Here is a 57,671-nt window from a genome sequence, read left to right on the forward strand (position 1 = left end):
TGACGTTGTACCGCCTCTCTTATTTTGACTAATAATTCCTAGCCGCAAATTGCGGTAGGTGGTCCGCGTCACTTCCTCCAGGGTCCATACGGAGGAAATAGCGATGTTGAAATTTACAAATAGCGGTTTGAGCCGCTACAAGGTAAGTCAATCCCGCGTCCAAGCTGCAGACCAGACAGCACACATCCGTATTCTGAGCTTCGCAGTTCCAGTTATTCTAGGTTTTGTTGGCCTGGAAATGGAATTGCTGCGCGTTAGTTACGTGCTTGCCGCTCTACTCGGAGTTGTGCTGATCGTGGGTTATGCCCTGATTGCGCGTGAGCTCAAGAGTCTACGGGCCTTGATTGCCAACGGGCAGCAGTCGGTAACGGTTGTTCGTGCAGGAATGCTCAAAATTCTGCGCGTCAGCGACTTGGTTGTTGGTGATTCGATTGTTGTTAAGGCGGGAGCAGTTCTGCCCGTCGATGTTGATTTTGTAAACCCCGTGACCGTAGTGGCTTGGGGCAAAGAAAACAGTGCTTGCAGTGCCAATGCAGGCATGCGGGTTCTTAGTGATGAAATCGCGACCGTGCGTGCCATTGCTTGTGACCGGCAGATCGTTAAGGATGTTTGCGTCCAAGGCAATGTGTTCAGTCTTAAAGAACTGCTCACAATGGTGTTAGTTGCTGCATTAGCGCACGCCAAGGCGGGGCTCGTAACCCTCACGGTTGCATTGCAGCGCTTAGAAAACGGCGTTGTTCGGAGTACGGCTCGGCAGGCTAGTGACATTTTGGCTCGTTGCACCGCTCGTCAGATCAACGATGGCTGGCTGCGAATACGTAGCCGCGAGATTGCCTTTAGGTATAATCAAGGACCTGTCTCGTGAATTTAGTTAGCGAATTAGGCAAAAGTGGCAGTGAAAATGCTGGAGTCAACGGACGCCGGCTCTTTTGCTGCTAGTTACAGAAAGGTTTATGAATGAAGCCCAATTATGAATATCCAATCGAACTTGAATGGACTGAAGCCGAGAAAATCGCGGTAGTTACTTTCTATCAGCAGGTTGAGGAAGCTTATGAACACGGAGTCGATAAGGACAATTTACTTGCCGCCTATGCCGCTTTCAAGGAAGTGGTCCCGGATAAGGGCAGCGAGCGGCAGTATGATCGCGCATTTGCGGAAGGGTCTGGTTATTCGACCTACCAGGCCGTTAAGGCGGCCAGGTCGAGCTCAGGGCGGCGCGTGAAGCTTAGACCGTGACCCGTGTCTGAAAATTTCCAAAGAATTATGAGTATTGTTTTCAGTAAGTGGACCTTTAGCCGCTTGCTGTGCTATACTTCTTGTTTGTATGTGGCAGTCTATCTTTGAGGCTGCGCAAATCACGATTTAAGAATATGTAAAGCTGAGAGGAAGACTACACTTGAAAAGACGCGACGACATTCGGAATATTGCTATCATTGCCCACGTTGACCATGGTAAGACTACATTGGTTAACGAAATGCTTAAGCAATCCGACACGCTGGATGCACACACACAGATTGGTGACCGGGCCATGGACACCAACCCAATCGAAAAGGAACGCGGTATCACCATTCTGAGTAAGAACACCGCTGTTAAGTACGGAGACACCACCATCAACATCCTGGACACACCAGGGCACGCTGACTTCGGTGGTGAAGTTGAGCGGATTATGAAGATGGTTGACGGGGTTCTGCTTGTCGTCGACGCATTTGAAGGCACAATGCCTCAGACTCGCTTTGTTCTTAAGAAGGCTCTTGAGCAGCACTTGACCCCAATCGTTGTTATCAACAAGATTGACCGTCCTGGTGCTCGTCCTGAAGAAGTTGTTGATGAAGTGCTTGAACTCTTCATCGAACTTGGCGCGGACGATGACCAGCTTGAGTTCCCAATTGTATATGCTTCAGCTATCAACGGGACCAGCAGTCTTGACGAAGACGTTGCCACTCAGAAGCACACCATGAAGCCTCTGTTCGACACCATCATCAAGACAATCCCAGCACCAGTTGACAACTCTGACGAACCTTTGCAGTTCCAAGTTGCCATGCTTGATTACAACGATTACCTCGGCCGGATCGGTATTGGCCGGGTTTTCCGGGGCAAGATCAAGGTCGGGGACCAGGTTTCCGTTCTGAAGATTGGTGGGGAAGCCAAGAACTTCCGTGTTACCAAGCTCTTTGGTTTCCTTGGTTTGAAGCGGATTGAAATCAATGAAGCTCGCGCCGGAGATTTGATTGCTGTTTCCGGGATGGAAGACATCTACGTTGGGGAAACCGTTACCCCTACCGACCATCAGGAAGCATTACCAATTCTGCGGATCGATCCACCTACCTTGAAGATGCTGTTCGTCCAGAACGACAGTCCTTTTGCTGGTCGGGAAGGCAAGAACGTTACCGCCCGTAAGCTTGAGGCTCGTCTGAAGCAGCAGCTCGAAACTGATGTTTCTCTGCGCGTTGAAGACACCGACAAGGCTGGTCAGTGGATTGTTTCAGGCCGTGGTGAACTGCACTTGTCCATCTTGGTTGAAGAATTGCGTCGTGAAGACTACGAACTGCAGCTTGGCAGTCCTCAGGTTATTTACCGTGAAATTGATGGCAAGCTCTGCGAACCATTTGAAACCGTGCAGATCGATACGCCTGAACAGTACACTGGTAGCATTATCGATGCTATGTCACAGCGTAAGGCCGAAATGCAGAACATGGAGAACGAAGGGAACGGCCAAACTCGTTTGACCTTCCTCGCTCCTTCGCGTGGTTTGATCGGTTACTCTACTGAGTTCCTTTCAAGCACTGGTGGTTACGGGATCATGAACCACACCTTTGAAAAGTACGCTCCAGTTATCAAGAACTGGCAGCCAGGCCGGACAAACGGTGCGCTGATTTCCATCAACGCCGGCACCGCAACAACTTACTCCCTGCAGAACGTTGAAGATCGGGGTACGCTCTTCATCGACGCTGGGACCGAAGTCTACGAAGGGATGATCGTTGGTCAGAACTCACGGGACACTGATATTGCTATCAACGTTACCAAGGGTAAGAACCTGACTAACACTCGTGCTGCTGGTAAGGACCACGCTGCCGCAATCAAGACTCCTAAGCAGATGACTCTTGAGAGCGCCATTGAATTCTTGAACGAAGACGAGTACTGTGAAGTAACTCCTAAGCACATTCGTCTGCGGAAGAAGATTCTGAACACCGGCGAACGGCAGAAGGCTGACAAGCGTCGTAAGGCAACTACAAACAAGGGTTAAGCAAAAAGGACAGGTCAATTGACCTGTCCTTTTTTTGTGGTTAGTGGCCGTGTTGGCGCCGGCTAATGCCGAACAATTAGTAACAATTCTGCGCATTCTCAGCTCCAGTTTTCAGGCTGCCGGGTAAGCTATGTTATAATAGTCCGTAATTATCATGTCGAAAGGGACGATTTGCTTGAGCTGGAAATTGCGCCACATTGATTATTTCGTCCTCGTTCCCTACGCCATCTTGTGTGTGTTCAGTGTCATTATGGTGTATTCAGCGAGTGGCGAATACATACAGCTAACCACTGGTCAAGCGCCAACCACTTACCTGATCCGGCAGTCGATTTTTGTTGTGTTGGGTTTCCTCCTAGTTGCTTTTACCTTCTTCTTCAAAATGAAGCATTGGCGCAACCCACGGCTACTGTTTGTCATGCTAATCGTCACGATTGGCCTCCTCATGTACCTGATTGTGAAGGGCCACATTGATCCCAGTAGTGCAATCAACGGTGCCAGTGCGTGGATCCCGGTTGGGCCGTTTAACATCCAGCCGTCTGAAATTGCTAAAATCGTTGTGATTATGTACCTCGCACACATCTTGGCCGCCCGGGAAAAAGTGATCGGTACCTACAACTTTGTGGGCACGGTTCGTAATCTGCGGCAACCGCTATCTGTGGTCCTGTTTATCATCGTCTTGGTACTGCTCCAGCCGGATACCGGGGGCATGGCGATTTTGCTCTTGATCATGGCGGTCATGTTTATTGCGAGTGGCTTTCCGCTCCGAACATCGTTGATTACGATTGCCCTTGGCGGCGGTTTTATTGGTGGGGCATACTACCTATTGGTGACGCGTTTCTCAGGCTTTATCGCTAAATGGTATCAAGGGCGGCGCCTGTTAGCGGTTTTGCACCCATTCAAGCTTGAAGCAGCAGAGGGCAAACAACTTGTTAACTCGCTGTATGCCATCAGTCATGGCGGTTTGTTCGGTGTTGGGCTCGGTAACGGAACCATCAAATTGGGGTATTTGCCGGAACCATATACCGACTTCATTCTGTCTGTCATCACTGAAGAGTTGGGGATTATCGGGGCGATTACCGTGGTGGGAATGCTATTTTTCCTGATCTGGCGAATTATCCTGATCGGGATTCGTGCCCGCAGCGCGTACCACACTCTATTGATGTACGGCATTGCAATGATGTTGTTTGCCCAGACGTTGTTTAATGTCGGTGCGGTGGTGGGTGTGTTACCCATCACCGGGGTGACCTTACCATTTATTAGTTATGGTGGTAGTAGTTTACTGGTCCTGTCCGTATCAATCGGACTAGTGCTGAACGTGTCCGCACGTGAAAAGCACCAGCGTGAAATTGAAGGGAGCAAATAAAGATGCACAAAGTACTTGTTGCCAATCGTGGTGAAATCGCGATTCGCATTTTCCGTGCTTGTGAAGAATTAGGTCTAAAGACAGTTGGCATTTATTCCAAGGAGGACGAACTGTCTATTCACCGCTTCAAGGCGCAGGAGAGTTACCAGGTCGGTGCCGGGAAAGGTCCGATCGAAGCTTATCTGGATATTGATGACATCATTCGGATCGCCAAAATGAGCGGCGCTGATGCCATTCACCCTGGTTACGGCCTTTTAAGTGAAAACGCTGATTTTGCCGCGAAGGTGCGGGCTGCTGGCCTGACGTTTGTCGGCCCGAGCACCGAACTGCTGCGGACCTTTGGTGATAAGGTTGCCGCGAAGGTGGCTGCGCAAAAGAACGGCCTCCAAACCGTTCCGGGTACGCCCGAGCCAACCAGAGATTTTGCGGAGATTCAGGCTTTTGCTGACAAGTATGGCTTTCCACTGATGCTCAAATCTGCTAGTGGCGGTGGTGGCCGCGGAATGCGGATCGTGCACACGCAAGCTGAACTGGACCGTGAATATCCATTAGCGCGTAACGAAGCCATGAGCAGTTTCGGCGACGACCACATGTACATCGAACGCTACATTGAACACGCTAAGCACGTCGAAGTCCAGGTCATGGGGGACAGTCACGGTCACCTCGTGCACATGTTTGAGCGGGATTGTTCCGTCCAGCGCCGGAACCAGAAGATGATTGAAATCGCACCAGCGGTGGGCCTGGATCTTAAGCTGCGGGAACAAATCTGTGCCGCCGCCGCGAAGTTTATGGCCGCAATGCACTACGAAAACGCCGGGACCGTTGAGTTCTTGGTTGAAAAGGGTCAGTTCTACTTCATGGAAGTTAACCCGCGGGTCCAAGTTGAACACACGGTTACCGAGGCCATCACCGGCTTGGACATCGTGCAGGCGCAGTTGCAGGTTGCAGCTGGTGCTGACTTGTTTACCGACCTTAAATGGCCACAGCAGGAACAAATGACCTTCCGGGGCGCTGCAATTCAGTGCCGGATCACCACTGAAGACCCTAGTAACAACTTCATGCCCGACACCGGAACCATTCGGACTTACCGCTCACCAGGTGGTTTGGGGGTCCGGCTCGATGTCGGTAATGCATATGCCGGAGCCGTGGTCACACCGTTCTTCGATTCATTGCTTGTTAAAGTGGGAACTTATGCGCAGACTTTTGCCTCCGCGTGCGCCAAGATGGAACGTGTTTTGCACGAATTTAAGATTATTGGTGTCAAAACTAACTTACCGTTCCTTGAAACTGTTATTGATCACCCTGTGTTTAAGAGCGGCCAGGCGGAAACACGGTTCATCGACAACACCCCGGAATTATTTGCATTCAAGAAGCCAGTCAGCTTGTCGAACAACCTCTTGACCTATATCAGTGACGTTACCATTAACGGTTTCCAGGGCAAAGATCCACACAAACCACAAGTTTACCCCGAGCTTGATTACCAGCCAGGCAAAATTCACGCGACGACCGCCACGCCCAACTTGGTCGCCATGCTCAAGGATGGCGGCAGTAAGGCGGTGACTGATTGGGTCCGCCAGCAGGATAAGTTGCTGCTAACGGACACCACGTTCCGGGATGCCCACCAGAGCTTGTTCGCAACGCGGATGCGGAGTGAAGACATGCTTCGGGTCGCGCAGGATTATGGTAACGGCTTACCGCAACTGTTCTCTGCTGAAATGTGGGGTGGGGCGACCTTCGATGTTGCTTACCGCTTCCTGAACGAAGACCCGTGGAAACGTCTAGCCAAGTTGCGCAAAGCGATGCCGAACACCTTGTTCCAGATGCTCTTCCGTGGTAGTAACGCGGTTGGCTACAAGAATTATCCGGACAACGTCATCAAGGAGTTCATCCGCGAAGCTGCCAAGACTGGGATCGATGTTTTCCGGATTTTTGACAGTCTGAACTGGCTGCCGCAGCTCTTGCCAAGTATTGATGCGGTCAAGGAAACGGGCAAAATCGCTGAAGCCACCATTTGCTACACCGGTGACATCCTGAGTGATGCACACCCAAAGTACAGCCTTCAGTACTACGTCAACCTTGCCAAGCAACTTGAAGACGCCGGTGCGGACATGATTGCCGTTAAGGATATGGCGGCGCTGCTGACGCCGGGTGCGGCGCGCGTACTGATCAGTGCCCTGAAGGATGCCGTCACGGTACCAGTGCACCTGCACACGCATGATACGACAGGAACTGGGGTTGCCACATACATGGCCGCTGCTGATGCCGGCGTTGATATCGTTGATGTCGCGCAGTCATCATTCGCGTCAACAACTAGCCAGCCAAGCATGGAGAGTCTTTACCATGCAATGAGCGGCAATAAGCGCCAGCCAAGTCTGGACATTGCGGCTGCCGAAAAGGTCAACGACTACTTCCAAGAGATCCGGCCGTACTACGAAGGATTTGCAAATCATGTTTCCGGGCCCCTGACCCAGATCTATGATGTTGAAATGCCGGGCGGCCAGTACAGCAACCTGCAGCAGCAGGCCCAGAGCATGGGCGTCAAGGACTTCAATTTGGTTTTGGCAAAATACAGCGAAGTCAACGACCTGTTTGGCGATATCATCAAGGTAACGCCGAGTTCCAAGGTTGTCGGTGACATGGCCCTGTTTATGGTTCAGAATGATTTGAGTGCTGCTGACGTTTTGGCGCGGGGGGCGGAACTTGATTTTCCCGAGTCCGTTCGGAATTTCTTCCGCGGCGAACTGGGCCAGCCACCGTTTGGGTTCCCGAAGCAGTTGCAGGCCCTCGTCCTCAAGGGCGAACAGCCGCTCACGGAACGGCCGGGTAAGGAATTGGCCCCAGTTGATTTTGCGGCGGTCAAGAAGCAGCTTGAAGCCGATGGAGTTGTTGACCCTACTAAGCGGGACGTGCTGGCCGCGGTGCTTTATCCAGATGTCTTCAAAAAGTACGCGCAGAATCAAGCTAAATACGGACCGGTTACTCACCTCGACACGCCAACTTACTTCCAAGGAATGCGGATCGGCGAGCAGATCAACGTGACTGTTTCTTCCGGGCGCACTTATGTCATTCGGCTTGACACAATCAGTCCGGCTGATGCAACCGGCCTGCGCAACGTTTACTTCACCGTCAACGGGCAGAAACGAGAAATCGAGATTCAGGATACCACCAGTAAGCATTCAAGTGGTGCCCACCAGTTGGCCGAACCTGGCAACAGCAGCCAAGTTGGTGCCCCAATGGCCGGCCGGGTCGTAACGGTTGCCGTTAAGCCAGGCCAACACGTTGAGAAGGGTGATGCGCTCTTCGTCTCGGAAGCCATGAAGATGGAAACGACCGTCCACGCGCAAACCAGCGGTACCGTTAAGCGAGTTTACGTTGAAGCCGGGGCGCTAGTTGTGGCGAATGAACTGTTAGCAAGTATTGAAAAATAGGTGATAAATAGTGGGAGAACAACAGACCCTGACGAAACGGCGGGGGCTATACGTGTGGGTGTACTCCCTGCGGCAACTAAAGCAGTTGCGACATTATGGGAGTATCATTTATGCTTCAAAGCACATGAAGTACGTGCTTTTGTATGTCGATGAGGATGATGTTACGGCCACCATGGCGAAGCTGAAAAAGTTACGCTTTGTGAAGGATGTGCAGCCGTCAGCGCGTCCTGATTTGGCAACGAGCTATTCGCAGAAGTCTGCGGCGGATGAAGAATTATAATTCGTCGGGCGGATCTGCGGAATAACTAAACGCGCTGGGCCGGGTCCACTAGGGATCACGGCCCAACTGCGTTTTCAGGAGGAAATTAAGAACATGCGGGTAATTAGTGGTGATTTTCGCGGGCGCCGGCTCGCCATGGTCCCGGGGGCAACGACCCGGCCAACAGCGGATAAGGTTAAAGAGTCAATGTTTAACATGATCGGCCCGTATTTTGATGGCGGGAATGCGCTTGATTTGTACGCCGGGACAGGTGGCCTTGGGATCGAGGCTGTTTCGCGGGGAATGGACCACGCGACACTGGTTGATTCGGCGTATGCTGCGGTTAAGACGATCAAGGAAAATGTCGCCCTGACCAAGGCTGAGGACCGGTTCACCGTGCTGAAGGAACCAGTTGCGCGGGCAATTAGCAATTTTGGCGCGCAGGGGACTCAATTTGATTTGATTATGATGGATCCGCCATATGCGCAGCAGAAGGTGCTTGCCCAGCTGGAAGAATTTGCCAGTCAGGGCATTATCAAACCAGGCGGGCGCCTACTGATTGAAACGGGCATCGAGCTGGAATATCCAGAAACGATTCCCGGTTACGCAATCCTGCGGCGGCAGACGTATGCAGTTGCGCAGGTGGTAATTTTACGGCGGGAGGCATAATTATGCGCAAGGTAGCCATCTTTCCGGGTAGTTTTGACCCCTTTACTAATGGCCATTTGGAAACTGTTAGGCGGGCAGCAGGGCTCTTTGATGACCTCATCGTTGCCGTTATGACCAACACTAACAAGCGGGCCCTCTTCACGCCTGCCGAGCGCGTGGCCCTAATTGAGGATTGTCTTGTGGGCTTGCCTAACGTGCACGTGCAGGCACACGCCGCGGCGTTAACCGTTGATCTGGCCCGCGAGCTGGGGGCGCAGTATATCGTGCGGGGGTTGCGAAATGCGAGTGATTATACATTTGAAACGGAGATCGCCCACGCTAATGCAAAAATGGCACCAGAGATAACGACGATTCTTCTGCCGGCGCGGGGCAGTGAGGTTGGAATATCGTCCAGCGTGGTGAAGGAAATCGCTTCGTTTGGCGGTGACCTCAGTGACTTTGTTCCCGCCGGAGTAGCGCGGGCTCTGGAAGCAAAATTTGGAGGTGCGCATGAAACGAGTCTTTAGTAATAGGCACCGCCGTAATTGGCTGATTGGTACTATTGTCGTGTTAGCGCTGGGAATCTTTTTTCTCATGCCAACCAAGTATTATCTTGAAATTCCTGGTGGGGCGGACCGCATCAGCAAGTTCGTCAAGGTAGAGGGGACGCGGGATAATGACAAGGGAAGCTACCGGCTAATGACGGTCGGCGTGCTCGGCCCCGCGTCGCCAGCCATGCTCATTTGGGGGCAACTACAGCCCTTCTCTGAAACTTTGACCAAGAACGAACTAATGGGCAGTTCAACCTCGGCGGAATACGATGAACTGCAGAATTATTACATTAAGAGCGCCGCTAATTCCGCAGTGGTTGCCGCGTTTAAGGCTGCTAGCTTACCAGTGCAGATCAAGTATCAGGGCATTTACGTGATGTCGATCATGGCGCACTCCAACTTTAAGGGGGAGCTGCAACTTGGTGACACCGTTACCGCAATCAACGGGCGGCATTACGATGAAGCACAGCAATACATTGACGCCCTGAAACGTTTCCCTGCGGGCACACCAGTCACCATTACCTATACACACAGGGGCAAAACGCAAAATAGCACCAATAAGCTCATTCATCTGCCTGGGACCAAGCGGGCCGGTTTAGGCATTACGCTGACGGATCACACTAGCGTTGTCACCAAACCCAAAGTGCGCATCAATGCCGGCAGTATCGGTGGGCCAAGTGCGGGGCTCATGTTTGCCCTCGAAACATATGATCAGGTGAGCGGCAAGAATCTACGGCGCGGTCGGACCATTGCTGGTACTGGCACCATTGATAACAAGGGTAACGTTGGGGTGATCGGTGGGATCGACAAGAAGGTTTATGCCGCTTCCAAAGCTGGCGCGACCATTTTCTTCGCTCCTGACGTCCCTGCAACGAAGGAACTCAAGCGTGAGGACCCCAGCTACGTCAATAATTACGTTGAGGCCCAAAGTACTGCTAAGAAAATGGGCAGCAAGATGAAGATCATCCCCGTCCACAGCTTGAATGAGGCCATCAAGTACTTGCAGTGGCACTAAAGCTAATCAACTGCGAATATTGTCATTCCCACCAGCTTTTTTAACGCTGGTGGGATTTTTTTTGCTCTTTTGCGTAATCTCCTGATGGTGCCGAAGGAGGAAAGCGCATGGAAGAAAAATTGGACTGGCTGAAGGAAAACTGGCGGGTGGCCGCGGTAGTTGCAATCGGAATCGTGATTGTGGGCCTATATTTTTGGCATGGACCAGCCGCGGGCGCGGGGGCAAGTAGCATCAGTAGTAGTAGCTTCAGTAGTGAGTCAACAGCCAGCAAGAAGCAGGAGTCGAGCGGCAGCAATAGCAACAGTAGTAGTCGCAGCAGTGGTTATGTTTACATCGCGGGGGCCGTTAAGCATCCAGGTTTATATCACGTCGATGCCGGTACGCGTTGGGCCGATGTGGTGCAGGCCGCAGGGGGGCTCACTAAGGACGCTGAAGTCAGTAGTGTCAACTTGGCTAAGGTGGCAAAGGACCAGGAGAATCTGGCAATTCCCGTGCATGGAGCCCAAAATGCCGCCCCACCTGCGACTAGCACCGCCGCCACCACCAGTGGTAGCGCCACTACCGGTGCCGCAGTGGCTAGCGGCAGCCCGGCGCTGATTGACCTGAACTCTGCAACTCCGGAACAGTTACAGACGATTTCTGGAGTGGGACCGAAACGCGCACAAGATATTATCGATTACCGGGACCAGAAGGGGGGCTATAAGGCCGTTGCCGATTTGAAAAACGTCAGCGGAATTGGTGATAAAATTTTCGCGGACATTCAGCCCCACGTGACGGTGGGTCCATGAGCCGCTACTTGTTGCCGGTGGTGGGTCTGGTTATCGGTGCGCAGTTACTCTTTACCGGCGCAATTATTCCTGGACTGGTCTTACTGGCGTTTGCCACGCAGAAGGGGCGGCCGTGGCCACCTGTGCTAATCACTGCGGCAATCTGTCTGGGCGTGTGCGGCGGGGTGCGTGAACGCGCCCTAACACTTGCTCCGCCAGTTCCGCGGGGGGCGGTGCTAGTCCAGGCAGGTGATTGGCAGTTTAAGCCGGAGTACGCATCTTTCCGCGGCGTGTGCACGAATGGGGTGGTCGTCACTGGTGGCGTGCCGATCACCCGGCCGGAATTGCGGCGACTACGCGCCGTGGCCGGTCCGGTGTTAGTCAACTGGCAGAAGAGCGCACGTATCACTGGCCCCAGCAATCTGTACGAATTCGATTATGCGGCTTATGCCTGGGCGCAGTACCATGCGGCTTATCGGGTGCGGGCGGACAAGTTGCGGATGCGACCCCTTCCCATTCGGGGCTTACAAGCGCACTTGCAACGCTTGCGGGTGGGCATTGTGCGTCGAATCGACCGGCTTCCCGAGCGAGTGGCGGCCTACGCGCAGGCCCTGCTGCTGGGAACAATGGGTGACGAAATGGTCAGCATGCGGGATACGTTCAGCCGCCTGGGTATTTTGCACCTGTTTTCGGTGTCAGGGCTCCATATCTTTGCCCTCGTTGGGATCTTATACGCACTGACGAACCGCCTGCGGATTCCCTGTGAGTATACTGACTGTCTGCTGATTGGTATCTTGCCGCTACTACTGGTGATCATTCCCGGTGGGGCCGGCTTGATTCGGGCGGTGTGGATGCGCTTGTTGCAGATTCTGGCGCAGCGGCTGCACTGGACGGTGAGCACGCTGGATTGTTTCTGCATTGTGCTATTAATTAATAGTCTTTTCCAGCCCCGGGTACTGTTCACACTCGGCGGGCAAATGACTTACTTGCTCACCTTTGTCCTGATAGTTGCCCCAACTGCGGGTACGCTCAGGCAGAGTATCAACATGGCGGGGGTGTCGGCCGCACCCCTACTCAGCGCAGTGTACGGGCTACATTTACTAACCTTCCTGTTCAACTGGGCGCTCATGCCCTTATTTGAGGGCGTACTGATGCCGCTACTTGTTATGCTCGTGATTTGGCCGAGTTGTCCATTGTCTCTACCAGTCAATCAGTTGCTTCTGGGGCTCGATCACCTGCTGACCAGGCTGGCTGGATTACCAGGTTACCTTAGCGCGGGGGCATTTCCAGGGCTGCTAGCTTTAGGACTAAGTGTTCTGGTTTTACGAGGCTTAGCGACGCGGCGGTGGCGGCAATGCGTTATCGCCTTTGGTTTGTGTTACTTAGCAGTGAACTATCATCCGTACTGGCGGGTGAGCTGCTTTGATCTGGGGCAAGGCGAGGCACAGCTGATTGAAGCACCCTTCAAGCGGGGCGCCGTGCTGATTGATACTGGTGGGCAGGCCTATCAGTCCGGTAGTAATCCCGCGGCTAAGCGGATCATTTTGAACTATCTTGCCGCACGGGGCCTGAATCATCTCGATGCGGTCGTTCTGACAAATGGGAGGCGCGAATATATTGGGGATGTCGCTACCATTTTGCAGGGAATCAGTTGCAAGACGCTGATTGTGAACGCCGCTGCCGCGAATAGCAAAGTGATTAAGGACTTGGCGCCGAACTTAAGAACGCGTGTGCAGTTGGTGCGCAGCAAAGCTGCCGCACAAATTGGCCCGGCACGGGTGACCATTTTTCCTGGAAGCGCAGCGCGCGTGCGGAACCAGTCGCTGCAAATCTATGCTAAACTTGGTAGCAAGAAGTATTTGTTTGGTGGGGCGGCGACGCGGGCACAAGAGCGACAATTGCTGCAGGAGCAATTGGATGTTGACTACCTCAAACTGGGGCAACACGGTTCGGTTGCGGGCGTTGACGCGGCGTTCGTACGGAGCATCACCCCGAGCGCGGGCTTTGTAGTTGGCAGTGGTACTTTTGCGGCTGCACATCCGTCTACGGAAACTTTTAAATTGTTTGCGGAGTTGCCGGCCCCGATTTACGAGACGCAGCGGCAGGGCATGATATATGTTGACCAGTGGGGCAGTCGCGCGCAAACACGAACTTACCGGCAGAATAAGTAGGGGGACGACATGGATTTAGCACAATTGCAGACTGAACTGAAAAAAGGGCAGATCCGGCCAGTGTACCTATTACAGGGCGGTGAGGCTGCGGTGATCACGCAAGCACGGGCATTGCTGCGGCAACTGATTCCTAGTGAAGAACAAAGCATGAATTACGCGCAGTACGACTTACACGAGGTGGGCTTAGCGACTGCCGTGGGTGAAATTGGTGAGGCTCCGTTTTTTGGTGATTATCGGGAAGTTGTAATCGATAACGCCGATTTTTTAGGTTCTGGGGCAATTAACGCCAAACAGGAAGAAGCGGTCGCCGAACTACAGGCATATTTGCAGGATCCGCTTAGTTCGACGATTCTGGTTTTGATTGCACCGAACGGCAAAATTGACGCGCGCAAAAAAATCGTGAAGGCGGTCAAGAAGGCGGCGTTTGTCTTGGATGCCAGTCCGCTGAAGGAGGGTGCCGCGCAGGCCGCAATCCGGCGTGAACTGCAGACAGACGGAATAGAAATCGATTCTGGGGGGATGCGAGCGCTGTTTAGCCGCACCCAGGGCGACTATTCGGCAATGGTGGCCGCTTTGCCCGTACTGAAACTTTACGCCTATTCGGCTGGCAAGCTCTCCGAAGCAGACGTTTTGCGGTTGGTCCCAAAGGAGTTGAATGATAGTGTTTTTGACCTGGTGAACGCGGTCATGCGGCGTGATGTTACTGCTGCGCTCGCGCAGTATCGGGAACTGCTTGCGCAGCAGGAGGAGCCGCTGCGCCTGATTAGTTTGCTTGAAGGCCAGTTTCGCTTGCTCATCCAGGTGGAGATTTTTATGCAGCGGGGCTACACACAGGGAGCGGTCGCCGAAAGTTTAAGCGTGCACCCGTATCGCGTTAAATTGGCTTGGGGCGAAGTACGCAAGTTACGCCGCGCTGATCTTGAAGCGGCCTTTATCATGTTGGTTAACACCGAGGCGGCAATGAAGCGGGGAACTTTGAGTAAAACGCTGGGCTTTGAACTGTTCGTTCTGCAATTTGCAGGTCAGGGTAAGGACTATTCGGGTGTGCGGAACGGCTAACAAGCTCTGATTATTTTAAAATTTTCGGGAGATTAAAAGCGACCACCGACATTTTGCTGTCGGTGGCCGTATTTGTTCTGTTTTCGAATGTGAATGTTGCTATTAAGCATAGTGAGAATGCAAAACTCCCGAGCGAACGAGCCCACTTTGTTTCATAGTCGAGCTTCTACCCGCGGGTTGCAGCTCGGTGTACAAAAAAACCGCCCCAAGAGGCGGATTCAGGTACCTTTCCGGTACAACGCCTCTAAGCGTTGATGGGGCAGGGTACATTATTACTTGTTGTTAACGGCTGCGAGACGTGACTTGTCGCGGCTAGCTTTGTTAGCTTTGATGAGGCCCTTGCTCTTAGCCATGTCGATTGCGCGAGTTGCGGCCTTGAAAAGGTCTGCACTGTTGTCGGCATCACTGGCCTTTGCGGTCTTGAAGCTCTTAACTGCGGAACGCATAGCGTTACGCTGCTTAGCATTGCGCTGACGAGCTGCTTCCTGGGTCAGAACACGCTTTTTTGCGGATTTAATCTGTGGCATATTGAAATTCACCTCCGAATTGGTGGTTTTTTTAAGTTGCAAACTACCAAGTTTCAACATGTGCCATTATACCCAACAGCGCGGCGGCTTGCAACGCTAATCACTTCTTTATTCACTCTGACTTGCAAGTTTTGTACCGTTCAGGTAAACTAACAAGCGTATTGCGAACCCTCACTTAGTACTGCGCGACACCGGCACTCTACTCAGTCTCGGGCAATAACATTAAATAAAGGTGGTATAGCATAATGGCTATTTCCAAGCAGCAGAAGAACGAAATCATTGCTAAGTACGCTCGTCATGATGGCGACACAGGTTCACCAGAGGTTCAGATTGCGGTTCTTACAGCCGACATTCTGGCACTTAACGATCACCTCAGTGTTCACAAGAAGGACCACCACTCATACGTTGGTCTTCTTAAGAAGATTGGTCAACGTCGTAACCTCCTCGGCTACCTGCGGGGCAAGGACGTTGTTCGTTACCGTGAACTCATCAAGAGTCTCGGTCTGCGTCACTAAAACAGTAATTCAGAAAGTCGATTCGCGCTTGCGGATTGGCTTTTTTTATTTTTACGGGCGCCATGGGACAACTAACGCTGCTTTTGACTAAAGACCCACCTCCGGAATAGGCGCGCGCATTAGCTTGTGGTACACTGAAAACAAGTGAATTTGTAACGAGCCCGCAAAAAGTGGGAACAATTAATTTCTGAGGTGAAATAATGACTAAACTGAACTTAGTCGTCCTCGGTGGTGTGCGTGATAACGGAAAGAACATGTACGCCGTTGAAGTTGACGACCAAATATTTGTGTGTGATTTCGGATTGAAGTATCCGGATAACGATTTAATGGGGATCGATGTTGTGATTCCCGATACGACTTACCTTGAAGATAATATTGACAAGGTGGCTGGAATTTTTCTGAGTCATGGACACGCCGACGCAATCGGGGCGCTGCCATACTTTGTTGGCGAGCATGATGTCCCTGTTTTTGGCAGTGAGCTGACTATTGCTCTTGCCAAAATGTACACGAGTCAGAATCCTAAGTCGAAGAAGTTCCATAATTTCCACGTGATCGATGCTAAGTCAGCAATTGATTTTGGCGACGTAACGGTTAGCTTCTTCCCAACGACCCACTCCATCCCCGGATCACTTGGAATCGTGATTGGGACACCGGTTGGTCAGGTTGTCTACACGGGCGACTTCAAGTTTGATCAGAGCGCCAACCAGATGTACCAAACTGACTACGCGCGACTGGCCCACATCGGTGAGGACAAGGTCGTTGCACTGCTGTCCGACTCCGCCAACGCGGAATCACCATACCAGATTGCCAGTGAACGCGAAATTGCCGACAGCATTAATGAAGCCTTCCAGTACCACACCGGCCGCATTATTGTTGCCAGTGTTGCTAGCAACATCATGCGTGTGCAGCAGGTGCTGAACGCTGCTGCTGCCAGCAAGCGCCGTGTCGTTCTGACTGGCCGCGATGTTGAGAAAATTGTGCGCACCGCGCTGAAGCTCAACTACTTGCGCCTGCCAGACCCAGACATTCTGGTCAGCACCAAAGACATGAAGACCTTGGATCCAGAAGAAACGGTCATCTTGGAAACTGGTCGGATCGGTGAACCGCTCAAGTCACTGCAACGCATGGCCAGTTCTCGGCACCGTTCAGTTACCATTACTGATGGTGACTTGGTCTACATCGTCTCCACGCCGTCACACGCGATGGAAACGACTTTGGCTCGCACCAAGGACATGATTTACCGTGCTGGCGGTGAGGTGAAGACCATCGCTGACGACATGCACGTTTCTGGACATGGTTCTAAGCAGGATCTGCAGCTCATGATCAACATGTTGCATCCAGATTACCTGCTGCCAGTGCAGGGTGAATACCGCCAGCTGGCTGCTCACGCTAGCATTGCTGAAGAGGTTGGCATTCCGGCAGACCACGTGATCATCCCCAGCATGGGCGACATCATCGGTTACAACAAGGGCAAGCTCAACATCTCTGGCTCCGCACCAGCCGGTAACACGATGATTGACGGAATCGGTGTTGGTGATATCGGGAACATTGTTCTTCGGGATCGCAAAATGCTCTCTGAAGATGGCATCATGATTGCGGTAGTTACCATCGACCGCAAGAAGAAGCGCATTGTTTCGCGGCCTAAGATTCAGAGTCGAGGTTTTGTTTACATTAAGACTAGTAAGGACCTGCTTGCTGAGTGCGGAACAATTGTTGCCGACACCGTGCAGAAGGACCTTGATAACAAGGAATTCGACTGGGGTCACCTCAAGCAGAATGTTCGTGACGAGTTGTCCCACTACCTCTTTGACCAGACCAAGCGGCGTCCGGTGATTCTTCCGGTTATCATGGAAGTTAGCCAGAATAGCGCCAAGCGGCAGTAGGAGTAGCAAATGAGCGGGATGGATGCGCACAAGAATGCACGGGCTGAATCACTGCGGCAACGCGCCGCAGGGTTCAGCGCGCTGCACGATGGCCACTTCCAGAAGGCAATTGAACTAATTGAAGGCTATTTTGCCGTGCTCAAACCGGCGGCAGCTAGTGCAGATCGTCTGGGCATCATTCGTCTAGGTCAAGCCTATATGGGCGCGGGCCGGGTGGATGATGCCTCTGCTCTCGCTAATGAATATTGTCATGTGCTCAAGACCGTTCAACCCGGGCGTGACTTCATGATGGATGTCGGGACGACCGCACCGGACTTTATGCTGACCCACATGGCAATCATGAATGCTTTTGATGAGGATGAGAGTGATTTATTCACGATTCGGTTGAACAACTTCGTTAAGAAATATGAACTGAAGGAACAGCAATTTATTGCCAAGGCTGTGCGGCGCATTAAACACATCGCCGGGCTTGAGATTTCTGAACAGCAAGAGATTTTGAACGTGACGCTGCGCCAACTGCCATTAGCGGATTCGATTCCCGCCATCGAACGGGCCATCCTCGACCCAGATTTGATGGGTTTGGTGCGCACGTCACTGATTGTGTGGTTGAAACAAGCGGATGTTAATGCGGAACTGAAGGTGAACGTGGCTGAACAGATTTGGCAGTTTAACCCGCGCTGGACTAAGTATCCTGAAGAGGATCAGACAATTTTGGCAGTGAATGCTGAAATTGCCCATCAATTTAAGGCGGATGTACTACCGCCAGATTTAATTCTCATCTTACTAAGTACGATTTATCCGGCGGTGGGGGATTTAATTACGAATGTTCCGGAGTTTGTGCGTGAACTCACAGGAATTGGTACCGGGGTTGCTTATGCAGAACTAATTACTAGGATGAATGCGGAACTGCAATCGCTGCCAAGGTGAGCAGCTTGTAAAATATTCAGGTCTATCGCACGTGCAGCTGTTTACATGACGCTGAAAACCCGCTATAATCATCTTCGGAAATTGTTTCCACAGGAAATAGCGCTTTGTATTTCCAGATATATGTAGTACACTAATATGTAAAGAATTCTCGGGATAGACGCACTGTCCTGGTTTCTTACAAAATACTCAGGAGGTTCGTTTTTTCATGGCTGAAAAAGAACACTATGAACGTACCAAGCCCCATGTTAACATCGGGACTATCGGTCACGTTGACCACGGTAAGACCACTCTGACCGCTGCTATCTCAAAGGTACTTGCAGAAAAGGGTCTGGCAAAACAGATGGATTTCGCAAGTATTGATGCAGCTCCAGAAGAAAAGGAACGTGGTATCACCATCAACACGGCCCACGTTGAATATGAAACCGAAAAGCGCCACTACGCGCACATCGACGCACCAGGTCACGCTGACTATGTCAAGAACATGATCACCGGTGCTGCCCAAATGGACGGTGCTATCCTCGTTGTTGCTGCTACTGATGGTCCTATGCCTCAGACTCGTGAGCACATTCTGCTTGCCCGTCAGGTTGGTGTTAACTACCTTGTCGTCTTCCTCAACAAGACTGACTTGGTTGATGACCCAGAACTGATCGACCTTGTCGAGATGGAAGTTCGTGAACTTCTGTCCGAATACGATTTCCCTGGTGACGATATTCCTGTTATCAAGGGTTCCGCTCTGAAGGCTCTTCAGGGTGACCCTGAACAGGAAAAGGTTATCATGGAACTCATGGACACTGTCGATGAGTACATCCCAACCCCAGTTCGTGACACCGACAAGCCTTTCCTTATGCCTGTTGAAGATGTCTTCACGATTACTGGTCGTGGTACTGTTGCTTCCGGTCGTATCGACCGTGGGACAGTTAAGATTGGTGACGAAGTTGAAATCGTTGGTTTGAAGCCAGATATTCTTAAGTCTACCGTTACCGGTCTTGAAATGTTCCGTAAGACACTTGATCTTGGTGAAGCCGGCGATAACGTCGGTGTCTTGCTTCGTGGTATTGGCCGCGACCAGGTTGAGCGTGGACAGGTTCTGGCTAAGCCAGGTTCAATCCAGACTCACAACAAGTTCAAGGGTGAAGTCTACATCCTTACGAAGGAGGAAGGTGGCCGTCACACGCCATTCTTCTCCAACTACCGTCCTCAGTTCTACTTCCACACGACTGACGTTACCGGTGTCATCGAACTTCCAGATGGCGTTGAAATGGTAATGCCTGGCGACCGTGTAACTTTCGAAGTTGACTTGATTGCACCTGTTGCTATCGAGCTTGGCACGAAGTTCACCGTTCGTGAAGGTGGCCGGACTGTTGGTGCCGGTGTTGTTACCGAAATCATGGACTAATAACATCTAGCACTGCAAAAAAGTGTCCGCTTGCGGACGCTTTTTTTGTACACAAAGTGACATGTGGAAAACAATTCCACGCGTCATGAACTGCTATGTTTCGTGCTGAATTTTGCGAATACTGACCCACTGTTTGTAAATTCGCTGCGAAAATGACTAGTTAATCCTGTGAAAACTAGCGCGAATGTCGCGCCAATGCGGGGTTTTCGTTTACAAGAACACTTTTTTCGGGTATCATAATACGGGTATGTAAAGCAGCGCTGAACCAGATGCGCTGACAACACAATGTCGGAGGAAAACCATGACTGCAAAGTGGAACAAAAAGGACGCCATTACCGGCGAACTTACTTTTGAAATTGATCAGAAACACATTCAGGACGGCCTTGATCAGGCATTTCTGAAGGTACGTAAGAACATCACCGTACCTGGCTTCCGTAAGGGTAAGATTACTCGGCCAATCTTCAACAAGATGTATGGCGAGCAGTCCCTTTACGAGGATGCACTCAACATCTTGCTTCCAGATGCATATGAAGCAGCTGTTACCGATGCTGATATCGAACCAGTTGACCAGCCGCAGATTGCTATCGAAAAGATGGATGAAGGCAAGCCTTGGGAAATCAAGGCAACGGTCACTGTTAAGCCAGAAGTTAAGCTTGGCGACTACAAGGGCGTTTCCGTACCTAAGCAGGCTAAGCGCGTTTACGCTGCTGATGTTGACAAGCAGATCGAAGACATGCGCCAGAAGATGGCTGAACTCGTTGTCAGCGACGAGCCTGCTAAGAAGGGTGACACCGTTGTTATTGACTACACCGGTACCATCGATGGTAAGGAATTCGACGGTGGTTCTGCTAAGAACTACAGCCTCGAACTTGGTTCAGGCTCATTCATCCCTGGCTTTGAAGACCAATTGATTGGTCACAAGTCTGGTGAAGACGTTACTGTTAAGGTAACCTTCCCAGAGGACTACCAGGCTGACGAGCTCAAGGGCAAGGATGCAGAATTTGCAACCACAATTCACGAAGTCAAGGTCAAGGAACTGCCTGAACTTGATGACGAATTCGCCAAGGATGCTGACGAAGACGTTGAGACCCTCGACGACCTGAAGAAGAAGGTTCGCGAAGATCTGAAGGCTAAGAAGTCTCAGGAAGCTCAGGACGCAATTGAAGAAGCTGCCATAAAGGCTGCTACTGAAAACGCAACTATCGAGCAGATTCCTCAGGCAATGATCGACACCGAAATCCAGCAGCAGATGGACCAGTTCATGGGCAACATCCAGCGTCAGGGTATCCAGCCAGAAATGTACTACAAGCTGACCGGTACGAGTGAGCAGCAGTTGCGCGATCAGTTCGCCGGCGATGCTGAAACCCGCGTTAAGACTAACTTGGTTCTCGAAGCAATTGTTGCTAAGGAAGACATCAAGGCTAGCGACGAGGAAATCGACTCCGAACTGGACAAGCTTGCCAAGGACTATGGTATGGAGAAGGACGCTGTGCGTAAAGCACTTTCCGACGACATGCTCGTTCACGACATTTCCATGCAGAAGGCAATTGCCCTCGTGCGGGACAGCGCCGTTGAAGTTAAGGACGACAAGAAGGACAGCAAGACGGAAGACGACAAGGACTAGTCCTAACTTCCCAATTGAATCTTTCGGAGAGGGCCGAGTAATCGGTCCTTTCTTGTACATATGGACATATCAGTTGTGCTGTCCGTTGGGCCTTTTGCGCCCCTGTGTTAGCATTACTCAAAGTGTCGGGGAGTTATTTATTGCCCCGTAGTGCGTCACGTCATAAAAGAGGGGTAAAAAAACAGTATGTTTGACAACGTAGATACTAAGGGTCCTGTCACATGCTCATTCTGTGGTAAAACGCAGGATCAGGTCAAGCGCATCGTCGCTGGCCCTGGTGTATATATTTGTAATGAATGCATTGATTTGTGCAAGCAGATCATTGATGAAGAATTTAAAGAGGAGTCCGTCCAGAATCTGACTGAGGTGCCAAAGCCAAAAGAAATTCTGAGCGTACTCAATGATTACGTTATCGGTCAGGATGAGGCTAAACGGGCATTGTCCGTGGCCGTTTACAACCACTACAAGCGGATCAACCAGATGGCAATCGCTGATGCGGGTGATACTGAGCTCCAAAAGAGTAACATCGCGCTCATTGGCCCGACTGGGAGTGGTAAAACCTTTCTTGCGCAGAGTTTGGCGCGGATTCTCAAGGTGCCATTTGCAATTGCTGACGCAACGACTCTGACTGAAGCCGGTTATGTTGGTGAAGATGTCGAGAATATCCTATTGAAGCTGCTTCAGAACGCTGATTTTGACGTTGAGCGTGCCCAGAAGGGTATCATCTACATTGATGAAATCGACAAAATTGCTAAGAAGAGTGAGAACGTCTCCATCACCCGGGATGTTTCCGGTGAAGGTGTGCAGCAGGCACTCCTCAAGATTCTTGAGGGTACCATCGCCAGCGTTCCGCCACAGGGTGGCCGGAAGCACCCGCAGCAGGAACTGATTCAGATCGACACGACTAACATTCTGTTCATCGTGGGTGGTGCTTTTGATGGCATCGAGACGATTGTGAAGGATCGCCTCGGTGAAAAGACGATTGGTTTCGGTACCGATGACGGTAAGAATTTGGATGAGAGTAAGAGTCTAATGCAGCAGATCATCCCTGAAGACTTGATGAAATTCGGGATCATTCCTGAATTCATTGGCCGGATTCCGATTCTTGCCGCTTTGGAAAAGCTCACCGAGTCCGATTTGGTTCGGATTCTGACCGAACCGAAGAACGCTCTGGTTAAGCAGTACACCAAACTGATGGAGCTTGATGGCATCAAACTCGAGTTCACCCCAGCGGCACTGAAGGCTATTGCCCATGAAGCCATCGAGCGCGACACCGGTGCCCGTGGTCTACGGTCCATCATCGAAAAGGTCATGCAGGGGATCATGTTCGACCTGCCAAGCCGGGATGACGTCAAGAAGGCCGTTATTACCAAGGAAGCCGTTTTGGGTACAGGCAAGCCGAAGCTCGTACTAGCTGACAAGAAAGCTTCGTAATCTTAGCGAATAGATTGTTCATGAACGTCTCCCGTGCCAAAGGGAGGCGTTTTTTTGATTCCCAGTTGACTGGAGATTTTGATTGCGGTGCAGCGGTCAAGTCGAAAAATGTGATACTATTATTGCAGCAGGAAAGCGAGGAAAATTATGAAAGTTACTGATGTCTCCCTGAGTATCAGCGCGGTGCGCGCGGAACAGTACCCAGACACTGACTACCCCGAGATTGCCTTTGTGGGGCGTTCCAATGTGGGCAAGAGTTCACTGATCAACACCCTGTTGCAGCGCAAGAAGATGGCGCGGACATCCGGTGTGCCCGGCAAGACCCAGACGCTGAACTTCTACCTCTTGAACAATTCACTCTACTTTGTCGATGTGCCAGGTTTTGGTTATGCAAAAGTCAGTAAGAGTGACCGGGCACGGTTTTCGGCCATGATCGAACAATACTTGCAGACGCGGCCCCAATTGCGCGGGGTTGTGCAACTGGTCGATGCGCGGCGGGAACCGAGTGAGCTGGATGTTTCGATGTACCACTATTTGCAGTACTATAAAATTCCGGTATTAATTGTCGCGACTAAGATCGACAAGGTGAAGCGCAACCAGTGGAATAAGAGCGAATCGTCACACAAAAAGGCCTTCGAGCTGGATGCAGCAACTCAGTGGCAACCGTTCTCCGCAACGGCCAAGACTGGCGCTGAAGATGTTTGGAACTGGATCGAGCAGAAGACGAATTCTTAGAAAGGGGTAGGGGCATGGAGTTTAATGATTACCAGAAGCTAGCTAACCGAACACTGGAGGGCAATGAGCACGTGTTGACCAACCTATCGCTCGGACTGGCAAGTGAATCAGGTGAGGTCATTGACCTGATCAAGAAGTACACCTTCCAGGGGGCCGACTTGGATAAAGAGCAGCTGCAGCATGAAATGGGTGATGTACTCTGGTACTTGAGCCAGATTTCGTTATGGGCTGATATTGATTTTGATGATGTCGCTAAAACGAATATTAAGGCACTCGAAGCAAAATATCCAAACGTCAAGCGATGAATATTCATTAAAGACTGCATAAAAAAGAGTGCCGCCCAGGAAGTTAATTCCCGTACGGCACTCTTTTTGTATATCAATTAGTCTTTGTTTTTCATTTGTTTGTCGAGCTTAGCATAAGCAGCCTTCCGTGCGGCTTCTTTTTCCGCCTTTTTAGCGTCAATGTCCTCGGGACGGAGCTTACCCTCCGGAATTGTGGCGAATTGGTCGAAAAGTTTGTCCATATCGGTCTGGCGATTTACTTTAATACCCATAATCCGACCTCCCTTCGGCCGTATTATAGCATGGGCGTAAGGATGACCGCATTACTTTTTCGTTGCGACAGAGATGTGAATGTATGAACTTGCAAAAAAGATTGAATTTTATGTGCATTTCGCTTGCATAAATATCATATTCAATGTATAGTAGCATCATTAACAAAAACGAAGGGGATCGTTAATTATGAAGAAGGTACTACACGTCGTCCTCGCGTTCCTGTTTAGCTTAGTCACTGTACTTAGTTTGGCTAATGCCCACCAGGTCAATGCGGCTGATGACAGTCTACAAAAAATCAAGGACAAGGGCACCATCGTGATGGGCACCAGTCCTGACTACGCTCCGTATGAATTTTTGGTCAACGTTGGTGGTAAGAACCGCGTTGAAGGGATGGACGTTGAGGTCGCTAAGCAAATTGCCAGCGACTTGGGCGTCAAGCTCAAGATCAAGCAGATGGATTTTGACCAGCTGCTGGTTGCGCTTGAAACAAAGAAAGTCGACATGGTTATTTCCGGCATGTCACCAACACCTGCCCGGGCTAAGAACGTTGATTTCTCCCACATCTACTACAAGGGTGGGCAGGACATTCTGGTCAACAAGGCTGATGCTAAAATCTATGCAAAGGGCAAAGATGCACTCCGGAACAAGAACATTGGTGCTCAAACTGGTAGCCTGCAGTACGAACTGGCCAAGAAGCAGGTGCCCGGTGCAACAGTTAAGGGCCTCGGGAAAGTTACCGATTTAATTCTCGCGCTGAAGAGCCACAAGGTTGACGCGGTGAACGTTGAAAAGCCAGTTGCCGAAGCATACGCGTCTAACGACAAGACCCTGACCGCCATTGATGGGCGTTACAACCTGGGTAGCGGCGAGACTGGGACAGCGATTGGGTTCCACAAGGGTTCGACCACGCTTGTTAATGCCGTTAACAAGACACTTGATAAAATCAAGAAGCAAAACAAGACTAAGGCTTACCTTGAAACAGCTGGTAAGTACATGGCTGGTAACACCCAGAACACGACCATGATCCACTACTGGAAGTACTTCGCATTAGGGGTTGGCTACACGCTGCTCATTTCCGCAATCGCTGTTGTCATGGGGGTTGTGATCGGGGTTATCCTCGCGCTGATGCGGCTGGGCAAGAACAAGGTTCTGCATGGCATCGCTGTTGCCTACATCGAATTCATCCGGGGCACACCTCTGATGGTTCAAGTAATGTTTGTCTACTTTGGGATCGGGGTGCTGGTCCAGATTCCAGCGCTCACAGCCGGCATTATCGCTGTTGGGATCAATTCATCAGCTTATGTTGCTGAAATCATTCGTTCCGGGATTGACAGCATTCCTGTTGGGCAGACCGAAGCAGCCCGTTCACTCGGGATGTCAAAGAATCAGGCCATGAGCAATGTTGTTTTGCCGCAAGCGATTAAGAATATCTGGCCTGCACTTGGTAACGAGTTCATTTCACTGATCAAGGAAAGTTCAATTGTTTCCATTATCGGTGTCACCGACCTGATTTACCAGCTGAAGGTTGTGCAGACGGCCACATACCGTGGGATCGCACCAATTGCCGTTGCGATGGTTCTCTACTTCGTAATGACGTTCACACTGAGCCGGGTACTTGGGCACTTTGAAGGGAAGATGAATCATGAAGGATAATGTATTACTAGATATCAAGGACGTTACTAAGTCCTTCGGCAAGAACAAGGTGCTGACGGGTATTTCGGAAACCGTTAATAAAGGTGACGTGATTGTTGTCATTGGTGCTTCTGGTGGTGGTAAGAGTACCTTCTTGCGGAGTCTGAATTGTCTCAGCAAACCCACATCAGGCCACGTGTACTTTGAAGGGACCGACCTAGTAACGCTTCCCGATAAAAAACTGGATGAAGTCCGGGAGAAGATGGGAATGGTTTTCCAGAGCTTTAACCTCTTCCCGAATAAGACCGTGCTGGACAACATCACGCTGGCACCAATGAAGGTCAAGGGCATGGATCAGAATGCCGCTAACGAGAAGGCCCACGAGCTGTTAAAGCAGGTTGGACTCGATGAAAAGGCCGATGCTTACCCAAGCAGTCTCTCCGGTGGGCAGCAGCAACGTGTTGCTATCGCGCGGGCGCTGGCGATGGAACCTGACGTGATGCTCTTCGACGAACCAACCAGTGCGCTGGACCCCGAAATGGTCGGTGAAGTGTTGAAGGTTATGCAAGATCTTGCCAAGTCCGGGATGACCATGATCGTGGTTACGCACGAAATGGGCTTTGCGCGCAAGGTTGCGGATCAAGTTTGGTTCATGGATGGTGGCCAAATCGTTGAAAAGGGTACTCCGGAGCACATCTTCGAACACCCTGAACAGGATCGGACCAAGGACTTTTTGAGTAAGGTATTGGAACAGTAATCTGATGTACAAAAACGGACCTGGCAGCTTGCCTGGTCCGTTTTTTTGCGTTCGCATTGATGCGGGGGCCCGCTTGTCTAAACTACTAATGACCGGTACAATATAACTACGAACAAACGTTTCGGAGGGGGTCCAGTTTTGGCGTCAGAACACATTGAACACAAATTAACGCTGTTACCGCCGCTGCCGGGTAGTTACCAGATGAAGGACATCAACGGCAAGATCATCTACGTCGGCAAGGCCAAAAACTTGCGCAACCGCGTGCGCTCATACTTCAAGAGTAGTCACGAGGGCAAAACAGCCAAACTGGTCTCTGAAATTGCGGATTTTGATTTTATCGTCACCAGCACGGACAAAGAAGCCTTCTTACTTGAAATCACCCTGATTCAAAAGTATCAGCCGTACTACAACATCAAGCTCAAGAAGGGGACTGGTTATCCTTACATCAAAATCACCAATGAGCGCGACCCCCAAATTTTGATTGTCAGCGAGATCCGCAAGGACGGTGGTTACTACTTTGGCCCGTACCCGAACGTGTACGCTGCCGAGGAGACCATGCAGTTCATTCAGCGGGTTTACCCGCTGCGGCGTTGCAATGGTTACCAGGGACGGCCATGTTTGTACTACCACATGGGTCAATGTCTTGGTGCTTGTTTCAAGGAGGTTCCCAAGGCCGACTACGATGCGCAAATCGAGCGTATTAAGTCCTTCCTGAACGGCAACACCGGTAAGGTTAAGCGGACCCTGCGCGCACGCATGCTGGCGGCCTCCAAAAACGAGGAATACGAACGGGCGGCCGATATTCGGGACCAGATTCGCTACATTGAGGCTACCGTTGAAAAACAGAAAATTATTTCTACAGACCACACCACGCGGGATATTTTCAATTTCTATTGGGATAAGGGTTGGATGTCCATTCAGGTTTTCTTTATTCGCCAAGCGCGCCTGATGAAGCGCGAAAAGCGGCTATTTCCGATTGTGAACAGTGCAGAGGAGGAGTTTGAGTCCTTCATCATGCAGTTTTATCAGCGCAAGAACAATGTGCTGCCCAAAGAGGTACTGGTGCCAGCTGGCGTTGACAACGCGGTCTTGAGTGACGTGCTCGGTATTCCGGTGCGCACACCACAGCGGGGTGAGAAGAAGTCGCTCATGGATCTGGCCGGTAAGAACAGCCGAATCACTCTCGAAGAAAAATTCCGGCTGTTGGAGTTAGACAACCGCAAGACGGTTGAGGCGCAGGCAGAAATCATGCGCGCATTGCACTTGCCAGAAGATGGTCATGTGATCGAGGCTTTTGACCACAGCCATATTCAGGGGACCGACCCGGTCAGCGCGATGGTCCAATTCGTGGATGGACGGCCAAACAAGAGCAACTACCGGAAGTACAAGTTGGCCCAGGACGAGGATAATCACAGTGCCAACGAAGATGCTAACACCCGTGAAGTGATCAGACGGCGTTATACGCGGCTGCTCAAGGAGCACAAGCCGATGCCCGACCTCATCTTGATGGATGGGGGGACGATTGAAATGAATGCGGTGAAGGAAGTGCTTGAAGACGAACTGAACTTGGACATCCCAGTTGCGGGAATGGTGAAGAATAATAAGCACCGGACCGCAGCGTTACTGTATGGGCCGACTGATGCTGTCATTGACTTGGATCCACGGAGCCAAGGCTTCTACCTACTGACACGGATTCAAGATGAGGTGCACCGGTTTGCCATCACCTTCCACCGCCAGCTGCACAGCAAAAACAGCCTGAGTTCCAAGCTGGAGGAAATTAAGGGCGTTGGGCCCAAAACGCGCAGTAAATTATTACGCAAATACAAGACCATCCGGCACATCAAGGACGCCAGCATTGACGAGCTACAAGAGCTCGGGATCAGCAAGACTACCGCCCAAACAATTAAGCTCACGCTCTAGTCCCGTTGATTTTTGTGCTTCCGGCCTGTATGCTAATTGTTAGGATTGGGTGGAGTTTGCAAAGCAACGGGCCACCCACGAGGTTATTTTCAAAGATAAAGGAGAGTTCCTGCGTAGTTTGCAGGACACTAAAAAATGTTTGTAGATCAGGTTACAGTTGAAGTACACGCAGGTAAGGGCGGCGATGGTGCCGTAGCCTTTCGCCGTGAAAAATTTGTTCCCTTTGGCGGACCAGCCGGCGGGGATGGCGGGCGTGGGGGCAGTATTGTCTTCTACGTTGACTCGGGATTGAACACCCTGATGGACTTCCGCTACCACCGGCACTTCAAGGCCAAGCCCGGTAACAATGGGATGGGTAAGCAGATGTTCGGGCACGCGGCTGAGGACACCCGGGTCGCTGTCCCGGCCGGAACCAGTGTGACTGATGCCGATACAGGCGAGCTGATCGGTGATTTGACCAATCCGGGCGAAGAATTAGTAGTAGCACGGGGCGGCCGCGGTGGGCGGGGCAACATCCACTTCGTTTCGCCGAAGAACACTGCGCCCGAGATTGCCGAAAATGGTGAACCTGGTCAGGATCGCTTCGTTAAGCTGGAACTAAAGGTGCTCGCTGATGTGGGCCTGGTTGGTTTCCCATCCGTTGGGAAGTCGACCCTCTTGGCAGCCGTTACCGGCGCTAAGCCGAAGATTGCGGCCTACCAGTTCACGACCTTAGTTCCCAACTTGGGGATGGTCCGGCTTGATGACGGCAGTGATTTTGTCATGGCCGACTTGCCAGGACTGATCGAAGGTGCATCCACCGGCGTCGGTCTCGGAATTGAGTTCTTGCGGCACGTTGAGCGGACGCGGGTTATCTTGCACCTTGTCGAAATGGACCCAACGAACGGTCGCGAGCCAATTGACGATTACCACCAGATTCAGCACGAATTGCTCACATACGATGAGAACATGCTGTCGCGTCCGGAAATCATTGTTGCAACTAAAATGGACACAGCGGGTGCTGACGAACGCTTTACCAAGTTCCAGGAACAGTTACTAGCCGAGGGTGTTGACCAAGATCACATCATGTCCATTTCCAGCATCACGCACAGCAACTTGCGCGTATTGATGCTCAAGACTGCGGAACTACTTAAGCAGGCACCGGCAATTGCCGACCAGCACGAGTCTGCTGAGGATAAGGAATACAAGCTCGCAGCTCAAAAGGAACTCTCCATTGAGGACACTGAACACGCCTTTATTGTGCATGGGGACAAGGTTGAACGGCTTGCAGCGATGTCCAACTTGCAGCACGAAGACGGTGTGATTCGTTTCGCACGCAACTTGCGGCGGCTCGGGGTCGATAAGGCCTTGGCGGATGCTGGTGCGCAGAATGGTGACCAAGTCATTATTGGTGACCTCACCTTTGAGTACGAGGAATAACTAGGGTTTAGTTTCGAAAAGGGTTGGACGGTGTAGGATGAGTCAGGAAAAAACACACAAACGACGTTACATTACAGGTTTTGACGGTCTGCGAGCAATTGGGGTGCTGGGAGTCATCTTGTACCACCTGCGGCCCGACATCTTTCGGGGTGGTTACTTAGGGGTGCCGATTTTCATGGCCGTATCTGGTTATCTGATCACGGATGGCTTGCTCCGCGAATTCGATCTGAGCGGGCGAATCAACTTCAAGAGCTTCTTTATCCGGCGCGTGAAGCGCTTGTACCCGGGCCTAATTGCAATGCTCTTCGGGACCAGTGCGTACATCCTTTTCTTTGCGCGGGGCTTGTTACACAACCTGCACATGATTGTTTTGACCAACATGGCCTACGTTTACAACTGGTGGCAGATTCTCAATGGGCAATCTTATTTCGCCCGCTATGCCAACGGGGAGAGCCCGTTTACCCACTTATGGACGCTCTCGATCGAAGGCCAGTTTTACTTGATTTGGCCCTTTGTAGTCTTACTGCTACTTAAGCTTATCAAACCACGCAGCCGCTCATTTAATATCATCTTTGTTGTGGCTGTGATTTCTGCGGCGTGGATGGCAGTTTTGTACCACCCTGCAATTGGTGGTAAAGCCTTCGACCCCAGTCGCCTCTATTACGGCACCGACACCCGGGCCTTCGGAATTCTGCTTGGGGCTGCCCTTGCTTTTGTCTGGCCAAGTGGGCGGCTCGCCAAGTCAATCTCCCGTCAAGACCAACTGGTGCTAGATGGGGTCGGAACGGTGAGTCTACTCGGAATGCTGGCAATGGTCATGTTTACGACCGACCAGAGTACCTTCTTGTACCGGGGTGGGATGTTCCTGTTTTCAGTGCTAGTCACACTGTTGGTCGCTGTGGTTGCGCACCCTGGCAGTCACTTCAATGCGCTCCTGACCAACCCGCTTTTCACCTGGATTGGGCGCCATAGTTATGGAATTTACCTTTACCAGTTTCCAGTGATGATTTTCTTTGAGTCCGCGATGAAGGATATTGCGGATCACCCAGTTTTGTACCCTGTTCTTGAGGTTCTCATCATCTTGCTACTCACTGAGCTGTCCTTCGTGTTTATCGAGCAGCCTCTAGCACATTTCGACTACAGCAAGTTGCCACAATACTTCCGGCGGGCGGCATGGCGCCCCCGCAACCTCATCGTTAGCCTTGTCTCCCTCATGATTCTGGCAATGGGTGGTGCGGCTATTGTCGAGGCGCCAAGCGTCAAGACGGATGCCGCGGATCACTCCGCGCTGGCAAAGAAGTTGAAGGAAACTAAGGCGCAAAGGGCAAAAAAGCAGCGGCAAAAGGAGCAGCTGCAGGAGAGCATTTCAGCATCGAAAAAGGCTGCCAAGAACTCTAGTTATAGTGCAAGCGTATCGAAGGCCAAGCAGGCAGCTGCTGAGTCAGATGCCAACAAGCACCCTGTCAACCAGGAGTTTGAAAAGTATGGTTTGACCCAAGTCGAGTTGCAGCAGGCTCAAACCATGGGAATCACAGCAATCGGGGACTCCGTGATGAAGGATGGCGAGGACAATCTGCAAAAGATTTTCCCGAAGGCATTCATCGATGCCGCGGTTTCACGGCAGGCAACTGATGGAATTAAGCTTCTGCACCAGTATGCGGCCCAGGGCGCGCTTGCCGGAACCGTATTGATCGGTCTCGGTACTAATGGGCCGGTCACGCCGCAGCAGATTGACGACGTGATGCACACGGCTGGGCCGAGCCGGCAAGTCTTCTGGATTAACGTCCGGGTCCCAACAAAGCAATGGCAAAACGATGTCAACCGGACACTGACGGCTGCAACGCACAAGTATCAGAACCTGCACGTGATTGATTGGTATGACTACGCAAACGCACACGATGATTGGTTCTACGCCGACCGGGTGCACCCGAATGTTGGCGGCAACATGCATTACGGTGCGATGATTGCTAAACAGGTCATTGTGGGTAGTGGTAGTAAATAAGGTCCGAAGTCAGCAGAAGAGGCCGCGATGGATACCGCGGCCTCTTCGCTTGTAAAATAAGGGTTGCGCAGGCTCTTCGCATCCTTATGGTAAAATGGAGCTAACAATTGTTTAGAAATGGATGGCAGAAATGGAAATTACATTTTTAGGTACCGGTGCCGGTTCACCCGCACGTAGCCGCAACGTCAGTAGTCTAGCACTCAAGTTACTCGATGAGCGCAACGAGGTGTGGCTTTTTGATTGTGGTGAAGGCACGCAGCACCAGATTTTGCGGACAACGATCCGCCCGCGGAAGGTGACCAAGATTTTCATCACCCATCTGCATGGTGATCATATCTTCGGCTTGCCAGGTTTCCTTGCCAGCCGGGCTAACCAGGGCGGTTCGGAAGAGTTAACCATTTACGGCCCCCATGGGATTGAGGATTACGTCCGCACCAGTCTGCGGATCACCCAGACTCGCCTGCCCTACAAACTTAGCTTCGTTGATTTGAAACCGGGACTGGTATTTGATGATGCCACCTTTACAGTTAGTTGTGACCATCTTGACCACCGGATTGAGAGCTTCGGCTTCCGGGTCGTCGAGAAGGATCACCCTGGTGAGTTGCTAATTGATAAGGTTCATGCCGCTGGTGTGCCTTCTGGACCGCTATATGGGGCTCTTAAGGCCGGCAAAACGATCACCCTGGCTGATGGAACACAACTAGATGGAAACGACTTCATTGGAGCCGCACAGCGCGGTCGCAGTCTGGCCATCTTCGGTGACACCCGGCAGAATTCTCGGGAGTTGGCCCTGGCGCAGGGAGTCACGGTCCTGGTGCATGAGAGCACCTTCGCTGGGGGTGAGGCCAAACTCGCTCACCAGTATTTCCATTCCACAAACATTCAGGCTGCCAAGCTAGCCCGCAGAGCGGGGGTTGGCAGGCTACTGCTGAACCACATTTCCGCACGCTATGTCGGTGCGGCAGCTAAGCAGTTACAGTACGAGGCGCGGGGTGTGTTCAAAAACACGCGCGTCGTGAATGATTTTGATACCATCAACATTCCGTTTGTAAAGGAGAGTGACCAGCATGACTAATTTGCATGGCAAGGTGTTAGTAATCACTGGTGGATCTAGCGGAATCGGGAAGACCGTGGCGCTGGCTGCGGCTAAGCGCGGTGCGACTGTTGTTCTGCTGGCCCGCAATCGTAGTAAACTAGCGGCAGTACGTGCCGAGTGTGCACGGCTCTCTGGGCAGTCCGCTTATGCTTTCACCCTTGACGTGTCTGATCCGGTCGCAATTGACAGCGTCTGGGACCAGATCATGGGTTCGGTTGATCATGTTGATTACCTGCTCAATGCGGCGGGCTTTGGGATTTTCGAGACGGCTCTCGACACGCCAATGCACACCGCCGAGGCGATGTTACGGACCAACGTCTTGGGCACCATGTACATGACCCGGCTCGCCGGCCGCATCATGGTTGAGCAAGGCTACGGCCACATCATCAACATCGCATCCATGGCCGGCAAAATTTCGACTCCTAAGAGTGGGGTCTACTCCGCTTCCAAGGCCGCTGTCATCGCCTATTCGAATGTTTTGCGGATGGAACTGCGTCCAGCCGGTGTTTTCGTAACCACCGTCAACCCTGGCCCAGTGCGGACCAACTTCTTTAACCGGGCGGGCGCTGAGGAGTACGAAAAGAGTGTTGATATTTTTGCACTCGACCCGCAGCAAGTGGCGAAGCGAATTCTGCAGGCGCTCGGGCGGCCCGTCCGGGAAATCAACCTCCCGGGTATCATGGCCGTTGCTGCTAAAATTTATCCGCTTTTTCCAAATATTAGTGATTACATCATCGTCAACGTCTTTGATCGGAAGTGAAGCTGATGAAGAATCAATTACGTTTCGTGTTGGGTCTCGTCCTAGCGCTAATTGTTATTATCTTTGCGCTGCAGAACAGCCAGGCCGTGGTGGTCAACTTCTTCGGTTTACAGCTCCAATGGCCAATGATTATTATCATCGTCGTTGCGCTGTTGCTCGGTGCCGGCATTACCTTGCTACTGTCTGCGGCAAGTATTAGTGCGGCCCGCAAAAACAGCAAGCGACTGCAAACAGAGCTCAACCAGCTGCGCGGACCCAAGAGTGTCATTAAGGCGAAAGAACAGGACAAGCAAAATAAAGATAACGCCAAAAAGTAGCCGCTCGCGGCTGCTTTTTTCGTACTTAGAACTATTTGCCTGGAATCTTTGACCTTCGCTGACCAACAGGCTATAATAATTAGCACAGGGACGTGGAGAGTGCTAATTTTGGTTCCTGCTTGAATAGTGACGACGATTAAGACGATGTTAATCAATTAAGAGGGAGTTGTTGGGCAATGGATCCGGAAAAACTGACAGAAGCAGTTACTAAGGCATTGGCGAGCGCACAGAAGGTTGCGGAGACGCGGCACCACCAAGATGTTGATATTCCGCACCTGTGGAAAATATTAGTGACGCCAAACGAGCTGGCCACCCAGATATACACTCAAGCCGGCGTTGACGTTGACGGGCTGACGCACACCATCGACTCGGCTCTGGACAAGATCAGCGTTGTCGAAGGCGTCAGCAACTACGGTCAGAATATGGCGCAGAACCTGTACAAGTTGTTCCAAGACGCAGACAAGGAGCGAACACGGCTCGGGGACCAGTTCATTGCAACGGACACCTTAGTACTTGCGCTCATGGAACAGAAGTATTCCCCAATCACGACCTTCATTACTGAGGCTGGCGTGGATAAGAAGCAGTTAGAGAAGGTCATTCAAGACATCCGTGGTGGTCAGCACGTGACCAGCAAGACCGCTGAGAATCAGTATCAAAGCCTAAAAAAGTACGGGACTGATTTGGTCGCCGAGGCGCGTTCCGGCAAAATGGATCCAATCATCGGTCGGGATGATGAAATTCGGGACGTGATCCGAATTTTGAGCCGGAAGACCAAAAACAATCCGGTCCTGATCGGTGAACCCGGGGTCGGCAAAACCGCCATTGTTGAAGGGCTTGCGCAACGCATTGTGCACCAAGATGTTCCGGACAACCTGAAGGACAAGACCATTATCAGCTTGGACATGGGCAGCTTGATTGCCGGAGCCAAATACCGGGGCGAATTTGAGGAGCGGCTCAAGGCCGTTCTGGCAGAAGTTAAAAAGGCTAACGGCCAGATCATTGTGTTCATTGACGAAATCCACACGATCGTGGGTGCCGGCAAGACCGAGGGTTCCATGGATGCTGGTAACTTGCTCAAGCCAATGCTGGCGCGCGGAGAACTGCACCTGATCGGGGCGACCACGCTGGATGAATATCGGGAGAACATCGAGAAGGATAAGGCCCTTGAGCGGCGTTTCCAGCGGGTACTCGTTCAAGAACCCAGTGTTGAGGATACCGTCAACATTTTGCGGGGGCTAAAGGAACGTTACGAAATTTTCCATGGCGTCCGGATTCACGATGCCGCCCTAGTCGCCGCAGCCAGACTGTCGAACCGCTACATTACCGACCGCTTCCTGCCGGATAAGGCCATTGATCTGGTTGATGAGGCGAGTGCCAACATCAACGTGGAGATGAACTCGCGGCCTAACGAACTGGACATTGCGGAGCGCAAGCAAATGCAACTCGAAATTGAAGAGCAGGCGCTCAGCGGTGAAACCGATGCGGCTAGTGTGGACCGACTAAAGAGCACCCAGGCGGAGTTAGCTAATGTCCGGGAAAAGACAAACAAGCTCAAGGCCCAGTGGGAAGCCGAGAAGAAGCAGCTTAGCGCCCTGAACGATAAGAAGAGTGAAATCGAAAAAGCCAAGCACGAGCTGAGTGACGCCCAGGACAAGTACGACTTGGAGGCCGCTGCCCGTTTGCAACACGGCACCATTCCGAAGTTGGAACAGGAACTCAAAGACATGGAGGGTAAGGAACGCCCGGACAGTTGGCTTGTCCAAGAATCTGTCACCCCTGAAGGAATCGCGGCGGTTGTGAGTGAGCAAACTGGCATCCCAGTCAATAAGTTGGTTGAGGGCGACCGAGAAAAGTTGCTTCATCTCGACGACAAGCTGCACGAACGGGTCGTTGGTCAGGATGATGCGGTTCAGTCGGTCACTGACGCCGTCCTGCGCTCCCGTGCGGGTCTGCAGAACCCAGACCGGCCACTGGGGAGCTTTATGTTCCTTGGCCCGACTGGGGTGGGTAAAACGGAACTGGCAAAGGCACTTGCCGAGGACATGTTCGATTCTGAGAAACACATGGTCCGGATCGATATGTCTGAATACATGGAAAAAGCCAGCGTATCCCGCTTGATTGGGGCCGCCCCCGGTTACATTGGCTATGAGGAAGGCGGACAATTGACCGAAGCCGTGCGCCGGAACCCGTACACAATCGTGCTGCTGGATGAAATCGAGAAGGCCCACCCGGATGTCTTTAACATTTTGCTCCAGGTCTTGGATGATGGCCGCCTGACTGATGGTCAGGGCCGGACTGTCGACTTCAAGAACACCATTATCATTATGACGTCTAACCTCGGTAGTGAATTGCTACTCGGTGCGGGCGGCGAAGAAGACGTCAAGAAGCAGCATGATGCCGTTATGCAGCTGGTCCGGACTAAATTCAAGCCCGAATTCCTGAACCGGATCGACGACATCATTATGTTCAACCCACTGCGCAAGGAAGACATCAAGCAAATCGTTGTGAAGGACATTGCCCACCTGCAGAATCGGGTTCAAGACCAGAACTTGACTCTGCAGACAAGTCCGGAAGCGCTGGACCTGCTTGCAGATCTTGGTTACGAACCAGCTTATGGTGCCCGGCCACTTGCGCGCGTCATCAGTCAGCGCGTCGAGACCCCAATGGCTCGGAAAATCATCGCCGGCGAAATTAGTGATGGCGATACCGTGACACTGGTCGCAAAAGACGGTACAATCGGCTTTGACGTACAGAAGAAAGTTGCTGAAAATGTCAAGTAATGCCACTTGACGCTTGCATTTTTTCAAAACTCCTGTATAGTAAAAAGGAAATCCGAGTTATAAAGGAGTTAACAATCATGGCAGTTCCAGCACGCAGAACATCTAAGACCAAAAAGGCAATGCGCCGCGGTCACATCAAGTTGAACGTTCCTAACTTGCACTTTGACGCAACAACCGGCGAATACCGTGTTTCACACCACGTTTCCCCTAAGGGCTTCTACAAGGGTGAACAGGTTGTGAAGACCAAATCCGACGCAAATGCTTAATCAATAAGGAATACCAACATTTATTTGTTGGTATTTTTTTTACGTTCTTGTGGTCGACACCATTGTTAGGAACTCTGTCGTTCTTAGATCTTCCGCTGGGGGATGAAAGGCTGGCAAAGAGTATTCCCCTAGTTATGCCTTGAAGTGCAACAACGCGCCCTGATGGTATTCAAAACTAGCTGACCCGGCATAGATATGCTATTCATGCTATAATGGCGGTAGCAACGAAATCGGGAGGCATCTTATGTCAGACAATCAAGAATTCAATGAATACTTACAGCAGCTTAGCGCCATTAGTTGGCCGCGGTGGACGGACCTGCCACAGTTTGATCTGTATATGGATCAGGTGGTCCAGTTTGTGAATGACCTGGTCCGCCCGGCTGGAATGGGCGAACTCACCCCGACAATGGTTAATAATTATGTCAAAAAAGGCATCATTACCGCTCCAAAAAAGAAGAAGTACACCCGGGGGCAGTTGGCCAATATTATCGTGATTGCGATCCTGAAGCCGGTGTTTAGTCTCGATACGATTGCTGGGGGTATCCGTTACCAGCTCAAGAATCGGGAAGCACAACAAGCCTTTGATGCGTTTATCCTTCAGTTTGCATCAGCAGTGCACAGTATCGCTGCTAATTTTGGCGGGGAACTGGTGATCAACTCGCTGAGCGAGGCTGACACCACCGTAATTCAGGATGCGATGGGGCAGCTGGCCATTAAGGCGGTTGTCCAAAAGCTGTTGGTTGAGATGATGGTGAAGATGGTTACGCCTGAGCCCGAAGGTAAGCATAAGGAGTAAAATGTGACAAGGAGTCACATTCTGCTTGCAGGGGCATTGTTGACGCGCTAGACTAATGCTCATACTGAAGCCAAAGGATGGTTAGTAATGAAAAAAATGATGACAGCGCTGAGCGCAGTTGTGCTCACGCTGGTTTTGGCTGCATGTGGCCAGAAGTTAAACGCAAATAAAACTACTTTTAAGCAGTACGGATTAGTATCTGTAATCAAGGGTGACGCTAGTGGTGCCAAGGCAGTGCATTACAGAGCAGACACCGCCACGGGTAGCAGCAAGATTAACGGTGGGACTTTTGCCATCACCTTGCCAATTAGTGACAAGAAACAAACAGTGCACCTGACAGCAGGTGACAAGAAACAGACTGTGTACGTTGAAGCCGCTAAATCACTCGGGACATACAAAAGCTCTGTGGCCAAGTATAACCAGGCCGTGATCGGTTCGGCTCTGCCAAAGAGTGTGCAGAAGCAGATGCAGTCCGGGCAGAAGCAACCCACTAAGGCCCAGATCGCAGCAATGACGCCGCAACAGCAGCAGGCAATGGCGCAGGCGGCCGCAACGCTCAAGAATGAACTCGCAAAAGCCACTGCCGCTACCAAGGCGCAGCAATTGCCGACATCTGCTACCGCCGGGGTTAGCCAAGTTCTGAAAACAAAAGGGCAGACTGTACGTGCGAACGTGACCAAGGACGGCAATTTGATTGGCTATTCACTGATGGTACCAGTTAAGGCCATGAAGAATAAGCAGGAAGCGGAGAAGTTCGGGATCACGATGGCTCTGCTCGGTAATTCTGTTGGTGCAGATGCTAAGACGTTAATGAAGAAGTTTGCCAAGGCCGTTAAGAATCAGAACAAGTCACAGACCACAATGAAGACAATTAAAAGTAACGGTGTGAAGTTTGACGTTGGGTTCTCAACCACCAACTTATTCATTTACATCACCAAGTAAATTGCAGCAAAAAACGCGGCCCACATAATTGTGGGTCGCGTTTTTTTTAGCATTACTTAGTTCTGGTGAGCTTTCTCTTCTTCGACTTCAAAATGCTTCAGGAAACTTGGAAGCGTGAGCAGAATAAGAGCGAAGACTAGGCTGACTACCAGAGACAAACTAGGACTGTATGCGGTCTGGGTCAAGGCGCCGGCGAGGAAGCCGGTAACCTGGCCTAAAATCATCGCCCAGATAAATGTCATCACATATTTCATAGCTTTCCCTCTTTTCTCACGCTATCTTAGCATGCCGCAATTCGCTTTGCAAAGGGGCTGCGACATTTACGAAATTGTGTGCATCTGTCCCAGCAGTCGATATAATGGATGGCGAGGTGATCGGGATGAGTTTTACCCACTTACGGGTGCTAACAAGTGGAACGTTACTTGCTAGCCCTATCAGAGTCGAGCAGTTGGTTAGTAGTGCCAAGGCGGCGGGCTACACGGCGTTAGCCATAACCGATGTGAACGTGCTTTACAATATTTTGCCATTTTATGAGCAGATGCGGGCCGCGGAGCTGGTGCCGCTAATTGGTATGCAGTGTCGACTGGCGACAGATGATTTCATTCTGATTGCCCTCAACCAAACTGGCTATAAGCACTTGCTCCGCATCAGTACGGCGGTGCAGATGGGGGCAACGAGTCTCGATGAGCTACCCGATTTTACTGGCTTGGCGTGCATCAGTAGTGATCGGGGTGCACTCGCCCGTGCTTTTACTGCTGGTGATGGGAACGCGGCGGTCGCTGCTGCCGAGGCGTTGCGCGCAAAACATCCCAGTCGCTTTGCGATTGGGGTCAGTTTGCAGCAGTTGGATGCGGACCTAGTCGAATTTGCCCGGGTACATTCGTGGACCGCATTGCCGATTGGTGACGTGCGTGAACTGACCCCCGCGGATGCACAAACGCGGCAATTACTCATGGCAATTCGCAAAAATGAGCCGCTTCGGGAGTCAAATGAAGGCAGCACAGACTACGGACTGGGTAATTGCGGTGAAATTGAGCAAATGCTTCGGGCGGCGGGGATGGCGGAATTAATTGCTGCGTGCACAGATTTAGTCGCTGCTTGTCAGCTCGAAATCGAGTTCAAGGATCCCCAGCTGCCCCACTTTCCGGTTCCGGATGGGCAAACGACAGGAGATTATCTCTGTGAACTGGCTACGACCGGCTTGCGGCGGCTGCTAGGGGGCGTGATCCCGGACGCATATACCAAGCGGCTCGATCATGAACTCGCTGTGATCGGCGCGATGGGTTTTGACGATTACTTTTTAATTGTTCAGGATATCGTTGCGGCTGCAAAAAAGCGGGACATCATGACTGGCCCCGGCCGGGGGTCAGCGGCCGGTTCTCTGGTTGCCTATGCCCTCGGGATCACCATGGTCGACCCGCTCCGCTACGGCTTGCTTTTTGAACGCTTCTTGAATCCGAACCGGGGACAGATGCCCGATATTGATCTTGACGTTGAGGACACCCGGCGCGGGGACGTGCTCGAGTACATCCGCGCGCGCTATGGTGACGCGCACACCGCGCAAATCATGGCCAGCAGTACCTTTGGCGCGCGGCAAGCGCTTCGCGATACAGCGAGCGCAATGCGGCTGCCGCAGTTCAAACAGGACGCATTGATGGCGGCACTACCGCACGATCAAAAGCACTTGCGGCAGGCGGTTCAAGACGTGCCAGCGCTCGCTAACTTGCTCAGACAGGATGAGGAAACTGCAACGGTCGTCCGGGCCGCGAGCGCAATTGAAGGGTTGCCCCGTGCAATCAGCACGCATGCGGCCGGGATCGTGCTCGCCGCTGGTGACCTGAACGACATAGTCTCTCTGCAAAAGAGTAGCGTTGGAATCGGTGTCCAGACGCAGTTAGCTAAGGAAGGCGTTGAACGGGTCGGCTTGCTCAAAATCGATATTCTGGGCTTGCGGACACTCAGCATTTTGCGCCAGATGCTTGCTGCCGTGCAGTATGCTTACAAAACGCCACTTGATGTCAGTGCGATTGCACTTGATGATCAAGAAACGCTGGCATTATTTGCGCGTGGTGCAAGTAACGGCGTTTTTCAGTTCGAAAGTCGGCCGATGCGGTCAGTATTGAAGAAGGTCAAGCCGCGTAGTTTTGAGGACGTTGTCGCGACTGCGGCACTTTATCGTCCGGGCCCAATGCAATATATTGATGAGTTTACGCGGCGGATGCACGGCCAGGTTGCGGTCCATTACGATAGCCCGCTCCTAGAGCCAATCCTAGCTCCTACTTACGGAGTTATTGTCTATCAGGAGCAGGTAATGCAAGTTGCCAGCAGTATTGGCGGTTTCAGCATGGCTGAAGCTGATGACCTGCGGCGGGCGATGAGTAAAAAGAAGCAGGCGTTGATTGATGCCGGTCAGGACCGATTCATCATCGGTGCCGCAAAAAATGGTCTTGACGCGGCGGCGGCACGCAAAGTTTACGCAGCAATTGAACAATTCGCGGGTTATGGCTTCAACCGGAGTCATGCCGTCGCGTACGGAATGCTTGCGTTCTGGATGGCATATGTTAAGGCTCATTACCCTCTGGCGTTTTACCAGGCGGAACTGAATGCTAACCTTGGTAATGCCAGCAAGACCCGGGAGTTCGTCAGCGAATTGCGGGCAGCGCACATTAGTTTACGTAGTCCGAGCGTCCTTAGCTCCGGACGTGGTTACCGCATCGTCAAAGGCAACTTGCTGGTTGGCTTTGGTAGCATTCACGGTTTGCGGCGGGATTTTGTCACTGCACTTTTGCAGCAGCGCCAGGACCGGCCGTTTACAGACTTGCAAAGCTTTTTACTCGGCCTTGATAATGAGTGGTTGAGTGCCACGGTGCTGACCCCGCTGATTGCTGCTGGTGCCATGGATGAATTAGGCTGTCCGCGCGGTGAACTACTGGCTAGCATTGACAGCATGTGTTCTGCCGTCGAACTTGCTGGCGGTAGCCCGGACCTCCTCGCCGCACTCTGGCCGCGGCTCACGCCCAGCACCAAAAGTCCGGCTGAGCTCCGGCGCTTGGAGTCGGACACCTTGGGCTTTTACCTGCATGGCCACCCCGCTGATGAGTATGCCCGTTTGCGGTCCGTCCGCGGTGGTAAGCTGCTTGCTCAGTTACGGCAGCAGGGTGACGCGACGGTTGTGGTTTTAGTTGACCGGCTGCGCACAATTAGCACGAAGTCGGGTAGCAAAATGGCCTTTGCAACCGTCAGTGACAGTAGCGGCAGTGCTGAGGTGACCATTTTCCCCGAAACCTATTTACAGTCCCAGCCCTTGACCGCCGGAACAGTCTACCTGATGCGCATTTATCCGGACCGCAAGCGTGAAGATGATGGTCAGCAGCACTATGTTGCCCGCAATATTAACGACGCGGCCGCGGCAAATGCGCGCCTGCCCAAACAGCTGTTTCTGAATCTGACTGGTGTGACTGATGCAAAAATGAAAACAGAGGTCTTACACTTATTACAGGATAATCATGGTCAAACGCAGGTCATCATCGTAAGCGGGGGCCGTAGAGTACTGCTGGCACCAGAGTATGCTGTGACCGTCAGTCCGGCTTTATTAACGAAACTAGGGGCAATTTTGGGGACTGAAGCGGTTGCAATTTCACCTGCGACACATTCTTGAGAGTGCGGCTAAAAAAGTCCGGATTCTAGGCGACTTTGTTTATGAAAAGTGTTAAGCTAATTCTTGTGTGGAACGGAACATTTATCCACGATAAATCACGTGAGGTGAAATAATGAAACGCATTGGTATTATGACCAGCGGTGGGGATGCCCCAGGTATGAACGCCGCGGTGCGTGCCGTTACGCGCAAGGCTGAACACGAAGGCCTTGAAGCATACGGTATCAATTATGGTTTTGCTGGCTTGCTTGCCGGTGATATCTTCAGAATCAGCTCGGTTGACTCTGACGACATCATCAGCCGTGGCGGTACGATCCTCTACTCTGCTCGTTTTCCTGAATTCGCTGAAGAACCAGTTCAGCTTAAGGGTATCGAACAGCTGAAGAAGTTCGGCATCGACGCAATCATTGTTATCGGGGGCGATGGTTCATACCATGGTGCCCTGCGTCTGAACGAACATGGCTTTAACGCCATTGGTCTTCCAGGCACAATCGACAATGACATTCCTTTCACGGACTTTACGATTGGCTTTGACACCGCCCTCAACACGGCAGTTGAAAGCATCGATAAGCTTCGCGATACCGCTGCTAGCCACGAGCGGACCTTCGTTGTTGAAGTCATGGGCCGTAACGCCGGTGACATCGCAATGTGGGCCGGGGTTGCCAGTGCTGCCGAAGACGTTATCATTCCTGAAAAGGATTTTGACGTTGAAGCAGTTGCCAACAAGCTCAAGAGTGCCCGCGCTCGCGGTGAAAAGCACGGAATCATCGTGCTTGCTGAAGGCGTGATGACCGCTGCTGAATTTGCCGACAAGCTTAAGCCATACGGTGACTTCCAGTTGCGGGCAACCACTCTGGGTCACACCCAGCGCGGTGGTTCACCAACCGCATTCGACCGGGTGCTTGCATCCCGGATGGGTGCCTACGCCGTTGAACTGCTTATGCAGGGCAAGGGTGGCTTGGCCGTTGGGATTCAGAACAACAAGCTGGTTACCCACAACATGCTTGACCTGTTCGATTCTAAGCACGAGGCCGACATGGACCTGTACAAGGTAGCTCAGGACCTCGCGTTCTAAGCTCGTACCATCTTAATTCTGGTAACAAAATTTTAAACACAATATGTCAAAGGAGTTTTTCATCTATGAAAAAGACCAAGATCGTCAGCACGCTTGGACCTGCAAGCAACACTGTTGATATCATCGTTAAGTTGATTGAAGCCGGCGCAAACGTATTCCGCTTCAACTTCTCACATGGTGACCACGAAGAGCACTTGGCTCGTATGAACATGGTTCACGAAGCTGAGAAGATCACCGGCAAGACTGTTGGTATCATGCTTGACACCAAGGGTGCAGAGATCCGGACAACTGTTCAGGACACACCAACTGGTAAGATTGAATACCACACCGGCGACGTTCTGCGTATCTCCATGGACGCTTCATTGAAGGGTACCAAGGAAAAAGTTGCAGTTACCTACCCAGGTCTCTACGACGATACTCATGTTGGTGGTCACGTACTCTTCGATGATGGTCTGCTTGATGCACTCATCACTGAAAAGGATGACGAACACCGCGAACTTGTCTGCAAGATGCAGAACAATGGTATCCTTGGTGGCCGCAAGGGTGTTAACGCACCTGGTGTTGCTATCAACCTGCCTGGTATCACCGAAAAGGATGCTTCTGACATTCGCTTCGGTCTTGACAGTGGTATCCAGTTCATCGCTGCTTCCTTCGTTCGTAAGCCTCAGGATGTTCTTGACATTCGCGAACTGCTCGAAGAAAAGCACGCTGAATACGTTCAGATCTACCCTAAGATCGAATCTCAGGAAGGTATCGACAACATCGATGACATCCTCAAGGTTTCTGATGGTCTGATGGTAGCACGTGGGGACATGGGTGTTGAAATCCCATTCGAACACGTACCACTCGTTCAGAAGGCTCTCATCAAGAAGTGCAACGCTCTCGGCAAGCCAGTTATCACTGCTACCCAGATGCTTGACTCCATGCAGGAGAACCCACGTCCTACCCGTGCCGAAGTTAACGACGTTGCTAACGCCGTCTTCGATGGTACCGACGCAACCATGCTTTCTGGTGAATCTGCTAACGGTGACTACCCTGTAGAATCCGTTGCAGCTATGGCTCGTATCGACGAGTACACCGAAAAGGCTATGACAGACCAAGACGCATACGCTCTCAAGCGCTTCGGCAAGGAATCTGTTACTGAGTCAGTTGGTCAGGCTGTTGCCTACACTGCACGTAACCTTGGCGTTAAGACCATTGTTGCTGCTACCAACTCCGGCTACACTGCCCGCATGATCAGTAAGTACCGTCCTAAGGCTGACATTCTCGCTGTTACCTTTGATGACATTACTCGTCGCGGTCTCATGATCAACTGGGGTGTTTACCCTGTTGTTGCAGAACGTCCTTCATCAACTGATGAAATGTTCGACCTTGCAACCAAGACCGCTCAGGACCTTGGTTTTGCTGAAGAAGGCGACCTGATTCTGATTACCGCCGGTGTTCCAGTTGGTGAAACTGGTACTACCAACGTTATGAAGGTTCAGATGATCGGCTCCAAGCTGACTTCTGGTTCCGGTGTCGGCGACCAGACTACCGTTGGTAAGGCTGTTGTCGCAAGCACTGCTAGCGAAGCTGTTGCTAAGATGCAGAAGGGTGACGTGCTGGTTGTTAAGACAACTGACAAGGACTACCTGCCTGCTATCGAAAAGGCTGCCGCAGTTGTTGTTGAAGCTGGTGGTCTCACCAGTCACGCAGCAGTTGTTGGTATCGCAATGGGTATCCCAGTCGTTGTCGGTGCTGAAAACGCTACTGGCGTTATCAGCGACGGCCAGGTTATCACTGTTGATTCCCGTCGTGGGATCATCTACAAGGGTGCTACAAACGCCCTTTAATCTGAAGGCTTAAGCTCATTTAGAAGGGGGATTCGGCATGATGTGCCGAGTCCCTTTTCTTATGGCAAAATCTAAACAAGGGTGCAACTTGCGGCACTTTTGCTTATAATCGGGAGTGGCAAAGCGGTGCGCGGGAATCCGGTCACCGGTGCGCGGCTCCATACATACGGTGTGGCTAACTAACGGACAGAATCGTTAATAAGGCTTCACTAATGCGCCCACACTGCAATGCGGTAGCGGGCTGGTGTTCCGTGCCGCGAACGCGGCGGAATGACATATGGAAATGTAACGAGATTGAAGTTTGATGTAGGAAAGTAGGTTACTTAGATGGATTTTAACGGACAGATAGTTGAGGCAGTTGTCTCGGATCATAATGATGACGAAGTGTTCTTGCAGCACGCCGGTGAGACAATGGGTAGTAGCGCAGAGGAGTACGCGGAAGTACCTGCAAACGGGACGACCGTGCGCGGTTTTGCTTACGAGAATGAGCACCATCAGGCTCGCTTCACGACCAAGATGCCAAACATTTCCGAATCCGAGTACAGCTTCTGTGAAGTCGTGCAGGTGCGGAAGGACTTGGGCGTTTTCGTTGACGTGGGCTTACCAGACAAGGACATTGTCGTCAGTCTGGACGAACTGCCAGCTGAAACATATCTCTGGCCAGCACGTGGGGACCGTTTACTTGTCCGCTTGTTGATTGACAAGAAGAACCGGCTTTGGGCTAGCCTGGCCGGTGCGGAAATCTTCCAGCAGCTTGCCCACCGTGCCAAGCCGGACATGCAAAATAAAGATATCGAGGCCACGGCGTACCTACTCAAGAAGGTGGGGACGTTTGTCTTCACCAGTGACAAGTACATTGGCTTCATCCATCCTAACGAACGGGACGCGGAACCTCGATTAGGGCAGCAACTCAAGGCCCGGGTTATTGGGGTGCGTGAAGATGGTCAGCTTAACTTGTCCTTGCGTCCCCGTGCCTACGAAGCAATTGACGATGATGCCGCGATGCTCATGGCAATGCTGCAACACAGTCATGACGGCCGGATGTGGCTTAGTGACAAGAGCAGTCCCGAAGACATTAAGGCCCAACTTGATATCAGCAAGGGTGCATTCAAACGGGCGGTTGGTCATTTACTTAAGGCTAAGCTGATTGTGGAAACTGATGGGCACCTGGAATTGGTTAACAAACAGGGTGATGCTGACGCTAAAGAATAAGGCGCTGTCCCGATGGTGAATTAATGGAAGATTTGATTGTTGATTTTATTCATTATTTAGATGCGGAGCGTGGTTTATCGCTTGCAACCCAAGACGCATACCGTCGCGACTTGCAGCGTTATGCTAACTGGCTCGAGGCCAAACACTACGCAAACGTCCCGGATGACCGGGCTGTATTGGCGGATTTTTTTGCCAATGAGGCGACGGAACTCGCAACTACCAGCATGGCGCGGGAGCAAAGTGCTTTGCGTAAATTCTATAGTTTTCTGATGCGCCAGGGCGTACTGACGACTGACCCAATGGAGCTCATTGATGCACCCAAGCCGGCGAAACACCTGCCAACGGTTCTGGACGCTGAGGAGATTGCCCTCCTGCTGAACGCACCCGATGTTGCTAAACCGCTGGGAATGCGGGACCGCGCGATTTTCGAGCTGATGTATGCAACCGGAATGCGAGTTTCTGAACTGGTGAATTTGCGCATGGATCAGTTGCACTTACCGATGAATCTGATTCAGGTTGTTGGTAAGGGGGACAAGGAGCGTTTGGTCCCGGTGAGTGATCAAGCCGCAGAGTGGGTGAACCGCTACCTGCGCAGCGCCCGCCCCCGGCTGATCAGTGGCAGTATTCCACCGGAAGTTTTTTTGAATTTTCACGGTAACAAACTGACCCGGCAAGGCATCTGGAAGAATTTGAAGGCGTACATTAACGCCGTGGGAATTCAAAAGGATGTTACGCCTCACACACTGCGGCATTCGTTTGCGAGCAGTTTACTGGAAAACGGTGCAGATTTGCGGGTCGTGCAGGAGATTCTGGGTCATGCTGACATTAGTACCACGCAGCTGTACACCCACTTGTCCAATGGGCATATCGCTGCGGTGTACCACAAGACGCATCCGCATGGTTGAGCCGTGTATGGCTAATTTGGCTTTTGTATGGTAAAGTCAGGTCTAAGTGGGTGAGAATACATGCTTGTTAACTATAAGGACGATTATAAAAAAATCGCCATGGGCTTCCTGTCTTACGAACCCGATCTGAAGGACCTTGGAAACCTGAACACGGAGCTTCAGTTGTATACCAATGATAAGACGCATAAACTCTTCCTTTATCGGGAGGGGGATGCAAACTTTAGCGGGGTCGTTGGCATTGAGTGCGGCGATACCTACGTATTGGTGCGGCATTTGAGCCTATCGCCAGCCGTTCGGGGTGGGAACACCGTTGATAAGCTGCTGGACGAGTTGAAGAAGAAGGTTAGCCCGCGCAAGATCATGGGTTCGTTAGAGAATACCCCCTTGATCATGAAGTGGGAAGAACGAAACAAGGAGCAAGTCGATGGCGCTGACCCTAGTTCTAAATGATTTTTCGGGGCCGCTGGATCTCTTATGGCACCTAATTAAAGAAAACAAGATCGATATATACGATATTCCGATCGCCAAAATCACCGAGCAGTACATCGCGTACCTGCGGAGCATGCAGGAGCGTGCCATCGAGGTGGCTGGCGATTATTTTGTTATGGCTGCAAGCTTGATGGCCCTCAAGAGTAGGATGCTGCTGCCAACGATTAGTGAAGACGAGGACGAGCCGGAAGCGGAGGACCCCCGTGCCGACTTGGTGGCCCAACTGCTGAACTATCAAGTCTACCAGCAGGCGGCCGCTGAGCTGCAGGAGCGGGAGCAAGAACGCAACCATCTGTACAGCAAACCGGCTTCGCTGCCACCAGCGGATGCGGTCGCTCCGCTAGCGCCAGGTGCTGTTAAGTTGCGCGACCTGACCGCGGCAATGCAACACGTGCTGCAGCGCATCGCTCGCACTGAGCAGGCGGTTCGGCACATTGAGGTTGAGAGTGTGTCTTTGGATGACAAAATGACACAAATTAGGGAAAAATTGGTGGCAAAGCATCACGCCGCTTTCTTGGAGCTTATCTCCCTGCCGACCGTGGTGGAGGTGGTCACCACTTTTCTGGCACTACTTGAGATGATGAAGGATGGCGAATTGGTCTGTGCGCAAGACGGACCAGAAGCTGAAATCGAGATTTACGCGCGAAAGGAGGAATCGGCTTAATGCTGGGCACAATTGAAGCGGTATTGTATGCCGCCGGGGAGGATGGCATCGAACTGGGTGCACTGAGCCAAGTGCTGGGGATTTCCAGTGCCGCGACCCGGCAGCAGCTTGGCGAGTACGGACGGACTCTCGACGCCGCACCAGATCGGGGCTTGAAACTCCGTAATTCTGATGAACGTTACTACTTAGTGACCAAGCCAGAGTTTGCGGATGCGCTGAAGAAATACTTCCAGGGCCCACCAGCAACCGGTTTGTCGCAAGCAGCGCTTGAAGTGCTCGCAATAATCGCCTACAAACAGCCGGTGACGCGCGTGGATATTGATGAAATTCGGGGCGTCCAGAGTTCTGGGGCCCTGCAGACATTGGTAACTCGGCAGTTGATTGAGGAAGCGGGGCGTTTAGACGCACCCGGACGGCCGATCATGTATGCGACTAGTACGCGTTTCCTTGATTATTTTGGATTGGAACGAATTGATGATTTGCCGCAGTTAGCTGCAGATCAGGACGCCGGCGTTGAGGGCCAAATGGACCTCTTCGCCCGTAGTGATGCAGACACAGATGATGCGACGAATGCGGAGGATACAAATTGACAGAAGAACGATTACAAAAGGTTATTGCAGAGGCCGGGGTGGCTTCACGGCGGCATGCCGAAGAAATGATTGCCCAGGGGCGTGTCACCGTGAACGGTGAAATCGTCACAACCATGGGGGTCAAGGTTGATAGTAACGCGGCCGTGACCGTTGACGGAGTACCTTTGACCAGGGAGCAGAAGCAATACTTCCTGCTTTATAAGCCCCGTGGTGTGATTACCGCGGTGACTGATAACAAGGGGCGCAAGACGGTTACGGACTTCTTTGATGACGTCCATGAGCGCTTGTACCCAGTCGGCCGGCTGGATTACGATACCTCTGGTCTTCTGATCATGACCAACGATGGCGAGTTCGCTAATCTGATGATGCATCCGAAGTTCAACATTGATAAGCATTATGTTGCCAAGGTGCAAGGCATTCCTAGCAGCATGGATCTGCAGCCTCTGCGTGCCGGTATTACCATTGAGGGGCGCCGGCTGGCGAAGGCCAAGACACAGGTCCTATCGCGTGATAACACCAAGAAGACGGCGATTGTTGAGTTAGTGATCCACCAGGGGCTGAACCACCAAGTCAAAAAGATGCTCAAAGCGGTTGGTTTCCCAGTCATTAAGCTTTCGCGGACCGCGTTTGGATCTTTGACTCTGAACGGCCTGCAGCCCGGTGATTACCGGCGCCTCAGCCATAAAGAAGTGAATGAGCTGAAAGAACAAGCAGGTGCTTGATTAGCACGGAAGTCTTTGTTATGATTACTGCGTAAGCTTGCTTACAAAAAATAAATGGTTCGTCTTCAGGGCAGGGTGCAATTCCCGACCGGCGGTAAAGTCCGCTACCCGCATTCGCGGTTGATCCGGTGCAACTCCGGAACCGATAGTATAGTCTAGATGGAAGAAGATGGGGCTTATTTCTGTTTGCATACGAAATTAAGTCGCCACTACCCTGTATTTTTGGTAGTGGCGTTTTTTATTTATTACGCAAACAGGCCTCCCAGGGGCGAACCACCTGGAGGTTTTGTTGATGCACAGTTCTAAATTACACAAAATGGTGGGGATTGCTGTTCTGGCCGCAATCGGCTTTGTACTGATGAATTTCGCAATTCCCATTATTCCGGCTTTTCCGTTTCTGACCTTGGACCTAAGCGATTTGGTTATTTTGCTGGCGGTCTTACTCTACGGGGTTAGTGGTGGGGTTGAGGTTGCGCTCATCCGCACCTTGTTGCATTTTGTCATCACGGGTGCAAGTGTTGTCACCTTGATCGGCGATACAGCCGCCTTCCTGGCCAGCGTGGCCTTCATGCTGCCACTGGCACTCTTAGTTAAGGACAACTACAATTGGCGCCGCGCTCTGACCGGGATCGTTTTCGGCACCATCGCGCTCACCCTGGTCATGAGCCTGTTGAATTACTTCGTGCTCATGCCGATGTACGTGACGGCACTGGGATTCAAACTGAATGTCAGCCTCGGTGCTTATGTGCTGACGGGGGTCGTTCCATTTAACCTCATCAAGGGGGTCATTGTGGGAGCGGTCTTCCTGGTTGTTGCGCGGATGCTTAACTGGTGGCTCGCCCGGAATCGCCAGCAACTTACGCACTAGTAACCGTCAGATAGGTGGATTTTTGTTCACAGTTGGCAGACAAAATTAAGTAAAAAGTATAATCTATAGTCGTGGTTCGTAATGAGCTGCGGCTTTTTGTATGGATTTGGCGTAATCATGGAGGGGGGGCCACTGATGATTAGTTTAGACGATATATTGCTTTTGCTACTCGATGATCAGCCGCAGCGGCCCCTGGGTCTGTGGGGTGTTATTACAGGCCGCAAAACTGCCTCAATCATGTTTGCCGGTTTGCAGCACCAACAATTGCACTATTTTGGTTTGCTTGCGGGACTGAGCAAGCCGGATTATCTAGCTGCTGTGCAGCGCTTGCTGACTGCTAAACTTTTGCAGCAGACAGACGAACAGGTGTGGCGGACCGCTACCGGTCGTGCCCGTTGCGCACAACTGCATGGCATGGCGGCGACACTGGCTAGCTACGACCCCGAGTTAAACGTTCAGCAGTTTGCACCGCGCTTCTTTCTAGCCGTGCAGGTGCTTTCTGAAGCTAGTTATCAGCAACGCCAATATGTGCCCTTAAGTGCGGACTGGCAGGTGCAGCAGTACGTTCGCCGTTGGTATCATGGCACCCGGGCTGAACTTGCGGATACGGTTCAGGAGCTCACGGTAATTTTTAGTCAGTTGCATCCCGCAACGGCCGATTATCTGGCTATGCTGATGATCGGCCATGAGTACGTGGGCAGTGGTGCAGACCAAGATAGCCCCCTGCGGCGCGAGTTGGCACTCTGTGATCTGTTACACACTATTGAGTCCCGACCTGCCAGTGCGTGGCAGCGGTTGTGGGGCGGGCGGATCAGCCTGCTGCCACCAGCAGCAGCCCAGACCAGTGCGGAATTTTTACGTGGTGCAAGCGTTCAGGAGTTAGTTGCGCGTAAGCACCGGCGCATCAGTACGATCACTGAACACCTGCAACTTGCCGCAATTATGGGCCAACAGTTACCGCTTGACCGGTTTTTGAGTGTGCAGCAACAGGCTGTGCTGGCGACCGCCTGGGCTGGTGGTCAGCGCACATACCAGGAATTGCTAGCGGCGCTACCTGGGGTTGAGTTCTTACAGGTGCGAATGTTTCAGATTATGATGTACCGGAGGCAAAACAATGCGCGCTGAAGTTGCGGAACAACTACACAAGTTTGGCTATCAAAATTTGCGCCCAGGGCAGGATGAAATCATTACTGCGGTACTTGCTGGCCGGGATGTGTTGGGAATTTTGCCAACTGGGAGCGGCAAAACGCTGTGCTACCAGATACCGGGGATGTTGCTGCCTGGAATCACCCTCGTGGTGGAACCCCTCTTGGCACTGATGCGGGAGCAGGTGTTGCGGATGCAGGCTAGTGGAGCCGGCAGGGTAGTGGCGCTCAATTCAAGTTTAGATAAGGCCGACATGCGGGCAATTTTGGCCACGCTGGCGACCTACAAGTTTGTATTTATATCACCGGAATTGCTTAGTCGCCCGGACGTGTTGAGTGCGCTGACTCGCAGTCCGGTCAGTCTCATGGTTGTTGATGAAGCCCACTGTATTTATCAGTGGGGTCCTGATTTTCGGCCCGCATACCTGCGTTTGGGCGATTTGCGCGTCCAGCTAGGTTCCTGCCGCGTGCTCGCCTTGACAGCGACGGCGCCAATTTCCGTCCGCGAAGTGATCGGGCGGCAGTTGCGAATGCAAAATGCTTACGTCTATGCTGCTTCGGTCGATCGGCCGGAACTCTTTCTTGGGGTTGAAGAATATCCGCAAGATGGGCAGGTTACCGACCGGGTGGGAGCGTTACTGACGCAGGTGCACGGGCCGGCGATTATTTATTGTCGGAGTAAGCACCAGACTGAGGAGTTGGCCGCGCGATTTGCGCATCTCGCTGGGCGCAAGTGCAACTTTTATCATGCTGGTGTTGATGAGCACAGTCGGATGTTGCGCGAACGCCAATTTATTAACGGCGGCCTTGATACACTGTTTGCGACGAGTGCCTTTGGAATGGGTGTCGACAAACCTGACGTGCGGATGGTACTTTATTTGGGGGTCCCAGCAACGCTTGAGGATTACCAGCAAGCCATTGGCCGCGCGGGACGGGATGGACAGCCGGCGGTGACCGCGCTGATTTACAGCGAGCGGGATGTTAGCCGAACTGCACAATTCATTAGTGCGCTGCCCGCGCCAAGTCTAGTTAATGCAATCTATCGGGACGCTGCTGGGTATGCCAATAGTGACGACGCGCAGATTCAGCTAATTGTGGCGTACCATCAGGCACATTTCACGCCGGCAGCGGTGAACGCCGCACTATCTGAGCGCTTAACGGTGCGGAGTAAGAGTTTTATGGCGGTGTTAGACTTCCTACGCGCGGCCGACTGCCATCGTGCGGCATTGATGCGTCATTTTGACAGTGAGGGAATGGCGCACACTGACGCTTGCTGCGGTCACGTAACGGATGCATTCTTAGCAACACTGCCGGAGCCTCTGAGACGGTCGCGGCGAGATTTCACCGGTTGGCAAGTTATTTTTAAGCAGATTTTTAACACTCAAGCCTAGTCCGTGGGCGTGCATGTGCTACAATGATTCAAGAAGAATAGGGGGCATTGTTGTGCCAAAAAAACCAGCAAGTTCTAAGGGTGCTGCCAAAAAGCAGCAAGATGCAAAAGAACCTTGGAACACCCAGTTTGAAGATGATCGGGACGATAGCGGTAGCTACTCCCGGGTCGTGCGGCGAAAGCACAGCAGGGGTAACACTGTTATGACCTGGGTGATTGTCGCACTGCTAGTTATCGTGTGCTTAACACCAATAGTTTGGCGTGCCGTTTCCAAGCGGATGGCCAACACCGGCGATTCGCAAACGCGGATTAGTGTGGCTACTTCTAGTTCTAAGCAAAGTAGTGAGGATGCATTTAAGAGTAGTAGCAAGAAGGCTAAAGCTAGTGCCGATTCTAAAGCTAGTAGTAGTGCCAAAGCTAGCAGCAGTTCTAGTGCAGTGCAGTCTAGTTCCAGTGCCAGCACGACTAGCAGCGCGCAGAGTTCCAGCAGTTCGAGCACTTCCAGCAGTAGCTCGAGCTCAAGCACCGCTAGTGGGAGCTACACGGTTAAGTCAGGTGACAACCTTTACCGAATTGCCGTCAATCATGGCATGACCTTGGCTGAAATCCAGCAACTTAACGGGATGGGTTCTAGTATTTCCATCACCCCGGGCCAGACGCTTAAAGTTAAGTAAACGTTTAAGTAACGATACTGAGTGATTATTTTGGCTGGAGCCAAGGCTTCAGCCTTTTTATTGGAGGATATTAATGCAAATCGCAATCGATGGACCTGCAAGTGCAGGTAAGAGCACTGTCGCCAAACTGGTCGCAAGTAAATTAAATTATGTTTACTGCGATACCGGTGCGATGTACCGGGTGGTGACCCTCATGGCCTTACGCCGGGGTGTTGCTGCTGATGACGCAGAGTCTGTGACTGCACTGCTTGATGACATCGACATCGAATTTGTGCCGAGCGCAGAGGGCCAACTAGTTCACATGAATGGTACGGATGTTACGCTGGCCATTCGGCAGGAAGATGTTACGAACAACGTCAGTTCCGTATCTGCGATTCCGGCCGTGCGGGCTCGGCTTACTAAACTGCAACGCGACATTGCTGCTAAGGGTAACATTGTGATGGACGGCCGGGACATCGGCACAACGGTTTTACCTGATGCGGAACTCAAGGTCTTTATGGTCGCAAGCGTGGAGGAACGGGCCCGCCGGCGCTTCCTTGACAATCAGCAAAAAGGCATTGATGTTAGCCAAGCGGTTTTGGAAAAAGAGATTGCCGAACGGGATCGCAAAGATTCCAGTCGGGCAGTTTCGCCGCTTAAACAAGCTGCCGATGCGATCAAACTTGACACCACCCACCTGTCAATTGATGAGGTGGTCACCAAAATCATCGCGCTTTACGATGAACGGGCTGCAAAGTAAGCAATAAAGCTAAAGTAAATGCACATAGGCAGTAGCTTTTAATTGACAATTCAGGTATACTGGCTATTGATGATAGTCACAAGGAGGATTTTTTGGCATGAGTGAAAACAGCGTGAACCCAGAAACAATGGCGGACGCACTTAAGAGCGTACACCAGGTAAAAGTCGGTGACGTGGTTAAGGGTGAGGTCCTTGCAATCGAGGACAAACAGCTTACTGTCGGCATCGAGAATTCCGGTGTTGAAGGGGTTGTGCCACTTAAGGAATTAAGCTCTCAGCCAGTCGATGATATTCACAGTGTAGCCAAGGTCGGCGACGAACTTGAGCTGGTGGTTATTAGCACGATTGGTAAGGACAAGGAAAACGGGCAGTACCTGCTTTCCAAGAAGCGTCTGGAAGCCCGTAAGATTTGGGACGATATCCAGAAGGAATACGACGCTGGCAAGACCATTACTGCACCTGTAACTTCTGTAGTTAAGGGTGGGCTGGTTGTCAATGCCGGTGTTCGTGGTTTCGTGCCCGCATCCATGGTTGCAGACCACTTCGTTGAAGATTTGAGTCAGTACAAGGGTCAGGAGCTCGAATTCAAGATCATTGAAATCGACCCAACTGAAAACCGTCTGATTCTTTCTCACCGGGCAGTTCTTGAAGCATCCAAGGCTGAAGCACGCAAGGAACTCTTTGCAAAGCTCAGTGTTGGGGATGTTATTCAGGGTAAGGTCGCTCGTTTGACTAACTTTGGTGCGTTTGTTGATCTCGGCGGTGTGGACGGTCTTGTTCACGTTTCCGAAATTTCCTTCGACCACGTTAACAAGCCTAGCGATGTTCTGAAGGTCGGCCAGGAAGTTACCGTTAAGGTTCTTAACCTCGACGTTGACCGCGACCGGATCAGCCTTTCAATTAAGGCTGCACTTCCAGAACCATGGGATGATATTGAAGACAAGGCTCCAGAGGGTAGTGTTCTCGATGGTACCGTTCGTCGTTTGACTTCATTCGGTGCATTCGTTGAAGTATTCCCTGGTGTTGAAGGTCTGGTTCACATTTCCCAGATCTCACACGAACACATTGCTACACCTGGCGACGTCCTTAGCGAAGGCCAAGACGTTAAGGTTAAGGTTCTCTCTGTTGACCCAAGTGCACACCGTCTTGCTTTGTCCATCAAGGCACTGACCGAAGCACCTGCCGGCAGCAAGGAAACTAGCGACCAGCCTCGTCGTAACAACAACAATAACAATAACAACAACCGCGGTGGCCGTTCCCGTCGTGGGGAAGGCTCAAGCCACACCAAGATTCCAGCAGAATACCAGCAGGATGACTCTGGTTTCTCACTTGGTGACATTCTCGGTGACGCCCTGAAGGACGCTGCTAAGAAGTAATCTTAAGTCTTTAAGGTTATTCGCAGAAAAGTTGAGCCTAGGCTCAACTTTTTTTGTTCTAAGTTTCTTAACGGATAGGAGGTAGTGACATGAGTTTACCAACACTCGCAATTGTTGGCCGGCCCAACGTGGGCAAGTCAACGATTTTCAACCGGATTGTTGGCACCCGGCAGGCAATTGTCGAAGATACACCCGGGGTCACCCGGGACCGGTTATACGGTCGCGGCACCTGGCTCGCGCGGGAGTTTGCTGTCATTGATACTGGGGGAATTGACCTCGGTGATGAACCGCTGATGCAGCAGATTACCGAACAGGCAGAGATCGCGATGGACGAAGCAGATGTAATTCTGTTCTTGGTCAACGTTGAAAATGGCGTGACCGATGCCGATGAACACGTTGCGCAGATTCTTTACCGCACCGATAAGCCCGTCATTTTGGCGGTCAACAAGGTCGATAACATTGAGCGGCGCAATGAAGTCTTCGATTTCTACAGCCTGGGTTTTGGTGAACCATTGCCACTATCTGGGACCCACGGGATTGGCCTTGGGGATGTGCTGGACGCCGTCTTTGCAAAATTCCCTGATGATGATGACCAAGATGAAGATGATTCCATCAAATTCTCCTTCATCGGCCGGCCAAACGTCGGTAAATCTTCGTTGGTCAACGCTATTCTCGGTGAAAACCGCGTAATTGTGTCGCCAATGGAAGGCACAACGCGGGATGCCATTGACACCAAGTTCACGGCCAATGATCAGGAATTTACCATGATTGACACCGCTGGGCTGCGTAAACGCGGCAAGGTCTATGAGGCAACTGAAAAGTACTCTGTATTGCGGGCGATGCGCGCAATTGATCGCTCTGATGTGGTGCTCATGGTGCTGAACGCTGAAGAGGGCATTCGCGAGCAGGACAAGCGGGTTGCTGGCTACGCGCACGAAGCGGGTCGGGCAATCATCATCGTCGTCAACAAGTGGGATACCCTGAGCAAGGATACGCACACGATGGCAGACTTTGAGAACTTGATTCGGCAGGAGTTTGTATACTTGGACTACGCGCCAATCGTCTTCGTATCGGCTAAAACCGGGCAACGGTTACAGAACTTGCCACCTATGATCATGACTGCCGCGGAGAATCAGTCCCGCCGGATTCAGAGTAGTGTCCTGAATGAAGTCCTTAACGATGCCTTGGCCGTAACGCCAACGCCAACCGTCAACGGGAAGCGACTCCGGATTTACTACATGACGCAGGTTGCTATCAAGCCACCAACGTTTGTCGTGTTCGTCAACAATCCGGATTTGTTGCATTTCTCCTATCAGCGTTTTCTCATAAACCAGCTCCGGGACACCTTTGATTTTTCCGGGACCCCAATTCACCTCATTGCTAGAAACCGCCAGTAGCGGGAAAAGTAGGGTTTTTGAAACAAACTTAACTTGTTTGTGACGAAAAAGACTTCTAACACTTTTTTTCAAGGAAAAAGTGCCAAAAGCCTTGCTACGGCGCCGTTCCTATGCTATCTTAACGTTTGAAATGGTGATGCTTCGGTTTT

Annotated in this window: 50 protein-coding genes, 1 pseudogene and 1 riboswitch; of the genes and pseudogenes, 48 read left to right on the forward strand and 3 right to left on the reverse strand. The window is 51.7% G+C overall.

All coding sequences use genetic code 11. From position 1 onward, the window contains the following. The first annotated feature begins 103 nt into the window (after positions 1-103). From GN107_RS02050 to holA, 12 genes and pseudogenes are all read left to right on the forward strand, one after another. The gene (locus tag GN107_RS02050; protein WP_155285893.1) at positions 104-865 is read left to right on the forward strand and encodes a P-type ATPase actuator domain-containing protein; all 762 of its coding nucleotides are present in this window, start codon (positions 104-106) and stop codon (positions 863-865) included. Positions 866-957: 92 nt separating this feature from the next. Then, positions 958-1,236, forward strand: a complete 279-nt coding sequence (locus GN107_RS02055; RefSeq protein ID WP_155285892.1) for a UPF0223 family protein — start codon at positions 958-960, stop codon at positions 1,234-1,236. A gap of 160 nt (positions 1,237-1,396) precedes the next feature. Continuing rightward, positions 1,397-3,244, forward strand: a complete 1,848-nt coding sequence (typA, locus tag GN107_RS02060) for a translational GTPase TypA (protein ID WP_155285891.1) — start codon at positions 1,397-1,399, stop codon at positions 3,242-3,244. Positions 3,245-3,419: 175 nt separating this feature from the next. Continuing rightward, entirely contained in the window at positions 3,420-4,607 is a 1,188-nt protein-coding gene (locus tag GN107_RS02065; RefSeq protein ID WP_155285890.1) for an FtsW/RodA/SpoVE family cell cycle protein, read from the forward strand. Positions 4,608-4,609: 2 nt separating this feature from the next. Further along, on the forward strand, positions 4,610-8,035 hold the full coding sequence (locus GN107_RS02070; protein WP_155285889.1) for a pyruvate carboxylase: 3,426 nt from the start codon (positions 4,610-4,612) through the stop codon (positions 8,033-8,035). A 10-nt stretch (positions 8,036-8,045) separates the two neighbouring features. Next, positions 8,046-8,282 (forward strand): annotated as a pseudogene (locus tag GN107_RS02075) (YlbG family protein); the annotation flags it as partial. Positions 8,283-8,399: 117 nt separating this feature from the next. After that, the gene (gene rsmD / locus GN107_RS02080) at positions 8,400-8,963 is read left to right on the forward strand and encodes a 16S rRNA (guanine(966)-N(2))-methyltransferase RsmD (protein WP_269057681.1); all 564 of its coding nucleotides are present in this window, start codon (positions 8,400-8,402) and stop codon (positions 8,961-8,963) included. After that, the gene (gene coaD, locus GN107_RS02085) at positions 8,963-9,469 is read left to right on the forward strand and encodes a pantetheine-phosphate adenylyltransferase (protein ID WP_196246224.1); all 507 of its coding nucleotides are present in this window, start codon (positions 8,963-8,965) and stop codon (positions 9,467-9,469) included. Before rsmD ends, coaD begins: the two co-directional genes overlap by 1 nt. Further along, complete coding sequence (locus GN107_RS02090; protein WP_155285886.1) at positions 9,453-10,508, forward strand: SepM family pheromone-processing serine protease; 1,056 nt, start codon at positions 9,453-9,455, stop codon at positions 10,506-10,508. Before coaD ends, GN107_RS02090 begins: the two co-directional genes overlap by 17 nt. A 107-nt stretch (positions 10,509-10,615) precedes the next feature. After that, a complete protein-coding gene (locus GN107_RS02095) occupies positions 10,616-11,296 on the forward strand; it encodes a ComEA family DNA-binding protein (protein ID WP_230678520.1) in 681 nt (226 codons plus the stop codon). Continuing rightward, complete coding sequence (locus GN107_RS02100) at positions 11,293-13,446, forward strand: ComEC/Rec2 family competence protein (protein WP_155285885.1); 2,154 nt, start codon at positions 11,293-11,295, stop codon at positions 13,444-13,446. Before GN107_RS02095 ends, GN107_RS02100 begins: the two co-directional genes overlap by 4 nt. Positions 13,447-13,455: 9 nt before the next feature. Continuing rightward, a complete protein-coding gene (holA, locus tag GN107_RS02105) occupies positions 13,456-14,505 on the forward strand; it encodes a DNA polymerase III subunit delta (protein WP_155285884.1) in 1,050 nt (349 codons plus the stop codon). 272 nt (positions 14,506-14,777) lie between these two features. On the opposite strand, the gene rpsT is transcribed toward holA, so the two are convergent. Beyond that, positions 14,778-15,032 carry a 30S ribosomal protein S20 gene (gene rpsT, locus GN107_RS02110; RefSeq protein WP_155285883.1) on the reverse strand — a complete coding sequence of 85 codons (255 nt, stop codon included), beginning with the start codon at positions 15,030-15,032 and terminating at the stop codon, positions 14,778-14,780. A 245-nt stretch (positions 15,033-15,277) separates the two neighbouring features. On the opposite strand from rpsT, the gene rpsO reads away from it, so the two are divergent. The 8 genes from rpsO (at position 15,278) to GN107_RS02150 (ending at position 23,851) form a co-directional block, all read left to right on the forward strand. Continuing rightward, a complete protein-coding gene (rpsO, locus tag GN107_RS02115; RefSeq protein ID WP_155285882.1) occupies positions 15,278-15,547 on the forward strand; it encodes a 30S ribosomal protein S15 in 270 nt (89 codons plus the stop codon). Between the two features lie 200 nt (positions 15,548-15,747). Next, the gene (locus GN107_RS02120) at positions 15,748-17,430 is read left to right on the forward strand and encodes a ribonuclease J (protein WP_196246198.1); all 1,683 of its coding nucleotides are present in this window, start codon (positions 15,748-15,750) and stop codon (positions 17,428-17,430) included. Between the two features lie 9 nt (positions 17,431-17,439). Continuing rightward, a complete protein-coding gene (locus GN107_RS02125; RefSeq protein ID WP_155285880.1) occupies positions 17,440-18,357 on the forward strand; it encodes a hypothetical protein in 918 nt (305 codons plus the stop codon). Between the two features lie 205 nt (positions 18,358-18,562). Next, entirely contained in the window at positions 18,563-19,753 is a 1,191-nt protein-coding gene (gene tuf / locus GN107_RS02130; RefSeq protein WP_155285879.1) for an elongation factor Tu, read from the forward strand. Between the two features lie 301 nt (positions 19,754-20,054). Continuing rightward, entirely contained in the window at positions 20,055-21,377 is a 1,323-nt protein-coding gene (gene tig, locus GN107_RS02135; protein WP_155285878.1) for a trigger factor, read from the forward strand. A gap of 186 nt (positions 21,378-21,563) precedes the next feature. Continuing rightward, positions 21,564-22,811, forward strand: coding sequence for an ATP-dependent Clp protease ATP-binding subunit ClpX (gene clpX, locus GN107_RS02140; protein ID WP_155285877.1), 1,248 nt, complete (start codon positions 21,564-21,566; stop codon positions 22,809-22,811). A 147-nt stretch (positions 22,812-22,958) separates the two neighbouring features. After that, positions 22,959-23,546 carry a ribosome biogenesis GTP-binding protein YihA/YsxC gene (gene yihA / locus GN107_RS02145; protein ID WP_155285876.1) on the forward strand — a complete coding sequence of 196 codons (588 nt, stop codon included), beginning with the start codon at positions 22,959-22,961 and terminating at the stop codon, positions 23,544-23,546. A 14-nt stretch (positions 23,547-23,560) separates the two neighbouring features. Continuing rightward, the gene (locus GN107_RS02150) at positions 23,561-23,851 is read left to right on the forward strand and encodes a nucleoside triphosphate pyrophosphohydrolase family protein (RefSeq protein ID WP_155285875.1); all 291 of its coding nucleotides are present in this window, start codon (positions 23,561-23,563) and stop codon (positions 23,849-23,851) included. A gap of 77 nt (positions 23,852-23,928) precedes the next feature. Here GN107_RS02150 and GN107_RS11295 read toward each other — a convergent pair whose 3' ends face one another. Continuing rightward, positions 23,929-24,102, reverse strand: a complete 174-nt coding sequence (locus GN107_RS11295; protein WP_196246197.1) for an SPJ_0845 family protein — start codon at positions 24,100-24,102, stop codon at positions 23,929-23,931. A gap of 187 nt (positions 24,103-24,289) precedes the next feature. Here GN107_RS11295 and GN107_RS02155 point away from each other — a divergent pair, with 187 nt between their 5' ends. The 12 genes from GN107_RS02155 (at position 24,290) to GN107_RS02210 (ending at position 38,790) form a co-directional block, all read left to right on the forward strand. Beyond that, positions 24,290-25,756, forward strand: coding sequence for an ABC transporter substrate-binding protein/permease (locus tag GN107_RS02155; RefSeq protein ID WP_155285874.1), 1,467 nt, complete (start codon positions 24,290-24,292; stop codon positions 25,754-25,756). Further along, the gene (locus GN107_RS02160) at positions 25,746-26,492 is read left to right on the forward strand and encodes an amino acid ABC transporter ATP-binding protein (protein WP_155285873.1); all 747 of its coding nucleotides are present in this window, start codon (positions 25,746-25,748) and stop codon (positions 26,490-26,492) included. Before GN107_RS02155 ends, GN107_RS02160 begins: the two co-directional genes overlap by 11 nt. A gap of 138 nt (positions 26,493-26,630) precedes the next feature. Then, a complete protein-coding gene (uvrC, locus tag GN107_RS02165) occupies positions 26,631-28,412 on the forward strand; it encodes an excinuclease ABC subunit UvrC (RefSeq protein WP_155285872.1) in 1,782 nt (593 codons plus the stop codon). Between the two features lie 135 nt (positions 28,413-28,547). Next, positions 28,548-29,831: a GTPase ObgE gene (obgE, locus tag GN107_RS02170; protein WP_155285871.1), complete on the forward strand. Its 1,284-nt coding sequence runs from the start codon at positions 28,548-28,550 to the stop codon at positions 29,829-29,831. Between the two features lie 37 nt (positions 29,832-29,868). Beyond that, positions 29,869-31,833, forward strand: coding sequence for an acyltransferase family protein (locus tag GN107_RS02175; protein WP_155285870.1), 1,965 nt, complete (start codon positions 29,869-29,871; stop codon positions 31,831-31,833). Between the two features lie 130 nt (positions 31,834-31,963). Further along, positions 31,964-32,908 (forward strand): ribonuclease Z, encoded by a 945-nt coding sequence (rnz, locus tag GN107_RS02180; RefSeq protein WP_155285869.1) that lies wholly within the window; start codon positions 31,964-31,966, stop codon positions 32,906-32,908. After that, entirely contained in the window at positions 32,901-33,689 is a 789-nt protein-coding gene (locus GN107_RS02185) for an SDR family NAD(P)-dependent oxidoreductase (protein WP_155285868.1), read from the forward strand. Before rnz ends, GN107_RS02185 begins: the two co-directional genes overlap by 8 nt. 5 nt (positions 33,690-33,694) lie before the next feature. Beyond that, complete coding sequence (locus GN107_RS02190) at positions 33,695-34,006, forward strand: LapA family protein (protein ID WP_155285867.1); 312 nt, start codon at positions 33,695-33,697, stop codon at positions 34,004-34,006. A 176-nt stretch (positions 34,007-34,182) separates the two neighbouring features. Continuing rightward, positions 34,183-36,786 (forward strand): ATP-dependent chaperone ClpB, encoded by a 2,604-nt coding sequence (gene clpB / locus GN107_RS02195; protein WP_155285866.1) that lies wholly within the window; start codon positions 34,183-34,185, stop codon positions 36,784-36,786. Between the two features lie 77 nt (positions 36,787-36,863). Then, positions 36,864-37,052 (forward strand): 50S ribosomal protein L32, encoded by a 189-nt coding sequence (rpmF, locus tag GN107_RS02200; RefSeq protein ID WP_155285865.1) that lies wholly within the window; start codon positions 36,864-36,866, stop codon positions 37,050-37,052. Between the two features lie 244 nt (positions 37,053-37,296). Next, positions 37,297-37,848 carry a DUF1836 domain-containing protein gene (locus GN107_RS02205; protein WP_155285864.1) on the forward strand — a complete coding sequence of 184 codons (552 nt, stop codon included), beginning with the start codon at positions 37,297-37,299 and terminating at the stop codon, positions 37,846-37,848. Positions 37,849-37,935: 87 nt separating this feature from the next. Further along, positions 37,936-38,790 carry a hypothetical protein gene (locus GN107_RS02210; RefSeq protein WP_155285863.1) on the forward strand — a complete coding sequence of 285 codons (855 nt, stop codon included), beginning with the start codon at positions 37,936-37,938 and terminating at the stop codon, positions 38,788-38,790. 56 nt (positions 38,791-38,846) lie between these two features. Here the strand turns inward: GN107_RS02210 and GN107_RS02215 are convergent, their stop codons facing one another. Next, positions 38,847-39,044 (reverse strand): YjzD family protein, encoded by a 198-nt coding sequence (locus GN107_RS02215; protein ID WP_155285862.1) that lies wholly within the window; start codon positions 39,042-39,044, stop codon positions 38,847-38,849. Positions 39,045-39,169: 125 nt separating this feature from the next. On the opposite strand from GN107_RS02215, the gene GN107_RS02220 reads away from it, so the two are divergent. The 16 genes from GN107_RS02220 to der all read left to right on the forward strand — a co-directional run bounded on the left by GN107_RS02220 (position 39,170) and on the right by der (position 57,522). Then, on the forward strand, positions 39,170-42,448 hold the full coding sequence (locus GN107_RS02220; protein ID WP_196246196.1) for a DNA polymerase III subunit alpha: 3,279 nt from the start codon (positions 39,170-39,172) through the stop codon (positions 42,446-42,448). Positions 42,449-42,560: 112 nt separating this feature from the next. Beyond that, entirely contained in the window at positions 42,561-43,520 is a 960-nt protein-coding gene (pfkA, locus tag GN107_RS02225) for a 6-phosphofructokinase (RefSeq protein WP_155285860.1), read from the forward strand. Positions 43,521-43,585: 65 nt separating this feature from the next. Next, a complete protein-coding gene (gene pyk / locus GN107_RS02230; protein WP_155285859.1) occupies positions 43,586-45,352 on the forward strand; it encodes a pyruvate kinase in 1,767 nt (588 codons plus the stop codon). Between the two features lie 327 nt (positions 45,353-45,679). Further along, positions 45,680-46,564, forward strand: a complete 885-nt coding sequence (locus tag GN107_RS02235) for a CvfB family protein (protein WP_155285858.1) — start codon at positions 45,680-45,682, stop codon at positions 46,562-46,564. 23 nt (positions 46,565-46,587) lie between these two features. Continuing rightward, positions 46,588-47,469 carry a site-specific tyrosine recombinase XerD gene (gene xerD, locus GN107_RS02240; protein ID WP_155285857.1) on the forward strand — a complete coding sequence of 294 codons (882 nt, stop codon included), beginning with the start codon at positions 46,588-46,590 and terminating at the stop codon, positions 47,467-47,469. A gap of 60 nt (positions 47,470-47,529) precedes the next feature. Then, on the forward strand, positions 47,530-47,919 hold the full coding sequence (locus GN107_RS02245; RefSeq protein ID WP_155285856.1) for an N-acetyltransferase: 390 nt from the start codon (positions 47,530-47,532) through the stop codon (positions 47,917-47,919). Next, positions 47,894-48,622 (forward strand): segregation and condensation protein A, encoded by a 729-nt coding sequence (locus GN107_RS02250; protein WP_155285855.1) that lies wholly within the window; start codon positions 47,894-47,896, stop codon positions 48,620-48,622. The genes GN107_RS02245 and GN107_RS02250 overlap by 26 nt, the downstream gene beginning before the upstream one ends. Beyond that, complete coding sequence (scpB, locus tag GN107_RS02255; RefSeq protein WP_155285854.1) at positions 48,622-49,212, forward strand: SMC-Scp complex subunit ScpB; 591 nt, start codon at positions 48,622-48,624, stop codon at positions 49,210-49,212. The genes GN107_RS02250 and scpB overlap by 1 nt, the downstream gene beginning before the upstream one ends. Continuing rightward, complete coding sequence (locus GN107_RS02260; protein WP_155285853.1) at positions 49,209-49,934, forward strand: pseudouridine synthase; 726 nt, start codon at positions 49,209-49,211, stop codon at positions 49,932-49,934. The genes scpB and GN107_RS02260 overlap by 4 nt, the downstream gene beginning before the upstream one ends. A gap of 57 nt (positions 49,935-49,991) precedes the next feature. Then, positions 49,992-50,109, forward strand: a riboswitch (FMN riboswitch). 114 nt (positions 50,110-50,223) lie between these two features. Continuing rightward, complete coding sequence (locus GN107_RS02265; RefSeq protein WP_155285852.1) at positions 50,224-50,802, forward strand: ECF transporter S component; 579 nt, start codon at positions 50,224-50,226, stop codon at positions 50,800-50,802. Between the two features lie 135 nt (positions 50,803-50,937). Beyond that, on the forward strand, positions 50,938-51,927 hold the full coding sequence (locus tag GN107_RS02270; protein ID WP_196246195.1) for a helix-turn-helix domain-containing protein: 990 nt from the start codon (positions 50,938-50,940) through the stop codon (positions 51,925-51,927). Beyond that, positions 51,917-53,338, forward strand: coding sequence for a RecQ family ATP-dependent DNA helicase (locus GN107_RS02275; RefSeq protein ID WP_155285850.1), 1,422 nt, complete (start codon positions 51,917-51,919; stop codon positions 53,336-53,338). The genes GN107_RS02270 and GN107_RS02275 overlap by 11 nt, the downstream gene beginning before the upstream one ends. A 52-nt stretch (positions 53,339-53,390) precedes the next feature. Beyond that, positions 53,391-54,011: a LysM peptidoglycan-binding domain-containing protein gene (locus GN107_RS02280; RefSeq protein ID WP_196246194.1), complete on the forward strand. Its 621-nt coding sequence runs from the start codon at positions 53,391-53,393 to the stop codon at positions 54,009-54,011. Positions 54,012-54,084: 73 nt separating this feature from the next. Further along, a complete protein-coding gene (cmk, locus tag GN107_RS02285) occupies positions 54,085-54,750 on the forward strand; it encodes a (d)CMP kinase (RefSeq protein ID WP_155285848.1) in 666 nt (221 codons plus the stop codon). Positions 54,751-54,847: 97 nt separating this feature from the next. Then, entirely contained in the window at positions 54,848-56,125 is a 1,278-nt protein-coding gene (gene rpsA, locus GN107_RS02290) for a 30S ribosomal protein S1 (RefSeq protein WP_155285847.1), read from the forward strand. 89 nt (positions 56,126-56,214) lie between these two features. Next, a complete protein-coding gene (der, locus tag GN107_RS02295; protein ID WP_155285846.1) occupies positions 56,215-57,522 on the forward strand; it encodes a ribosome biogenesis GTPase Der in 1,308 nt (435 codons plus the stop codon). Positions 57,523-57,671: the final 149 nt, after the last annotated feature.

The sequence above is a fragment of the Lacticaseibacillus zhaodongensis genome (assembly GCF_009687905.1).
Classification (GTDB): Bacteria; Bacillota; Bacilli; order Lactobacillales; family Lactobacillaceae; genus Lacticaseibacillus; species Lacticaseibacillus zhaodongensis.

Coding starts and splice junctions, on each gene's coding strand:
- clpB (WP_155285866.1), top strand. CDS start 34,183: ATGGATCCGGAAAAACTGACAGAAGCAGTTACTAAGGCATTGGCGAGC.
- rpmF (WP_155285865.1), top strand. CDS start 36,864: ATGGCAGTTCCAGCACGCAGAACATCTAAGACCAAAAAGGCAATGCGC.
- GN107_RS02190 (WP_155285867.1), top strand. CDS start 33,695: ATGAAGAATCAATTACGTTTCGTGTTGGGTCTCGTCCTAGCGCTAATT.
- GN107_RS02275 (WP_155285850.1), top strand. CDS start 51,917: ATGCGCGCTGAAGTTGCGGAACAACTACACAAGTTTGGCTATCAAAAT.
- rnz (WP_155285869.1), top strand. CDS start 31,964: ATGGAAATTACATTTTTAGGTACCGGTGCCGGTTCACCCGCACGTAGC.
- GN107_RS02185 (WP_155285868.1), top strand. CDS start 32,901: ATGACTAATTTGCATGGCAAGGTGTTAGTAATCACTGGTGGATCTAGC.
- tig (WP_155285878.1), top strand. CDS start 20,055: ATGACTGCAAAGTGGAACAAAAAGGACGCCATTACCGGCGAACTTACT.
- GN107_RS02235 (WP_155285858.1), top strand. CDS start 45,680: ATGGATTTTAACGGACAGATAGTTGAGGCAGTTGTCTCGGATCATAAT.
- rpsT (WP_155285883.1), bottom strand. CDS start 15,032: ATGCCACAGATTAAATCCGCAAAAAAGCGTGTTCTGACCCAGGAAGCA.
- GN107_RS02155 (WP_155285874.1), top strand. CDS start 24,290: ATGAAGAAGGTACTACACGTCGTCCTCGCGTTCCTGTTTAGCTTAGTC.
- scpB (WP_155285854.1), top strand. CDS start 48,622: ATGCTGGGCACAATTGAAGCGGTATTGTATGCCGCCGGGGAGGATGGC.
- yihA (WP_155285876.1), top strand. CDS start 22,959: ATGAAAGTTACTGATGTCTCCCTGAGTATCAGCGCGGTGCGCGCGGAA.
- rpsA (WP_155285847.1), top strand. CDS start 54,848: ATGAGTGAAAACAGCGTGAACCCAGAAACAATGGCGGACGCACTTAAG.
- GN107_RS02070 (WP_155285889.1), top strand. CDS start 4,610: ATGCACAAAGTACTTGTTGCCAATCGTGGTGAAATCGCGATTCGCATT.
- GN107_RS02250 (WP_155285855.1), top strand. CDS start 47,894: ATGGCGCTGACCCTAGTTCTAAATGATTTTTCGGGGCCGCTGGATCTC.
- GN107_RS02215 (WP_155285862.1), bottom strand. CDS start 39,044: ATGAAATATGTGATGACATTTATCTGGGCGATGATTTTAGGCCAGGTT.
- der (WP_155285846.1), top strand. CDS start 56,215: ATGAGTTTACCAACACTCGCAATTGTTGGCCGGCCCAACGTGGGCAAG.
- GN107_RS02210 (WP_155285863.1), top strand. CDS start 37,936: ATGAAAAAAATGATGACAGCGCTGAGCGCAGTTGTGCTCACGCTGGTT.
- pyk (WP_155285859.1), top strand. CDS start 43,586: ATGAAAAAGACCAAGATCGTCAGCACGCTTGGACCTGCAAGCAACACT.
- GN107_RS02270 (WP_196246195.1), top strand. CDS start 50,938: ATGATTAGTTTAGACGATATATTGCTTTTGCTACTCGATGATCAGCCG.
- GN107_RS02100 (WP_155285885.1), top strand. CDS start 11,293: ATGAGCCGCTACTTGTTGCCGGTGGTGGGTCTGGTTATCGGTGCGCAG.
- tuf (WP_155285879.1), top strand. CDS start 18,563: ATGGCTGAAAAAGAACACTATGAACGTACCAAGCCCCATGTTAACATC.
- holA (WP_155285884.1), top strand. CDS start 13,456: ATGGATTTAGCACAATTGCAGACTGAACTGAAAAAAGGGCAGATCCGG.
- GN107_RS02120 (WP_196246198.1), top strand. CDS start 15,748: ATGACTAAACTGAACTTAGTCGTCCTCGGTGGTGTGCGTGATAACGGA.
- GN107_RS02160 (WP_155285873.1), top strand. CDS start 25,746: ATGAAGGATAATGTATTACTAGATATCAAGGACGTTACTAAGTCCTTC.
- clpX (WP_155285877.1), top strand. CDS start 21,564: ATGTTTGACAACGTAGATACTAAGGGTCCTGTCACATGCTCATTCTGT.
- GN107_RS02175 (WP_155285870.1), top strand. CDS start 29,869: ATGAGTCAGGAAAAAACACACAAACGACGTTACATTACAGGTTTTGAC.
- GN107_RS11295 (WP_196246197.1), bottom strand. CDS start 24,102: ATGGGTATTAAAGTAAATCGCCAGACCGATATGGACAAACTTTTCGAC.
- GN107_RS02245 (WP_155285856.1), top strand. CDS start 47,530: ATGCTTGTTAACTATAAGGACGATTATAAAAAAATCGCCATGGGCTTC.
- cmk (WP_155285848.1), top strand. CDS start 54,085: ATGCAAATCGCAATCGATGGACCTGCAAGTGCAGGTAAGAGCACTGTC.
- GN107_RS02220 (WP_196246196.1), top strand. CDS start 39,170: ATGAGTTTTACCCACTTACGGGTGCTAACAAGTGGAACGTTACTTGCT.
- xerD (WP_155285857.1), top strand. CDS start 46,588: ATGGAAGATTTGATTGTTGATTTTATTCATTATTTAGATGCGGAGCGT.
- GN107_RS02090 (WP_155285886.1), top strand. CDS start 9,453: ATGAAACGAGTCTTTAGTAATAGGCACCGCCGTAATTGGCTGATTGGT.
- obgE (WP_155285871.1), top strand. CDS start 28,548: ATGTTTGTAGATCAGGTTACAGTTGAAGTACACGCAGGTAAGGGCGGC.
- GN107_RS02050 (WP_155285893.1), top strand. CDS start 104: ATGTTGAAATTTACAAATAGCGGTTTGAGCCGCTACAAGGTAAGTCAA.
- GN107_RS02125 (WP_155285880.1), top strand. CDS start 17,440: ATGAGCGGGATGGATGCGCACAAGAATGCACGGGCTGAATCACTGCGG.
- GN107_RS02095 (WP_230678520.1), top strand. CDS start 10,616: ATGGAAGAAAAATTGGACTGGCTGAAGGAAAACTGGCGGGTGGCCGCG.
- GN107_RS02150 (WP_155285875.1), top strand. CDS start 23,561: ATGGAGTTTAATGATTACCAGAAGCTAGCTAACCGAACACTGGAGGGC.
- GN107_RS02205 (WP_155285864.1), top strand. CDS start 37,297: ATGTCAGACAATCAAGAATTCAATGAATACTTACAGCAGCTTAGCGCC.
- rpsO (WP_155285882.1), top strand. CDS start 15,278: ATGGCTATTTCCAAGCAGCAGAAGAACGAAATCATTGCTAAGTACGCT.
- GN107_RS02055 (WP_155285892.1), top strand. CDS start 958: ATGAAGCCCAATTATGAATATCCAATCGAACTTGAATGGACTGAAGCC.
- pfkA (WP_155285860.1), top strand. CDS start 42,561: ATGAAACGCATTGGTATTATGACCAGCGGTGGGGATGCCCCAGGTATG.